Origin of the sequence: Pseudomonas sp. KCJK8993 (assembly GCF_046230915.1) — a bacterium.
GTDB lineage: Bacteria > Pseudomonadota > Gammaproteobacteria > Pseudomonadales > Pseudomonadaceae > Aquipseudomonas > Aquipseudomonas piscis.
The window spans coordinates 1-44,734 of the sequence record NZ_JBJJLO010000047.1 but is presented as its reverse complement, the minus strand read 5'-3'; the positions used below and the strand labels follow the sequence as shown (position 1 = coordinate 44,734).

The following is a 44,734-nucleotide window of genomic DNA, read 5'->3' as shown; positions in this document are numbered from 1 at the left end:
GCCCTGCCCCAGGCCGTTGAGCGCGCCGATGAAGGCCGGGCGCTGCTGGGCATCCAGCGCCAGCAAGCGCGAGCCCTTGCCCAGGGCGATCGCCCCCCAGGCCTTGCCGATGGCGATCTGCGGGCGCAGCAGGCTGGCGCCATCCTCCCTTTGCAAGGCCACCAGGTGACCACCGGCATCGAGTACCGCGATGGCCAGCGGCGCGGCACTGATCTTGCGCCCCGCCTGGATGGCCTGGTTGGCCAGGTTGACCGCGACTTTCAAGGTTAAAGCGCTCATGGGTGCCGTCCTCATCTTGTTATTGGAAAGCCTGGTGGAGCTTCTTTCAGGAGAAGCTAGATGCACTGAATAGAACACAATGAACATTGTTTTTGTATACAATATTTACTGAAATATAGCCCATGCGACAAAATGACACCGCTTTATCAGGGCTGAAAGCGCAGCCGATAGCGTCCAAGAAAAGCCATTGACCTGCGTAGCTTGCCGTGAATACACTCTGCGCAAAGCCACTTGTATACAATTACAAAACGTAAGAGGCACAAAATAATGAGCAAAATGAGAGCAATCGAAGCCGCCGTTCTGGTGATGCGCCGCGAAGGGGTCGACACCGCCTTTGGCATCCCGGGCGCCGCCATCAACCCGCTGTACTCTGCCTTGCAGAAGGTCGGCGGCATCGATCATGTGCTCGCTCGTCATGTCGAAGGCGCCTCGCACATGGCCGAGGGCTACACCCGCACCAAGGCCGGCAACATCGGCGTGTGCATCGGCACCTCGGGCCCGGCCGGCACCGACATGGTCACCGGCCTGTACAGCGCCTCGGCCGACTCCATCCCGATCCTCTGCATCACCGGCCAGGCACCACGGGCCCGCCTGCACAAGGAAGACTTCCAGGCCGTGGACATCACCAGCATCGTCAAGCCGGTGACCAAGTGGGCCACCACCGTGCTGGAGCCGGGCCAGGTGCCCTACGCCTTCCAGAAAGCCTTCCATGAAATGCGCTCCGGCCGCCCGGGCCCGGTACTGATCGACCTGCCGTTCGACGTGCAGATGGCGGAAATCGAATTCGATATCGACGCCTACCAGCCCCTGCCCCTGGCTAAACCCTCGGCCACCCGGGTCCAGGCCGAGAAAGCCCTGGCCATGCTGGCCCAGGCCGAGCGGCCGCTGCTGGTGGCCGGCGGCGGGGTGATCAATGCCGATGCCAGCGAACTGCTGGTGGAGTTCGCCGAACTCACCGGCATCCCGGTGATCCCGACCCTGATGGGCTGGGGCAGCATTCCCGACGATCACCCGCAGATGGTGGGCATGGTCGGCCTGCAAACCTCCCATCGCTACGGCAACGCCACCCTGCTCAAGTCCGATGTGGTGCTGGGCATCGGCAACCGCTGGGCCAACCGCCACACCGGCTCGGTGGACGTCTATACCGAAGGTCGCACGTTCATCCACGTGGACATCGAGCCAACCCAGATCGGCCGGGTCTTCACTCCCGACCTGGGCATCGTTTCCGACGCTGGCAGCGCCCTCACCGTATTCCTGGAAGTGGCCCGCGAATGGCAAGCGGCCGGCAAGCTCAAGGACCGCAGCGCCTGGTTGCATGACTGCCAGCAACGCAAGGCCAGCCTGCAACGCAAGACCCACTTCGACAACGTGCCGGTCAAGCCGCAGCGGGTCTACGAGGAAATGAACCAGGTGTTCGGCAAGGACACCTGCTACGTCAGCACCATCGGCCTGTCGCAGATCGCCGGCGCGCAGTTCCTCCACGTCTACAAGCCGCGCCATTGGATCAACTGCGGCCAGGCCGGCCCGCTGGGCTGGACCATTCCGGCGGCCCTGGGGGTGGTCAAGGCCGATCCGAGCCGCAAGGTGGTGGCACTGTCCGGGGACTACGACTTCCAGTTCATGATCGAAGAGCTGGCGGTGGGTGCGCAGTTCAACCTGCCGTATATCCACGTGGTGGTGAACAACTCCTACCTGGGGCTGATCCGCCAGGCCCAGCGCGGCTTCGACATGGACTATTGCGTACAGCTGTCCTTCGACAACCTCAACGCTCCCGAGCTCAATGGCTACGGCGTGGACCATGTCGCGGTGGCCGAAGGCCTGGGCTGCAAGGCCCTGCGAGTATTCGAGCCCAAGGACATCCAACCGGCCCTGCGCCAGGCCCAGGAACTGGTCGAAACCTTCAAGGTGCCAGTGGTGGTGGAGATCATTCTGGAACGGGTGACCAATATTTCCATGGGGACCGAGATCAACGCCATCAACGAATTCGAGGACCTGGCGCTGGTGGGCAACGACGCCCCCACCGCCATCGCCCTGCTCGACTAACCAGCCAGCACGACTCCCGTAGCCGTCCAGGCCCGCGCTCGAGCGCCAAGCCAACCCCGTCTTCGAGCGCCGCCAGGGTCCACCGGGCCTTGGCGCCTACTGCCCCGGCGACTACAGGACTTGATAGATCCACAGGAGACCACCATGCCGCGTTTTGCCGCCAACCTGTCCATGCTGTTCACCGAGCAGGATTTCCTCGCTCGCTTCAAGGCCGCCGCCGATGCCGGCTTCAGCGGGGTCGAGTACCTGTTTCCCTATGAATTCAGCTCGGCCGAAATCAAGGCCCAGCTCGACGCCCACGGCCTGACCCAGGTGCTGTTCAACCTGCCGGCCGGCGACTGGGCCAAGGGCGAGCGCGGCATCGCCTGCCTGCCCGACCGGGTCGCGGAGTTCCGCGCCGGGGTCGACCTGGCCATCGCCTATGCCCAGGTCCTGGGCAACACCCAGGTCAACTGCCTGGCCGGCATCCGCCCCCAGGGCGTGGATGAGGCCCTGGTGCAAAAGACTTTCGTCGACAACCTCAAGTACGCCGCCGACAAGCTCCAGGCCGTGGGCATCAAGCTGGTGATGGAAGCCATCAACACCCGCGACATTCCCGGCTTCTACCTGAACAACACCGCCCAGGCGCTGTCGATCCGCGAACAGGTCGGCAGTGCCAACCTGTTCCTGCAGTACGACATCTATCACATGCAGGTCATGGAAGGAGACCTGGCCCGGACCCTGGCCAACCACCTGGAGCAGATCAACCACGTGCAGCTGGCGGACAACCCCGGGCGCAACGAACCGGGCACCGGCGAGATCAACTACCGCTTCCTCTTCGAGCACCTGGAGCGCATCGGCTACCAGGGCTGGGTCGGCTGCGAGTACAAGCCGCTGACCACCACCGAAGCGGGCCTGGGCTGGCTCAAGAGCCACAACGCCATCTGATCGGCCATCGCGTCATCGTTCATCGAGGGCCAGGCTGCCCGCGAGATGGATGCCTTGGCACCCCGCAACCTGATAGAGCAATAAAAAGAGGATTTTCCCCATGGCTAAAATCGGATTCATCGGCACCGGCATCATGGGCCACCCCATGGCCGCCAACCTGCAGAAGGCCGGCCACAGCCTGCTGCTCTCGGAACACCACGGCAAGGCCCCGGCCGACCTGATCGCCGCCGGCGCCGTGGCCCTGGCCTCCCCCAAGGACGTGGCCCAGGAAGCCGAGTTCGTGATCATCATGGTGCCCGACACCCCGCAGGTCGAAGACGTGCTGCTGCGCGCCGACGGCGTGGCCGCCGGGATCGGCAAGGGCAAGATCGTCATCGACATGAGTTCGATCTCGCCCACCGCGACCAAGGCCTTCGCCGCCAAGATCAACGAAAAAGGCGCGCAATACCTGGACGCCCCGGTGTCCGGCGGTGAAGTCGGGGCCAAGGCCGCGACCCTGAGCATCATGGTCGGCGGCGACAGCCAGGCCTTCGAACGCGCCCTGCCGCTGTTCCAGAGCATGGGCAAGAACATCACCCTGGTCGGCGGCAATGGCGATGGCCAGACCGCCAAGGTGGCCAACCAGATCATCGTCGCCCTGAACATCCAGGCCGTGGCCGAAGCGCTGCTGTTCGCCGCGAAGAACGGCGCCGACCCGGCCAAGGTGCGCGAAGCGCTGATGGGCGGCTTCGCCTCCTCGCGCATCCTGGAAGTGCATGGCGAACGCATGATCAAGGGCACCTTCGACCCGGGTTTCCGTATCAACCTGCACCAGAAGGACCTCAACCTGGCCCTCAGCGGCGCCCGCGAGCTGGGCATCAACCTGCCCAACACCGCCAACGCCCAGCAGGTGTTCAGCACCTGCAACGCCATCGGTGGTGGCAACTGGGACCACTCGGCCCTGATCAAGGGCCTGGAGCACATGGCCAACTTCTCGATCCGCGACAAGCAGTAAGCCGTATTCGTAGTCGCCGCCCCGGGCTGTGCCGAGGTCCGCGGGAAACGCATCGCTGCGGGCCATGGACGGGCCCCGCCGACCCTGGCGCCGCCCCCGGCGGCGACTACACCTGTTCCACGTCCCCCATAACAAGAATCCGGGAGCCCGCCATGCCGGCCGATCCGCAACAATTGCTGCGTGAGCTGTTCGCCACAGCCATCGACGCCGCCCATCCGCAACATGTCCTCGAAGCCCACCTGCCCAGCGACCGCAGCGGCCGGGTCATCGTCATCGGCGCCGGCAAGGCCGCCGCGGCCATGGCCCAGGTGGTCGAACGCAGTTGGCAGGGCGAAGTCTGCGGGCTGGTGGTGACCCGCTACGGCCACGGCGCCCCTTGTCACAAGATCGAAGTGGTCGAGGCCGCCCATCCGGTGCCCGATGCCGCCGGCCTGGACGTGGCCCGACGCGTGCTGGAGATGGTCAGCGACCTGACGGAACAGGACCGGGTGATTTTCCTGCTGTCCGGCGGTGGCTCGGCGCTGCTGGCCCTGCCCGCCGCCAGCATCACCCTGGCCGACAAGCAGGCGCTGAACAAGGCGCTGCTCAAGTCCGGCGCCACCATCGGCGAGATGAATTGCGTACGCAAGCATCTCTCGGCGATCAAGGGCGGGCGCCTGGCCAAGGCCTGCTGGCCGGCCACGGTGCACACCTACGCGATTTCCGATGTTCCCGGCGATTTGGCGACGGTCATCGCCTCCGGGCCCACGGTGGCCGATCCCAGCACGTCGGCCCAGGCCCTGGCGATTCTCCAGCGCTACGCCATCGAGGTACCGCCGGCGGTACGCGCCTGGCTGCAGAGCCCCGAGTCGGAAACCGTCAAGCCCGGCGACCCGTGCCTGGCCCGCAGTCATTTCCAGCTGATCGCCCGGCCCCAGCAATCCCTGGAGGCGGCGGCGGTCAAGGCGCGCCAGGCCGGTTTCAGCCCGTTGATCCTTGGCGACCTGGAGGGCGAGTCCCGCGAGGTGGCCAAGGTCCACGCCGGGATTGCCCGCCAGGTGGCCCTGCATGGCCAACCCCTGGCCGCGCCCTGCGTGATCCTGTCCGGCGGCGAGACCACGGTCACGGTCCGCGGCAACGGCCGTGGCGGACGCAATGCCGAGTTCCTGCTGAGCCTGACCGACAGCCTCAAGGGCCATCCCGGCATCTACGCCCTGGCTGGGGACACCGACGGCATCGACGGCTCCGAGGACAACGCCGGGGCCATCATGACCCCGGAGAGCTTCGCCCGTGCCACGGCCCTGGGCCTGAACGCCAGCGACGAGCTGGACAACAACAATGGCTACGGCTACTTCGCGGCCCTGGACAGCCTGATCGTCACCGAGCCGACCCGCACCAATGTCAACGACTTCCGCGCCATCCTGATTCTCGAGACCACCCAACATGACGCCTGACAAGAAGGTCAAGATCCTCGCCACCCTGGGCCCGGCCACCGACGGTATCGAGGATATCCGTGAGCTGGTGCAAGCCGGGGTGAACATCTTCCGCCTCAACTTCAGCCACGGCAGCCATGCCGACCACGCCCAGCGCCACGCCTGGATCCGCCAGGTGGAAAGCGAGCTGAACCAACCCCTGGGGATTCTCATGGACCTGCAGGGGCCGAAGCTGCGGGTCGGCACCTTCAGCGCCGGCAAGGTCCAGTTGATACGCGGCCAGGCGCTGCGCCTGGACCTGGACCCGACCCCGGGCGATGCCCGGCGGGTCAACCTGCCCCATCCGGAAATCATCGCCGCGCTGGAGCCCGGCATGGACCTGCTGCTGGATGACGGCAAGCTGCGCCTGCGGGTCGACGCCCGGCATGCCGAGGCCATCGACACCACGGTGCTGGCCGGTGGCGAGCTGTCGGATCGCAAGGGCGTCAACGTGCCCCAGGCGGTGCTGGAGCTGAGCCCGCTGACCGCCAAGGACCGCCGCGACCTGAGCTTCGGCCTGGAACTGGGGGTGGACTGGGTGGCGCTGTCGTTCGTGCAGCGCGCGCAGGATATTCGCGAAGCCCGGGAACTGATCGGCAACCAGGCCTTGTTGATGGCCAAGATCGAGAAACCCTCGGCGGTGGCGCAACTGCGGGACATCGCCGAGCTCAGCGACGCGATCATGGTGGCCCGGGGCGACCTGGGGGTCGAGGTGCCGGCCGAAGCCGTGCCGCAGATCCAGAAGGACATCATCGCCACCTGCCGCCAGCTGGGCCGGCCGGTGGTGGTGGCCACGCAGATGCTGGAGTCCATGCGCTTCTCCCCGGCGCCCACCCGGGCCGAAGTCACCGATGTCGCCAATGCCGTGGCCGAAGGCACGGACGCGGTGATGCTCTCGGCGGAAACCGCCTCCGGCGAATACCCGCTGGAGGCCGTGCAGATGATGAGCAAGATCATCCGCCAGGTGGAAACCGGGCCGGACTACCAAACCCAACTGGACGTCAACCGGCCCCAGGCCGAAGCCACGGTGTCCGATGCCATCAGCTGCGCGATCCGGCGTATCTGCAGCATCCTGCCGGTGGCGGTACTGGTGAACTACAGCGAGTCCGGCAGCTCGACCCTGCGCGCCGCCCGGGAACGGCCGTCGGTGCCGATCCTCAACCTGACCCCCAACCTGCAGGCCGCGCGCCGCCTGTCCCTGGCCTGGGGCGTGCACTCGGTGGTCAACGACCGCCTGCGCCAGGTCGACGAAGTCTGCAGTACGGCCCTGGAGATCGCCCAGGCCCAAGGCCTGGCGCAGCGTGGGGACACGGTGGTGATCACCGCCGGTGTGCCGTTCGGCCAGCCGGGGACGACTAACTCCTTGCGTGTCGAAACCCTTCTCTGACCTGCCCCACTGCCGGTGCTGCGGCCCCGCTCCATCCAGAACTCTCCAGAGAGGGAGCCGTATGGACCGGACGCAGCCAACAGCGGCCGCACTGACCGATATCCATCATGCCGTCACAGTCGTTCAACGCTTTCTGCCCCGATTGGGCCACTGCCCTGCTCAATGGCTTCAGCCAGATCTTTCTCCAGCGCGACCCGCTGTGCGGCCTGCTGTGCCTGCTGGCGATCCTGGCCTGCGCCCCGGCGCTGCTCGGTGGCGCCCTGCTCGGCGCCCTGGCCGGGCTGCTGACGGCCCAGCAACGGGGCTACGCCAAGGCCGACCGGCAAGCCGGGCTGTTCAGCTACAACGGCGTGTTGCTCGGGCTGCTGCTGAGCCTGTACCTGCCCTGGACGATCTTGCTGCCGCCCTTGATCATCGCCGCCGGCGGCCTGAGCGCGATCCTCACCCAGCAGTGGCTCAAGCGCGCCCGGCAACCCGCCCGGCTGCCGGCCTATACCGCGCCCTTCGTCGGCCTCGGCTGGCTCCTGGCCGGCCTGTTCACGCCGCTGGCCGCCAACCCGGCGCCCACCGGACTATCGCCCATGGGGCTGCTGGGCGGCCTGTTCCAGGGCCTGGGCCAGGTGATGTTCCTCGGCGACTGGCTGGCGGGGCTGCTGGTCTTCGCCGGCCTGCTGCTGGCCAACCGCCGGGCGGCGATCTGGGCCCTGGGCGGCTCGGGGTTCGGCCTGGGCGTGGCGGCGATGCTGCAGGAGCCCGGCCAGGCGCTCTCGGGACTGGCCGGCTATAACTGCGCGCTGGTGGCCCTGGCGCTGGGGCAGATCGGCCTGCGCCCCTGGTGGCCGCTGCTGGGCATGGTCCTGGCGCTGCTGATCACCCCCGGCATCGCCGCGATAGGCTTGCCCCCACTCACCGGCCCCTTCGTCCTCGCCTGCTGGCTGGTGCTGGCCTGCAACCGGGTGTTGGGCCGCACCCCGCGCCGCGACGCGCCTTGCGCTAGCGCAACGAATCCACCTAGGCTTCGCTGATCTTCGATTCAGGCGATTTCCATGGGTAACAGCGACAACTGGCGGCAACGCCTCTACGTGATGATCTTCCAGACCGACACCGTGGCTGGAAGACGCTTCGATACCACCCTGCTGCTGATCATCCTCGCCAGCCTGGTGATCGTGATCCTCGACAGCATCGACCAGGTGCACCGCGACTACGCCAACGTCCTGGCGTACATCGAATGGGGCTTCACCCTGATCTTCGCCATCGAGTACGGGCTGCGCCTGTACTGCTCGCCCAAGCCGCTGCGCTATGCCTTCAGCTTCTACGGCCTGGTGGACCTGCTGGCGATCGTCCCCGGGATCCTCGCCCTGTACTACAGCGACGCCCAGTACCTGTTGATCATCCGCATCATCCGCATGCTGCGGATCTTTCGCGTGCTCAAGCTGGCGCCCTACCTCAAGCAGGCCCACTACCTGCTCGATGCCCTGCGCGGCAGCAAGCAGAAGATCCTGGTGTTCCTGCTCAGCGTCTGCACCCTGGTCACGGTGTTCGGCACCCTGATGTACGTGGTCGAAGGTCCGGAGCACGGCTTCACCAGCATTCCCAAGGGCATCTACTGGGCCATCGTCACCCTCACCACCGTGGGCTACGGCGATATCGTGCCCAAGACGGTGATCGGCCAGGTGATCTCGTCCATGGTGATGATCACCGGTTACTCGATCATCGCCGTGCCCACCGGGATCTTCACCGCCGAGCTGGCCAGCGCCATGCGCGGCGAGCAGCAGAAGCACGACTGCCCGGTGTGCCGCAAGAACAGCCACGAGCCGGCCGCCGCCTTCTGCTCACGTTGCGGCAATGCGCTGTTCAAGAAAATGGAATAAGCAAAGTCCCTTTCAATCTTTAAAGAGATATAGCGCCCCGGCTATAGTCGGCGGCAAATTGCCTTCACTCTCGAATAAAAGGAAATGTGCAGTGAAAAAACTCTTCAGCGCTTCGCTCCTGGCCGCCGGCCTGGCCCTGGCCGGCGCCGCCCAGGCCGCACCGACCCTGCTCAACGTTTCCTACGACGTGATGCGCGACTTCTACAAGGACTACAACGCCGCCTTCCAGAAACACTGGAAGGCCGAGCACAACGAGAACATCACCCTGCAGATGTCCTTCGGCGGCTCCAGCAAGCAAGCGCGCTCGGTGATCGACGGCCTGCCGGCGGATGTCATCACCATGAACATGGCCACCGACATCAACGCCCTGGCGGACAACGGCAAGCTGGTCCCGGACAACTGGGTCACCCGCCTGCCGGACAACAGCGCCCCCTTCACCTCCGCCACGGTGTTCATCGTGCGCAAGGGCAACCCCAAGGCATTGAAGGACTGGCCGGACCTGCTCAAGGACGGCGTGCAGGTGATCGTGCCCAACCCCAAGACCTCGGGTAACGGTCGCTACACCTACCTCTCGGCCTGGGGCTACGTGCTCAAGAACGGCGGCGACGAGAACAAGGCCAAGGACTTCGTCGGCAAGCTGTTCAAGCAGGCGCCGGTGCTGGACACCGGTGGCCGCGCCGCCACCACGACCTTCATGACCAACCAGATCGGCGACGTGCTGGTGACCTTCGAGAACGAGGCGGAAATGATCGCCCGCGAATTCGGCCGCGATCAGTTCGAGGTGATCTACCCGAGCGTCTCCGCCGAAGCCGAGCCTCCGGTGTCGGTAGTGGACAAGGTGGTGGAGAAGAAAGGCACCCGCGCCGCCGCCGAGGAATACCTGAAGTACCTGTGGTCGCCGGAAGGCCAGGAGATCGCCGCCAACAACTACCTGCGCCCACGGGATCCGAAGGTGCTGGCCAAGTTCACCGACCGCTTCCCGAAAGTCGACTTCCTCTCGGTGGAGAAGACCTTCGGCGACTGGCGCAGCGTACAGAAGACCCACTTCAACGATGGCGGGATCTTCGACCAGATCTACACCAACGCCAAGTGACCCCTCGCGGGTGAATGAAAAAAGCGACCCTGGTGGTCGCTTTTTTCATGCCTGATGGCGAGTTCAGAGTGCCCGTGCCGGATTGAACAACGCCGCCGTGGCCACCTGGTGCTGCTCCTCCAGCACCGCCTCGGCCTCGACTTCGATCAGCCACTCGGGCAGCGACAGGCCGCTGACGATGATCCACGAAGACGCCGGCGGCTGGCTGGCAAAGCGCTCCAGCAGCACCGCGCTGATGTGTTCCTGCTGGTCGCGGGCGGCTTCGGCGATGTAGATCCGCAGCATCACCACATCCGCCAGCGTTCCACCGGCCTCGGCCAACACCCGCTGGATATTGTCGAAGGCCTGCTCGGTCTGCTCCCGCAGGCCCGTGCCCACGGTGCGTTCATGTTCATCCACCCCCACCTGGCCGGACAGCAGCAGGCGCCGCCCGCCCCGCACCTCCACGGCCTGGCTGAAGCCGTATTGCAGCGAATTGAACACACTGGCTGGATTGAACGTCGACTTTTCCATAAGGCACTCCCGGCGCATTGAACGACCGGAAACCGTAAACCAAGGCTTTGGCGACTTCCACTGCAACCCGCGTGCTGCAACATTTGGCAATGCAAGCCTGGGCACCGCAGAGCCGGAGCGGGATCTTCCACGCCGCAGACAACGGCCTTACATGGGCGGAGCCACCCCGTCCTTGCCGGCGGAAATCGATTGCGCGATCAGTTTGCCGTCGGCGCCCTGGATGACGAACATCACCACCTTGACCCCGGCCTTGAGCAAGCTGCGATCCCCCGGCACCAGGTTGACGATGGGCACGTCGTCCGGCACCAGGATCTTCTGCTGGCCGCCCTTGTAGTTGACGGTCAGGGTCCGGCCATTGCTCACCACCAGGTCGCCGACGCTGCCATTGGTCATGCTGCTGCCCCGGGCCAGGTCGAAAGGCCGGTGGCCGTCACCGGTGCCGGCCATCTGCGGCGCGAACACATGCACTTCCAGGGCCTTGAGGGTGCCATCGGCCATGGGCATGGCCGCCGAGCCGATGTAGCTGCCCGGCTTGATGTCCTCGATGTTGGCCAGGGTCACGGCGCGGACCTGGGTCTGCGGCGTCAACTCGATGCTGACGTTCTCCCCGCTATTGGCATGCACCCGCAGCACATCGCCGCTAACACCGGTGATCTCCCCCCGCACGCCAATGCGCATGCCGGGCGCCTCCTGGGCCAGGGCACTGCCGAGCAGGGCCATCAGGGCGAAGCATTGGATAACGCACAACACAGGCAGAGATGGTTTCATGGCAACAAGGTCCTCGGCAGAGCGAAGCGGTACAGGACCGAGCCAGCAGCCGGCCCGGAAAGACCACCAGCCTGCTACCAGGCGCGAGCCAAGTAAATGCCTGGCCGGCGCCTGGGTGGACTGGCGGCCAGGCACGTCCCGCTTTTGCCGTTGCTCGAGATGCCTTACCCCCGGGCTCAGCTGGCGTCGATGTCTTCACCGGTTCGATCGCGAACCCACACCAGCACCAGGGTGGACAAGGCGACCGTCCCCATCATGTACCAGGCCGGGGCCAGGGGTTGTTCGGTCACCTGCAACAGCCAGGTCACGAAGAACTGGGCGAAACCGCCGAACACCGAGACGCCGATGCCGTAGGCCGCAGCCATGCCGCAGGTGCGTACGGACTTGGGGAACATCTCCGGCAGCATGGTGATCCCCGGCACGGTCTGCAGCGTCAGCAGCACCGATAACAAACCGATGATCAGCAACAGGCTGGCCAGGCTGGGAGCGGCGATCAACCACTGGAAGCACGGGACGATCGCCACCAGGGTCCACAGCCGCGAATGGAAGATCACCCGCTTGCGCCCCCAGCGATCGGCCAGCCAGCCCACCAGCGGCGACAAGAGGAAGCACACGGCTCCCACCACCACGCTGGCCAGCAGGCTGGAGGTGGTGGGCAAGCCCAGCACCCGGGCGGCATAGGCCGGCATGTAGAACGCGATGATCTGGGTCGAGACCATCGCGCCCAGCATCAGCAGCACGCTCTTGCCCAGGGTGGCCTTGTGCTGGCCGAACAATTCGCGCAACGGGCTGCTGCGGGCGGCCCGCTCCATGGCCTGCCGGCTATGGGCGCTGGATACGCCGGCCACGAGCGTGTCTTCCAGGTGCCGGCGAATGTACCAACCCACCGGGGCGGTGAGCATGCCGATGAAGAACGGGATGCGCCAACCCCATCCAGCCATCGCTGCCTGGCCCAGGCCAGCCACCAGGGCGGCGACCATGATCGCGCCGAGGAAAATCCCCAGGGATTGGCTGCCGAACTGCCAGCTGGCATAGAAGCCTCGCTGCGATGCCGGGGCATGCTCGACCAGCAAGGTGGTCGCCGCCCCCACCTCGCCCCCGGCGGCGAACCCCTGGATCAGCCGCGCCAGGACCATCACCAGCGGCGCGACCATGCCGATCTGGGCATAGGTCGGGGTCAGGGCCATCATCGCGCAACCCAGGCCCATGAGGAGCAACGTCAGGGTCAACGCCGAACGCCGGCCGAAACGATCGGAATAGGAACCGATCAGCAGCGCACCCACCGGACGCATCAGGAACCCCACGCCGAAGGTGGCGGTGGTCAAGAGCAATTGGCCGTAGGAGGAAGCCGAGGGAAAGAACAACGGGCCGATGAACAGCATCAGGAAGCTGAACACCGTGAAGTCGAAGAATTCCAGGGCGTTGCCGATAGTGGTACCGACAATCACCCGGCGGCGGGATACGCGAAGAGCAGGCGCCACCAGCGGCGCATAGGACTGCTGAACAATGCTCATGACGTTCTCCTGGGCACAAGGCAATAGACACTCACCACCGGCCAGCCCGGGCAGGCCCGGCCGGATCACGGTCAACGGCTACGGATCAGTCGTCCGGCCCCAGGAAGGTGCTCACCAGCTTCACCCAGTAGGTGGCGCCATAGGGCAGGCTGGCATCGTTGAAGTCATAACCGGGGTTGTGCAGCAGGCAACCGCCTTCGCTGCCCTCACCGTTGCCCATGACCAGGTAGCTGCCGGGGTAGGCCTGCAACATGAAGGAGAAATCCTCGCTGCAAGTCATCGGCTGCATATCGGCCACCAAGCCCTCGTCGCCCAGCCAATCCTGGACCACCCCACGGGCCAGCGCGGTTTCGTGCGGATGGTTGTACAGCACCGGAAAGGCATTGGGGCTGACCAGCACTTCGGCCCTGGCCCCATAGGCCCGGGCCTGGGCGTGGGCCAGTTCGTCGATACGCCTGAGCAGCAGGTCGCGGGTGGCGTTCTTCAAGGCGCGGACCGTCACGGCCAGTTCGACACTGGCGGGTACCACCGACGAACTGCTGCCGCCGTGGATCGCTCCGACCCCGACGACGCCCATGTCCAGCGGTGGTACGTTGCGTGCCACCACCGTCTGCAAGGCCATGACCAGTGAAGCGGCGGTGACTACCGGGTCCACGGTGTCGTGGGGCATGGCGCCATGCCCACCACGACCATGGATGCGGATAGTGACGGTATCGGCCGACGCCATGAACGGCCCGGCCAGGAAGCCGAAGCGCCCCACCGGCAGGCCCGGCCAGTTGTGCATGGCGAACACCGCATCACAGGGGAACAGCTGGAACAGGCCGTCCTCGATCATCTTGCGCGCCCCCACATGCCCCTCTTCGGCGGGCTGGAAAATCAGGCGCACAGTGCCATCGAAGTCGATATCCCGAGCCAGGCACTGGCCGGCGGCGAGCAGCATCGCCGTATGCCCGTCGTGGCCACAGGCGTGCATCTTGCCCTCGTGGCGGCTGGCATAAGGCAGGCCGCTGGTCTCCAGGATCGGCAACGCGTCCATGTCCGCACGCAGGCCGATGACCCGAGCACTGCGGCCCTTGCGCAGCGAGCCGACCACCCCGGTGCCGGCCAGCCCCTGGTGGACTTCGTAGCCCCACTCGCGCAGCTTGGCGGCTACCAGGCGGCTGGTTTCGAATTCTTCGTAGCTCAGTTCGGGATGAGCATGCAGGTGTTGGCGCAGGGCAGTCATGGCGGGGGTCAACGCCTGTACTTCAGGCAGGATCGCTTGGTTCGGCATGGGTTACTCCTCAGCGATGTCGTACGGCCCGATCGTCGGCTGAGACGCTGTCAGGCTCTTGTAGGAAGTCGCCAGCGCGCCAGGGCGGACCCCGTCGCTACGGCACGCCGACTATCGCCCCAGGTCCTGGCAAAAATAAAATAATATGTTCCGATCTGGCTCCTCGGAATTTCTTATGAAGATCAGCCTGCGCCACCTGCGATATGCCCTGGCGGTCACTCGCCACACCAACATCACCCAGGCCGCCGAGCACTTGAGCGTGTCCCAGCCGGCGATTTCGGCGGCGATCGGCGAACTGGAGAGCCACTTGGGGCAGTTGCTGTTCATCCGCCAACGTGGGCAAGGCATGAGCCTCACTCCCTTCGGCCGCTTGGCGATGGACAAGGCCCGGCAGATCCTGGCCGGCGTAGATGAACTGGAACACCTGGCGGACAGCGGTCATTCACTGTCCGGCGAACTGATGCTGGCGTGCTTCGAAGACCTGGCCCCCTACTGCCTGCCGCAGCTGCTGCGCGGCCTGCAACAGCGCCATCCAGGGATCAAGGTGAGCATTCGCGAGTGCGGGTTCGACCAGATCGGCAAGCAGTTGGGCAACGGCAGCCTGGACGCCGCGCTGAGTTACGACCTGGGCCTGCCGGATGGCGTGCAGACCACCGTGCTATGCGAACTGGCGGCCCATGCCTTGTTGCCGGCCGGGCATCCCCTGGCGGCCCAGCAAGCGGTCAGCCTGGGCCAGCTGTGCAAGCACCCCCTGGTCCTGACCGGGCAGGCCTACAGTTGGCAGCACTTCCTGGACCTGTTGCGTTTCCATGGGCTGCAGCCCCGGAGCCTGACCAAGACCCAATCCTTCGAACTGCAACGCGGGCTGGTGGCCAACGGCCTGGGCGTGGGCTTGGCCTATACCCGGCCATTTGGCGATCACAGCTACGACGGCCAACCGTTGGCGGTGCGCCCCATCAGCGAAGCCTTGCCGTTGCAGCGTATCGTCCTGGCGCAGTTGCAGAACCATAGCGACTCGCAGCTGGTCAACGCCTTGCGGGAACAGGCGGTGCAATGGTTCGGCCAAAGCCCGGTGTTCGGCTGGTAACCCGGGCTTTGGCATGGCCCAGGCTCAGATCCGCTCGCGGATCAGCACCTCGATGTTCGCCGCCGCGCCCCAGCGGCGAACCAGCGCGAGCAGTTGCGGATCGGTTTCACCCACCAGGTAGAGGGTGTCGATGACCTGGGTGGCCGCCCACTCGACGAACTCGCTGCCATCGAAGTCGGCCGGGCTGGCGAGGTGGAATTCGTTCTCGTAGAAGCCGGCGCTCACCGCCACCGGGGTGTCCTGGGGGCCGGCCGCCATGATGAAATCGCAGGCCAGGTGCACCACGCCCCAACCCGCCACCCGCCAATTGCCCAGCGCCTCGTCGAGCCGGGCCCGGGCGCCCCGGGCAAAGCCCAGGCCGTCGAGCACCACCCGGCGGTTGACGATCAGCCACAGCTTGCGCCGCTTCGGCACCTTGAGCCGTACTTCGCCGGTGACCTTCGAGGCCCGCAGGGCCAGGGCGAACACCAGCAGCAAGGGGGCGAAGTAGCTATAGATTTTTTCGGCCCGGCTGGTTTCGGTCAGCGCGCGCAGGCGATCGACCTCCTTGCCCTGGCGCTGCTGTTCGGCGAAGTCTTCGGCCAGGCGCTCCAGCCACTGGCCAACCACGGCCGAGGAGTACTCGCCGCGCAGATCCCCCAGGGCCTGCTGCACCTGGGTCACCGCCAGTATCGACAAACGACCATCGTCCATGCGCGGCAAGCTGGCAAAACGCTCGCACAGGTTGAGCACCTGGGCGGCGTCCTGGGGTTCAAGGCGCTGGGGCGCCGACTTGCACAGTTCGGGGGCCAGCAGGTCGTCGATGTCCGCCATTACCCGCCGCTGCAATCCGGCCTGGGCGCCCTGCGCCAGGCGATAGTCGCTCTGGAACCAATCCACCCGCACCACCTGGGTGGCACTGATCAGGGCCAGGGACGCCAGCGTCAGCCAGCCGTAGTCCACCTTCTTCCAACCCACCTCGGTCAGCGGGAATACCGAGATGAAGGTCCAGCAACAGAAGTAATAGAAAAACGCGAAGACCACCAGCAAGGACAATGGCTGCACCGACAGATAGATCAGTTCCGGCACTTCGGCCGGGCCCGATCCGTAGAGCAGCAACAGCACGCTGCTTAGCGCCAGCCAGAACAGCATCGGCAGGAAATAGGGTTTGTTCAGGGATTTTTTCATCGGTCGCTCAACGGCAGCGGCTCAGGAACACCTCGCTGTATCGGCCAAGGTCCACGAGGCTTAAGCATGTGCGACAAAGGCCCTGGGATGGGCCTTGGCGAGGGTACGGCTTTACTGGAACTGGCGGCCGAGCCCGGCGGGCACGCCATGGATATCGGTGTCTTCCCAGGGGCCGTCGGGGCTGATGGAGCGGCTCCAGCCGTTGTTCCAGCGATAGTAGGTGCGCTGGCGATAAAAGGTGTTGTCCTGGTTATCCAGCACGTAGACCCCCAGTCGAGGGTCCCAGTGGCTGTGCCCGCCCGGAGGCGGAGCGAAGCTGGCCGAGGTGCGTGGCAAGGCCTTGGTTGCAGGCGCTGGCGCATGGGGCGTGGCAGGCTTGCCGGAGGGCGCCGTGGACGGAGCCGGGCGGGTGCTCGGCCCCGCAGGCGGGATGGGCTCGGAACTGCTGGGTAGCGGCCGCTGGACCGTACAAGCGCTCAACCCCAGGACCAGGGATAACAGGGTGATGCGAGCGATGGCGGTCATGGTGGTTTCTCTTTATTTATCCGGGCTGTCGATGGTCAGCTGCTGGGCCGTGGTGGTGCTGCTGGCCAGGGGCTGGCTGTGTCCGACCCATTCACCGGCCGTTGGCTGGCCAGCGCGGGAAACACGCGCAACCAGTTGGACTTCAGGGAAGTTCGACAGTTTCAGCTGCGGCATCATCGCGTCGGCATCCCCCAGCTCGACGGTGGCCGGCAAGTCGGCCACGGTCAGGCGCTTGGCCGCCAAGGGCGCCGGTGGCCCCTGGGTGGCGCGGGCGAAGATGAACACGCTGTCGCCCGGCTGGACCTTGGCCTTGAGTTCGGCGGCCAGGTCGACCCGGACCTTGAGCAGCGCCCCCTTGGCCTTGGTCGCGGGCTCGACGGCCACCTTGCCACCGCTTGCCGCCAGCTTCTCGCTGGCCCGGTCGATCCCGCCTTGCAGGGCTGCACGGGATTTGTCGTCCGGCGGCAGTTGCGCCTGCAGGCGCTTCCAATAGTCGATGGCGTCCTGGAACCGCTCGCTTTCGAAGGCGGCGATACCCAGCAGGCCCAGGCTGGTGACCTCATTGGGATCGGCCTTGAGCGCTTCGTCGGTGAGGGCCTGTACTTTGTCCGACCACTTCTTGTCATCGGCGAAATACTGGGCCTGGGCCCACTGCCCCAGCAGCTCGGGCTGGCGCCCGGCCAGGGCCACGGTGCGCTCGAAGATCTTCGCCGCATCCGCCGGCCGATCCTGGGCCATGTAGGTGCGCCCGAGGAAGTACAGGCCTTCGGCGGAGTCCGGCTGGGCCGCCACCGCACGCTCCAGGCGCTGGGTCATTTCCTCCATGGTCCGCGGCGCCTGGGCGAACTCGCGGGTCAGCTCGACCTTGTCGCTGGCGCCGAAGTGCAGGTACAGGCCCAGGCCCAGGAGCGGCACCAGCACCGCCGCCAGCAAGGGCAGCGGCTTGCCCAGCCGCGTACTGCGCACCTGGCCGTTGCCTTCGGTGTCCGCCAACAGCTCGCGGGCGGCCTCGGCCCGGCCGCTGTCCAGTTGTTCGGCGCTGAGCACACCTTCTTGCTGCTGGCCCTGCAACTCGGCCAGGCGTTCTTCATACAGCGCAACGTTGAGCGCGGTCCGGTCCTCTTCGCGCTGGACGCGACGCTCACGCAGTATAGGGATCAGCAGGAAACTCAAGGCGATCAGGAGCAACAGGCCTGCCGCGAGCCAGAAATCAGTCATGGGTGGTTTTTATCCAGCAGTTGGTCGAGGCGCTGCCGCTCTTCGGCGGAAAGCGTGTTCGGGCTGTCGCTACGCTGGGCGCGGCGGCGCCGGACAATCACGGCGATGATCACCACGCCGCCCAGCAGCAGCCCGGCGGGGCCGAACCAGAGCAAGGCGGTCTTGCCGGTCAGGGCCGGGTTGTAGCGCACGAAATCACCGTAGCGATCGACCATGAAGTCGATGATCTGCTGATTGTCCTTGCCTTCGCCGAGCATGCGGAAGATTTCCTTGCGCAAGTCCGCGGCGATGGGCGCGTTGGAGTCGGCGATGTCCTGGTTCTGGCACTTGGGACAGCGCAACTCCTTGGTCAGCTCGTGGAACCGCTCACGCTCGCCGTCATTGGCGAACTGGTAGGTGTCGATGGCCGCCCGGGCCACCCCGACGATACCCAGGCCCAGCAGGGCCGCGATCAACCAGCGCTTCATGGCTTGGCCTCGTCGACCAGGGCCTGGTACTTGGCGGCCAGTTGCTCGCGCCAGACCACTTCGTCGATCACCCCGACGTACTTGTCGCGGATGATGCCCTTGGCGTCGATGAAGAAGGTTTCCGGGGCGCCATACACGCCGAGGTTCAGGCCCAGGGAGCCCTCCTCGTCGCGCACGTCCAGCAGGTAGGGATTGTGGAACTCGGCCAGCCACTTCAGGGCATCGGCGTTGACGTCCTTGTAGTTGATCCCGTAGATCACCACGCCACGCTCGGCCAGCTTGTTCAGCACCGGGTGCTCGACCCGGCAGGAAATGCACCAGGTGCCCCAGACGTTGACCAGCGCCGGCTTGCCCAGCAGGTCGGCGCGGGTCAGGGTCTTGTCGCCCTGAACCGAAGGCAGGGAAAACTCCGGGAACGGCTTGCCGATCATCGCCGATGGCAGCTCGGCGGGGTCCAGGTACAACCCGCGATAGAGGAACACCGCCACCACCAGGAACAGCGCCAGGGGCAACATCATCATCCAGCGTTTCATGCAGTGGCTCCTGTCATGCCCAGCGCTTCACGCACCCGGCTCTTGACCTTGACTCGATAACGCCGGTCCAGCGCCGCCAGAACCCCGCCCAGGCCGGTCAGCAGGCCGCCGAGCCAGATCCAGCGCACGAACGGCTTGACGTGCACCCGCACCGCCCAGGCGCCATTGCCCAGGGGCTCGCCGAGGGCGACATACAGGTCACGGGTGAAACCGGCGTCGATCCCGGCCTCGGTCATCATCGAGCTCTGCACGGTGTACAGGCGCTTTTCCGGATGCAGCACCGCCACTTCCTGGCCGTTGCGCACGACGCGGACAGTGCCCTTGTCGGAGGTGAAGTTCGGTCCTTCGAAGTGCTTGGCGCCTTCGAAGATGAAGTGGTAGCCGGCCAGTTCCATGGACTCGCCCGGCTCCAGGCGCAGGTCGCGCTCGGCGCTGCTCTGGCTCGACAGCACCACGCCCAGGGCGCAGACCGCGATCCCCAGGTGCGCCAGGTGCATGCCCCAGTAGCTGCGGGTCAGGCTCGGCAGGCCCTTGAGCAAGCCCTTGTGGCGAGTCTTGTCGAAGATATCCCGCACTCCGGACAACACCACCCAGGCCGCCAGCAGGAAAGTCGCCAGCACCGCCCAGTTGAAGTCGCCATAGGCGATGCCCGCCACCACGGCCAGGGCCACGCTGCCCAGCAACACCGGAGCCAGCATGCCCAGCAGCCATTTGACCGGGGTGTCTTTCCAGCGCACCAGCACGCCCACCGCCAGCACCACCATCAACAGGGCCATCAGCGGGATGAACAGCGCATTGAAGTACGGCGGCCCCACCGACAGCTTGGCGCCGCTCAGGGCGTCCAGCACCAGCGGGTACAAGGTCCCCAGAAGGATCATCGAGGCGGCCACCACCAGCACCAGGTTGTTGCCCAGCAACAGGGTTTCCCGGGACCACAGGTTGAAGCCCACCTGGCTCTTGACCACCGGTGCGCGCAGGGCGAACAGGGTCAGCGAGCCACCCACCACGAACAACAGGAAGAACAGGATGAACACGCCGCGCTCAGGGTCGGCGGCGAAGGCATGGACCGAGGTCAGCACCCCGGAGCGGACCAGGAAGGTGCCCAGCAGGCTCAGGGAGAAGGCGGCGATGGCCAGCAGCACGGTCCAGCTCTTGAACACCCCGCGCTTTTCGGTGACGGCCAGGGAGTGGATCAGCGCGGTGCCTACCAGCCAAGGCATGAAGGAAGCGTTTTCCACCGGGTCCCAGAACCACCAGCCACCCCAGCCCAGCTCGTAGTAGGCCCACCAGGAGCCCAGGGTGATGCCGATGCCGAGGAAGGCCCAGGCGACTATGGTCCAGGGCCGCGACCAGCGGGCCCAGGCGGCATCGAGGCGACCGCCGAGCAGCGCGGCGATGGCGAAGGCGAAGGCCACCGAGAATCCCACGTAGCCCATGTAGAGCATCGGTGGGTGGACGATCAGGCCGATGTCCTGCAACAGCGGGTTGAGATCGCGGCCATCGGCCGGGACCTGGGGCAGGATCCGCGCGAAGGGGTTGGAGGTGACGATCAGGAACGACAGGAAGCCGGTACTGACCATGCCCATGATCGCCAGCACCCGGGCCAGCATCACTTGCGGCAACTGCCGCGAGAACACCGACACGGCGAAGGTCCAGCCACCCAGGATCAGCGCCCAGAGCAGCAGCGAGCCTTCATGGGCGCCCCATACGGCGCTGAACTTGTAGTACCAGGGCAAGGCGCTGTTGGAGTTGTGGGCGACGTAGGCCACCGAGAAATCGTCATTCATGAAGGCGTAGGTCAGGCAGCCGAAGGCAAATACCAAGAAGGCGAACTGCCCCCAGGCCGCCGGCTGCGCCAGGCTCATCCACAACCGGTCGCCACGCCAGGCGCCCAGCAACGGCACCACCGCCTGGACCAGGGCCAGGCACAACGCCAGGATCATCGCCAGGTGGCCGAGCTCGGGAACGAACAAAACGGAACTCATGGCTCAACCCTCCTTGGCCGGCGTCGGTGCCGACTGGCCGCTGTCTTTCAGGGCCTTGGTGACTTCCGGCGGCATGTACTTCTCGTCGTGCTTGGCCAGTACTTCATCGGCGACCACCACGCCATCGGCGTTGATCTTGCCCAGGGCGACGATGCCCTGCCCTTCGCGGAACAGGTCCGGAAGGATGCCACGGTAGGTGATGGTCACCGACTTGTTGAAGTCGGTGACCACGAACTTGACGTCCAGCGAGTCGGCGGAGCGCTCCAGCGAGCCGGCCTGGACCATGCCACCGGCGCGGATGCGGGTGTCATGGGGGGCTTCGCCATTGGCGATCTGGGTCGGGGTGTAGAACAGGTTGATGTTTTCCTTCAGCGCGCTGAGGGCCAGGCCGACGGCGATGCCGACACCCACCAGGATCGCCAGGATGATCAAAAGACGCTTTTTACGCAGCGGATTCACTTACCGTTCTCCCGGCGCAGACGACGCGCCTCTTGTTGCAGATAGCTCCTGCGGTCGAGGATCGGCGCCACCAGCTCACGCACCAGGACCACCAGGCAGATACCGTAGGCCGACCAGACGTACAGGCCGTGATGGCCCATGGCGAGAAAGTCGCTGAAGGATGCAAAACTCATTGTGCGGCCTCCAGGCTGCGTTGGACTTCGGCCTTGACCCAGCTGGTCCGGGCTTCGCGCTTGAGTACCTCAAGGCGCATGCGCAGCAACAGCACCACGGCGAAGAAACAATAGAAACCCAGTACCGTCAGCAACAGCGGCAGCCACATTTCCACCGGCATGGCGGGCCTTTCGGTCAGGGTGAAGGTCGCCCCCTGGTGCAGGGTGTTCCACCACTCCACCGAGTACTTGATGATCGGGATGTTCACCACCCCGACGATCGCCAGCACCGCACAGGCCTTGGCGGCGCTGTCACGGTTGCTGATGGCGGCGTTCAGGGCCATGAGGCCGGCGTACAGGAACAGCAGGATCAGCATCGAGGTCAGCCGGGCATCCCAGACCCACCAGGAACCCCAGGTCGGCTTGCCCCAGATGGCCCCGGTCACCAGCGCCAGGAACGTGATGGAATGACCGATGGGCGCGGCGCATTGCAGGGCAACGTCGGCCAGTTTCATTTTCCATACCAGCCCGACCACCCCGCACACCGCCAGCATCACATAGCAAGACTGGGCCAGCATCGCCATCGGCACATGAATATAGATGATGCGAAAGCTGTTGCCTTGCTGGTAGTCCGGTGGCGCGAAGGCCAGGCCCCAGACCACGCCGATACCAATCAGCAACACGGCGGCGACGCTCAGCCAGGGCAACAGCTTGCCGCTGATGCCGTAAAACCATTTAGGCGAGCCGAGCTTGTGAAACCAGGTCCAGTTCATTCGTTGTTTCCATCACGGTTGCTCTTCGTCTACACGAACAGCCAGGGTCTTTACTGGTTAAAAAACAACCAGACCTCATTATTCGCCGACGCTGATCTTCAGGCCAGCCGCTATTGCAAAGGGTGTCAGGGTCACTGCCAGCGCAGCCAGGCTACCAAGCCACAGCAAGAACCCTGTAGTCGGCAAGCCCTGCAATGCCGCCTGCAAGGCGCCACTGCCGAGAATCAATACTGGGATGTACAAGGGCAGGATCAACAGCGCCAACAACAGGCCGCCGCGCTTGAGCCCTACCGTCAGCGCCGCGCCCACCGCCCCCAGCAAACTGAGGACCGGCGTCCCCAGCAACAACGAGAGCAGCAGCACGGGCAGGCAGGCGGCCGGCAGCCCGAGCATCACCGCCAGCAAGGGCGCGAGCAATACCAGGGCCAACCCGGAGAAAATCCAGTGTGCCAGCACCTTGGCCAGCACCAGAAGGGCCAGGGGGTGCGACGAAAGGACCCACTGCTCCAGGGATCCATCCTCGAAATCACTGCGGAAAAGCCCGTCCAGCGAGAGCAGGACGGACAACAGCGCCGCCACCCAGACCAGGCCAGGAGACAAGGTTTGCAACAATTGTGTCTCAGGTCCCACCGCCAGCGGAAACAAGGCGACGACTATCGCGAAAAATACCAGGGGGTTGGCCAACTCCGCCGGACGCCGGCACAGCAGCCGTGCCTCACGGGCCACCAACAAGGCAAAGACACTCATGCGGCCCACCGTCCCAGGTCGATATCGCGGTATCCCGAGGGCATGCGGCCAAGCGTGTGGTGGGTGGTCAGCACCACCGTGCCGCCACGCTCGCAATGGGCAGCCAGGTGTTCCTCGAGTTGCGCCACGCCCTGCTTGTCCAGGGCGGTGAAGGGTTCATCGAGGATCCACAGCGGCGGACTGTCCAGGTACAAGCGGGCCAGGGCCACACGGCGCTGCTGGCCGGCGGACAGGGTATGGCAGGGAACGTCTTCGAACCCCTTGAGGCCGACGGCGGCCAGGGCCTGCCAGATCGCCTCGCTCCGGGCCGGCTGGTGCAGTGCACAGAGCCAGCTGAGGTTCTCTTCGGCGGTGAGCAAGTCCTTGATGCCGGCGGCATGGCCGATCCACAACAAATTGCGGGCCAGTTCGGCGCGCTGGGCCTGCAACGGCTGGCCGTTGAGCAGCACCTGGCCACTGGTGGGCTGCATCAACCCGGCGAGCAGGCGCAGCAGGCTGGTCTTGCCGCTGCCATTGGGACCGCTGATCTGCACCATGTCTCCAGCCGTCAAGCGCAACTCGAGGTGTTCAAAGAGCATCCGCCAATCGCGCTCACAAGCGAGTGCAACGGCTTCGAGAAGAGGGCTGGTCAAGGGATAGCGGGCCTTTACGGGTTCAAGTCGGCAGTGGAGCGGCCGTTAAAGGAATGCAGGATAAATGCATTGGCGGCCTGTTCTAGAGAGCTGCGTCAAACAATTGTATTGTTTTTACCACTCCTTAAAAGACGGGCGGCATTATACATGTGAGTCCCTACCTTACAGGGGGTTAATTTCCACAGGTTGTGTCCGAATGACAGGCGAAATGAACATCCTCCCGCTGCCGTCGACGCCCGCTCCCGGAGCCTCGCGCGCGCAGCTGCCCAGCGGTGAACTGCTCAAGCTGACGCCACCGCTGGAGGGGTTGATCGCGCCCGGCCAGAGCGCCCGGGCCGAAGTGCTGTCGCTCAAGCAGACGGACCAGACCTTCGAGCTGCTGCTCAAGCTGACCCTGGACAATGGCCGGCAAACCACCCTGCAAGCCACCAGCAACCAACCCCTGCCCCAGGGCACCAGCCTGGCGGTGACCCAGCCATCGGCAGCCAACCTGGCCATTACCGTGCAACAGGCCATCGCCTCCAGCGTCGCCGCCCTGACCCGCCTGGATACCAGCCAACTGCCTCCGGGCACCCTGTTGCAGGGCAAGGTCCTGACCTCGCAACTGCTGCCCCAGGGCGACAACCAGCCAGCGCTGTACCGCTCCCTGGTGAGCCTGCTCAATACCGCCCAGAGCGGCAGCACCCTGGACATCGAAAGCCCGCAGCCGTTGCGTATCGGCAGCCTGCTAAGCGCCCTGGTGACGGATGCCCAGACCCTGAGTTTCGTCCCCTTGAGCAACCGCCAGGAGCAATTGGCGATCGCCGCCCAGCTGGCCAGCCAGCAAAGTCGCCAGGGCTCCCTGGGCGGCCTGCTCAACGCCCTGCAGAACCTGCCCGTCGACAACGGCCAGCCCGGCCCGACCAGCGATCTGCGCGCCGCGGTCGAACGCCTGCTGGGCAACCTGCCCAACGCACAGCAAATGAGCAGCGCCCGTGGAGTGGCCCAGGCGCTGCTGGGCAGCGGCGTGTTCCTCGAGGCCCGGTTGGCTGCCGGCAACCCGGGCCAGGCCGCGGATCTGAAGGCCGACCTGCTGCGCCTGATCGCCCAGTTGACCCCGGCCCTGCCCTCCTCCACCAGTTTCAACGCGATCCTCGCCGCCAATACCCTGGCCCAGTCCCTGCCCAGCTTTGTACGCAGCGCCCTGGGCACCCTGGGCCAGGTGAGCGCCAAAACCACGCCCGGGGGATTCCCGCTGCCGGAGCGCCTGCTGCAAAGCCTGGAAGGCGCGGGCAGCCTGGAACAACTGCTGCGCCTGGCCGCCGCGGCGGTGTCGCGCCTGCAGAGCCACCAACTGGCGGGGCTGGAACAAAGCGGGCGTACCGACGATGGCCGCCAGCTGACCACCTGGCAGCTGGAAATCCCGATGCGCAACCTGCAGGACATCGTGCCCCTGCAGGTCAAGTTGCAGCGTGAGGAACCGGCGCAAGCAGAACAGCAAGCCCAGGACAAACGCGAAGAACGCGAGCCCCGGCAAGCCTTGTGGCGGGTCGACCTGGCCTTCGACCTCGAGCCGCTGGGGCCGCTGCAGGTCCAGGCGCAACTGCTCCAGGGCCGCTTGTCCAGCCAACTATGGGCCGAGCGCCCCTACACCGCGAGCCTGATCGAAAGCCACCTGGGCAGCCTGCGCGAGCGCCTGCTGGCCTCGGGCCTGGATGTCGGCGACCTGGATTGCCATCTCGGCATCCCGCCCCAAGGCCCGCGCACCCGATTGGAACAACGCTGGGTCGACGAAACCGCATGAAGCACTCTGCCCCACCTCGCCAGGCCATCGCCCTCAAATACGATGGCCAGCAGGCTCCGACACTCACCGCCAAGGGCGATGACGAACTGGCCGAAGCGATCCTGAAGATCGCCCGCGACTATGAAGTGCCGATCTATGAGAACGCCGAACTGGTCAGATTGCTGGCGCGCCTGGAATTGGGCGACAGCATCCCGCCGGAGCTGTACCGGACCATCGCCGAGATCATCGCCTTCGCCTGGAACCTCAAGGGCAAGTTCCCGGCAGGCCACGATCCACGGCAGATAGAGACGGAAAAGGACGTCACCGAGCGCGGCGACGATGACTAGAAGAGCATGAGCCGCAAGCTGCATGCTTGAAGCTGATGCTCAGCCTCTATGCAGCTTGCTCACCAACTCGGCCTCGGCCTGGGTCAGGCCGCAGGATTGGGTCAGCTCGTCGACGCTGGCGCCCATGCCCACCAACCGTGCGGCCTGGGCAAAGGACAAGGTGGAGGGATCGCGCTGTTCCAGCTGGGCCAGCTTGTCCGGCAACGGCGCCACCACCGCCCGCAGCTCGTGCAAGTCCTCGCCCATGCGCACCGTGCCGTTCTGGTAATGATCGACCCGCTTGGCCAGTTCCTTGATTCGCAGGTCGCGCAGGGCATCGCCTTCAGCCTGCTGCGCAGCGATCTGCCGCTGGTTGCGGGCAAAGGACAGGAACAACGCGAGGGTGGCGACCCAGAGGATCGCCAGGACGATTACCGCTACCTCGAGGATCAATCAGATACTCTCCAGTTCCGACCATTCCTCTTCGCTCATCATCTTGTCCAGCTCTACCAGGATCAGCAGCTCGCCGTTCTTGTTGCAGACGCCCTGGATGAACTTGGCGGATTCTTCGTTGCCGACATTCGGCGCGGTCTCGACTTCGGATTGGCGCAGGTAGACCACCTCGGCCACGCTGTCGACCATGATCCCGACCACCTGCTTGTCAGCCTCGATGATGACGATCCGGGTGTTGTCGTTGACTTCGGTGGGCACCAGGCCAAAACGCTGGCGAGTGTCGATCACGGTCACCACGTTGCCGCGCAGGTTGATGATGCCCAGCACATAGCTCGGAGCCCCCGGCACCGGGGCGATCTCGGTGTAGCGCAGGACCTCCTGGACGCGCATCACGTTGATGCCGTAGGACTCGTTATCCAGCTTGAAGGTGACCCATTGCAGGATCGGATCTTCGGAACCCTGTGCAGACGACGACTTATTCATACCCTGACCCCTCAAAATACCGTTGGCAACGGCGTGTGTTCTGTATGGCCCCGCCCCACTGGCGCGACCTGTTGTTGGTTCACTTCGGCTTGTGGGCCGCTTGACTGATCGCCAGCTGCTTGGCACCACCGGTGGCGATCAATTGCGCCAACTCGGCGACGTCGAGCAACGCGCACATGTGTTCGATTACCGTACCGGCCAGCCACGGGCGCTGGCCCCGGTGGCTGCGCCACTTGATTTCATTGGGGTCCAGGCGCAGCGAACGACTGACCTGGTGCACGGCCAGCCCCCACTCATAGCCCTGGACCGAAATAACGTATTGCAAGCCCTGGCGGAAATCGTCGCGATAACGATCCGGCATGACCCAGCGCGCCGTGTCCAGCACCTTCAGGTTGCCGGCCTGGCTCGGCAGGATGCCGAGGAACCATTCCGGCTGGCCGAACAACGGCGTCAGGTCCTGGCCCGCCAGGGAGTAGATCGACCCCAGGCACACCAGGGGCACCGCCAGGGTCAGGCCGGCGACATCGAACAACAGGCATTCGAAAGGTTCGGCCGCCCAAGCCGGCCGATCGCTACCGGCGACCGGTGGCGGCGTGTTGCCAGGTGGCAGGTGGACCTCCACCACGGGCGGCACCAAGGCCTGGAGCATCGGCACCACGGGTGAGATCGAGGCCGGCAGGGGTGCCGGTGCATCCTGCACGGGAGCCACGGGCACCGCAGCAGGTGCCTCGGCCTGAACGGCAGGCGGTGCCTGGTAGTGGATCCGTGCATCCCGGGCCTGCTCCTCCAGTACCGCGGCCTGGAATTCGTCCAGCACCTCGCTGGAGGCATCGGTACGGGCCTCAATGACAGGCAGAGCCGGCTCTGCAACGACCTCGGGAAGCGGCTCGTCCTCGGTGGCTTCTTGCAGCAAGGCGTCCAGGTACGACTGCAGCGCCAGCTGCGGCCGGTTCTTGACATCCAGTGGACGATTCATGAGGACACCCACGCACAAAACCCCACACAGTGAACTGTAGGGGTTATCGGCCGGGCTGCCGGACGACTTGAATGGCACTTCACGTCAGGCCACCTGCGCCACGGCTTGTTGCGCCAGCAGATGCTTGAGCAAGGCCTTGTAGGCCAGCACACCACGGCTCTTGCCATCGAATTGCGAAGGCGTGACCCCCGCCCGGCTGGCATCACGCAAGCGCGTATCGACCGGAATATAGCCTTGCCAGATCTGCTCCGGGAACTTGTCCCGCAGGATCCGCAGGGTACCCAACGAGGCCTGGGTCCGTCGGTCGAACAGGGTCGGCACGATGGTGAACGGCAATGGCTGCTTGCGCGAGCGGTTGACCATCGCCAGGGTATTGACCATGCGCTCCAGCCCCTTGACCGCCAGGTGCTCGGTCTGCACCGGAATCACCAGTTGCTGGCTGGCCGCCAGGGCGTTGACCATCAACACCCCAAGCAACGGCGGGCTGTCGATCACCGCGTAGTCGAAATCCTGCCACAGCTGCGCCAGACTCTTGGCGATTACCAGGCCCAGGCCGCTCTGCCCGGGGGATTGGCGCTCCAGGGTGGCCAGGGCCGTGCTCGACGGCAACAGCGAAATCCGCTCGTGGCTGGTGCCCAGCAACAGTTGCCCAGGCAGATCCTCGGGTACGTTGCCCTTGTGCAGGAACAGGTCGTAGCTGCTGTGCTCCAGGCTGTCGGGGTCATAACCGAAATAGCTGGTCATGGAACCATGGGGATCTAGGTCGACCACGACCACGCGCTTGCCCGCCTCCGCCAGCAAGCCGGCTAAAGCGATGGAACTGGTGGTTTTACCGACACCACCCTTTTGATTGGCAACAGCCCAGACTCTCATTCAGTTTGTTCCTCCCGCCCAGCCACAGCAGGGCGAGACATAGCGCAAAGTTATAAAGCAGGTGACGGAGAATTGACGGCACTGCCCTGTACCGGCGATCTCACCGCGGTTGGTGCAGTTTGTGTGCCAGCCCGCTTGAGTGCCGCATCCGGCGTTGCATTGGCGCTGCCAGTACCGGTCAGGCTACGGCGCACATCCAGGTTGCGCGATACCACCAACACCACCCGGCGGTTGCGTGCCCGGCCCTCGGCAGTGGCATTGTTGGCCACCGGCTGGAACTCGCCATAACCCACCGAAGCCATGCGTGCCGGGTTCACCCCCTGCATCGCCAGCATGCGCACGATACTTGCCGAACGGGCCGAAGACAGCTCCCAGTTAGTGGGGTACTGCATGGTCTGGATCGGTTGGTTGTCGGTAAAACCCTCGACATGGATAGGGTTGTCGAAGGGTTTGAGGATCTTCGCCACCTTGTCGATGATGTTGAACGCCTTGTCGCTGGGCATGGCATCGCCGCTGCCGAAGAGCAGGCTGGAATTGAGCTCGATCTCCAACCACAGCTCGTTGCCACGCACAGTCATCTGGTCGGAGCTGATCAGGTCGCCGAAAGCGGCGTTGACATCGTCGGCGATGCTCTTGAGCGGGTCGCTGCCACCCGAGATGCCGGCATCGATCTGCTCGCTGTCCTTGACCAACGGCTTGGCCGGAGTCACGGTCTTGGGCCGTTCGTCCCCAATGGGAATCGGCTTGAGGGCGCGATCGGAGTCGGTGAAGACCCCGACCAGCGCTTCGGAAATGACCTTGTACTTGCCCTCGTTGATCGAGGAAATCGAGTACATGACCACGAAAAACGCGAACAACAGGGTGATGAAGTCGGCGTAGGAAACCAACCAACGCTCGTGGTTGACGTGTTCTTCATGTTGACGACGACGAGCCATGATCAGTCCATGAAGCCTTGCAGCTTCAACTCGATGGAACGCGGGTTCTCGCCTTCGGCGATCGACAGGAGCCCCTCGAGGAGCATTTCCCGGTACCGCGACTGGCGCAGGGCGATGGACTTGAGCTTGGCGGCGATCGGCAACAGCACCAGGTTGGCGCTGGCCACGCCATAGATGGTGGCGACGAAGGCCACGGCGATACCGCTACCCAGCTGCGATGGATCGGCCAGGTTGCCCATGACATGGATCAAGCCCATCACGGCACCGATGATCCCGATGGTCGGCGCGTAGCCGCCCATGCTCTCGAACACCTTGGCGGCCTCGATATCCCGGCTTTCCTGGGTATAGAAGTCCACTTCGAGGATGCTGCGGATGGCTTCCGGCTCGGCGCCATCGACCAGCAACTGCAGGCCCTTGCGCGAATAGGTATCGGGCTCGGCATCCGCCACGCCTTCCAGGCCCAGCAAGCCCTCCTTGCGCGCGGTCAGGCTCCAGTTGACCACCCGATCGATGCCCGCCGGCAGGTCGACCCGCGGCGGGAACAGGATCCAGGCGAGGATCTGCATGGCGCGCTTGAAGGCGCTCAACGGCGACTGCAGCAAGGCCGCGCCGATGGTGCCGCCGAGCACGATCAGCGCAGCCGGGCCGTTGGCCAGGGCCGAAAGATGGCCACCTTCAAGGTAGTTGCCGCCGATGATGGCGACGAACGCCATGATGATCCCGATAAGGCTCAGTACATCCATTACAGGCAAGCCTCGACCAGGTGCCGGCCGATATCGTCCAGGCTATACACCGCGTCCGCCAGGTTGGCCTTGACGATAGCCATGGGCATGCCATAGATCACGCAACTGGCTTCATCCTGGGCCCAGACCGCGCTGCCGCCCTGCTTGAGCAGGCGCGCCCCCTCACGACCGTCGGCGCCCATGCCGGTGAGCACCACCGCCAGGACTTTGTCGTTGTAGGACTTGGCTGCGGAACCGAAAGTGATGTCCACGCACGGCTTGTAGTTCAGGCGCTCGTCGCCAGGCAGGATCTTCACCGCGCCACGACCGTCGACCATCATCTGCTTGCCACCGGGGGCCAGCAGCGCCAGGCCGGGACGCAGGATATCGCCGTCCTCGGCTTCCTTGACGCTGATCTTGCAGAGCTTGTCCAGGCGCTCGGCGAAAGCCTTGGTGAAGGCCGCCGGCATGTGCTGGATCAGCACGATCGGCGCCGGGAAGTTGGCCGGCAGTTGGGTCAGCACCCGCTGCAGCGCCACCGGGCCGCCGGTGGAAGTACCGATGGCCACCAGCTTGTAGGCCTTGCGCTTGGGCGCAGGCGCAGCCGGGCTCGCGGCGGGCGCCGGGGCACGGCTCGGAACCGGGGCCGGTGCGGCCGGACGGCTGCTGGCGAAGCTCGAGGTGGCCGGAGCTGGCGCACTGCTCTGCGGTGCCGGGGCACTGTAGCTGCTGAAGCGCCGGTTGCTGCGCGAGATGCTATGGACCTTCTCGCACAACAGTTGCTTGACCTTCTCGGGGTTGCGCGAGATGTCCTCGAAATTCTTCGGCAGGAAATCCACCGCCCCGGCGTCCAGCGCATCGAGGGTCACCCGCGCGCCTTCATGGGTCAGGGAAGAGAACATCAGGACCGGGGTCGGGCAGCGCTGCATGATGTGCCGCACTGCGGTGATGCCATCCATCATCGGCATCTCGTAGTCCATGGTGATCACGTCCGGCTTGAGGGCCAGGGCCTGATCGATCGCCTCTTTACCATTGGTCGCGGTACCGACCACCTGGATGCTCGAATCCGCTGAAAGAATTTCCGAGACGCGGCGGCGGAAAAAACCCGAATCGTCCACCACCAGGACTTTGACTGCCATAAACACTCCGTTAGGTGGGGCGAGGCCAAGCGCCCCTCCCCGCCGAATCAAATACGCCGTGCGGCGTAACGCTTGAGCATGCTCGGGACATCGAGGATCAGCGCGATGCGACCGTCACCGGTAATGGTGGCGCCGGACATGCCCGGGGTCCCCTGGAGCATTTTGCCCAAGGGCTTGATGACCACTTCTTCCTGGCCCACCAGCTGGTCGACGACGAAGCCGATCCGCTGGGTGCCCACCGAAAGGATCACTACGTGGCCCTCGCGCTGCTCTTCATGAGCGGCGGAACTGACCAGCCAGCGCTTGAGGTAGAACAAGGGCAAGGCCTTGTCCCGCACGATCACTACTTCCTGGCCGTCCACCACGTTGGTGCGCGACAGGTCGAGGTGGAAGATTTCGTTGACGTTGACCAACGGGAAGGCGAACGCCTGGTTGCCGAGCATCACCATCAGCGTCGGCATGATCGCCAGGGTCAGCGGCACCTTGATCACGATCTTCGAACCCTGGCCCTTGGTCGAATAGATGTTGATCGAACCGTTGAGCTGGGAAATCTTGGTCTTGACCACGTCCATGCCCACGCCGCGGCCGGAGACATCGGAGATCTCGGTCTTGGTCGAGAAGCCGGGAGCGAAGATCAGGTTGTAGCACTCGGTATCGCTCAGGCGATCGGCGGCGTCCTTGTCCATCACGCCGCGCTTGACCGCGATGGCGCGCAGGACATTGGGGTCCATGCCCTTGCCGTCGTCGGAAATCGACAACAGGATGTGGTCGCCTTCCTGCTCGGCGGCCAGTACCACCTTGCCCTGGCGGGACTTGCCCGATTCCTCGCGCTCTTCTGGCGACTCGATACCGTGGTCCACCGCGTTGCGCACCAAGTGCACCAACGGGTCGGCCAGGGCCTCCACCAGGTTCTTGTCGAGGTCGGTTTCTTCCCCCACCAGTTCCAGGTTGATCTCTTTCTTGAGCTGCCGGGCCAGGTCGCGAACCAGGCGCGGGAAGCGCCCGAAGACCTTCTTGATCGGCTGCATGCGGGTCTTCATCACCGCGGTCTGCAAGTCGGCGGTGACCACGTCGAGGTTCGACACCGCCTTGGACATGGCTTCGTCGCCGCTGTTGAGACCCAGGCGCACCAGGCGGTTACGCACCAGCACCAGTTCGCCCACCATGTTCATGATTTCGTCCAGCCGCGCAGTGTCCACGCGCACCGTGGTTTCCGCTTCGCTGGCCGGTTTCTCGGCGGCCGGGGCAGCTGGAGCACGGGCCGGAGCAGGAGCAGGAGCCGCGGCGGGTTTTGGCGCCTCGGCCTTGGCCTCAGGCTTGGCGGCAGCGGCGGCGGCCGGCTTGGCCACGGCAGCACTGGCCGGTGCCGCTGCTGCAGGAGCCGCAGCGACCGCAGCCGCTGGCTTGGCAGTGCCCGGGGTGTCGGAGAACTTGCCCTTGCCGTGCAGCTCATCGAGCAGGGACTCGAATTCGTGATCGGTGATCAGGTCGCTGCCGGCCGCGGCTGCATCTGGCGCAGCGGCGGCAGGTGCGGCGGCCACTGCCGACTCCAGTGCGTCGACGGCGAAATTGCCCTTGCCATGCAACTGGTCCAGCAGGGCTTCGAATTCGTCATCGGTGATTTCATCGCTGCCGGCAGCGGCGCCACCCTCGGCATCGGCCGCGGCGGGAGCGAGCGCATCGGGAGCGAACTGGCCCTTGCCGTGCAGTTGGTCCAGCAGGGACTCGAACTCGGCGTCGGTAATCTCGTCGCCATCCGGCTCACCCTCGGTGGCCGCCACGGCGGCGGGCGCGGCATCGGCGTCGGCCTTGGCAGCGCTCAGCGAGTCGAGCAACAGTTCGAATTCGTTGTCGGTGATATCGCCCGCCGGGGCTTGCGGCTCGGGCTCGGGTTCCGCCACGGCCTCGACGACCTCCTCCACAGGGGCAGGAGCGGGCTGCGCACCGGCCGGTTCGGCCAAGCGCGCCAGGGCGGATAGCAATTGAGGTGTCGCAGGAGTGATCTCGGTACGCTCGCGGACCTGGCCGAACATGCTGTTCACCGTATCCAGAGCCTCGAGCACCACGTCCATCAGTTCCGAGTCGACTCGTCTCTCACCTTTGCGCAGGATGTCGAAAACGTTCTCGGCGATGTGGCAGCACTCCACCAGCTCATTGAGCTGGAGGAAGCCGGCGCCCCCTTTAACAGTGTGAAAACCGCGAAAAATTGCATTGAGCAGATCCGCATCATCTGGCCGGCTTTCCAGCTCGACCAATTGTTCGGACAGTTGCTCTAGAATCTCGCCGGCCTCAACCAGGAAATCCTGAAGGATCTCTTCATCGGCGCCGAAGCTCATTAATGGGTGCTCCTAGAATCCAAGGCTGGAAAGCAAATCGTCAACATCGTCCTGACCGGACATAACGTCTTCCCGTTTATCGGCATGAATCTGCGGACCTTCACCCTTGGCGAGATGTTTTTGCGGATCTTTTTCCGCCAGGATCGACGCGCGGTCATGTTCGATACCAGCGAAACGATCGACCTGACTGGCCATCAAGACGAGTTTGAGCAAATTGCTTTCGACTTCGGTGACCAACTGGGTCACACGCTTGATCACCTGGCCGGTGAGGTCCTGGTAATCCTGCGCCAGCAGAATGTCGTTGAGGTGGCCGGAAATGGTACGGGTCTCCTGCTCGCTACGAGTCAGAAAACCGTCGACCCGACGCGCCAGTTCGCGAAACTCCTCGGCACCGACCTCGCGCCGCATGAAACGGCCCCAGTCCACGCTCAAGGCCTGGGCTTCAGCGCTCAGGCCATTGACCAGCGGGGTGCTGCTCTCCACCAAGTCCATGGTGCGGTTGGCCGCGGCTTCCGTCAGCCGGACCACATAGGACAGGCGCTCAGTGGCATCCGTGATCTGTGAAACTTCCTCGGCTTGCGGCATGTGCGGGTCAATCTGGAAATTGACGATCGCGCTATGCAGCTCGCGGGTGAGCTTGCCCACTTCCTGGTACAGGCCGCGGTCACGGGTCTGATTGAGCTCATGGATCAGTTGCACGGCTTCGCCGAACCTGCCCTTCTCCAGACTCTCGACCAGTTCCAGCGCATGTTTTTTCAGGGTCGACTCAAAGTCGCCCAGTGAAGATTCGTTATGCTCCATAGCTCCCCCGTGGCGCAATGGCTACGCATCTCAACCGATGCGTTCGAAGATCTTCTCGATCTTCTCTTTCAGCGCCTGGGCCGTGAATGGTTTGACGACATAGCCGTTAACACCGGCCTGGGCGGCTTCGATGATCTGCTCGCGCTTGGCTTCGGCAGTCACCATCAGTACCGGCAGGTGCTTGAGCTTTTCATCGGCGCGCACGTGGCGCAGCAGATCGATACCGGTCATGCCCGGCATGTTCCAGTCCGTTACCAGAAAGTCGATGCTCCCGCTGTTGAGTACCGGAATGGCGGTAGTGCCATCGTCGGCCTCGACCGTGTTGGTGAAACCCAGATCACGCAACAGGTTTTTTATGATCCGCCGCATCGTTGAGAAATCATCAACGATGAGGATTTTCATGTTCTTGTCCAATTCGACCTCCAAGCAGTCTTAAACACATCCAGTTCCTGGACGCGCCATTCAATCAATCCGGCATAACACGCAACGACTGCATGGAGCACATACTGCAAGACCGGCAAGGCACAAGGCCTGACCGGTCTTGGGCGCAGTGTCCCCACACTGCCTGTCAGCGCGCTCGCCACTCCCCCAAACGCCCCCGCAAGCGGGCCGCGCACTGGCTGTGTAACTGGCTGACCCGCGACTCGCTGACTCCCAGGACCTCACCGATTTCCTTGAGGTTCAGCTCTTCGTCGTAGTACAGCGCCAACACCAGTCGCTCGCGCTCCGGCAAATTGGCAATCGCATCCGCCAACGCGGCCTGGAAGCGTTCGTCCTCCAGGTCCCGTGACGGCTCGAGATGAGCACTGGCGCCATCCTCGTGCAGCCCTTCATGTTCGCCGTCCTGCAACAGGTCGTCGAAACTGAACAGCCGGCTGCCCAGGGTGTCGTTCAAAATCCCGTAATAATCGTCGAGACTCAATTGAAGTTCGGCCGCAACCTCGTGATCTTTAGCGTCACGACCGGTTTTCGCTTCAATTGCGCGAATGGCATCACTGACCATGCGTGTATTACGGTGCACCGACCGCGGCGCCCAGTCGCCTTTACGAACCTCGTCGAGCATCGCCCCACGGATACGGATACCCGCGTAGGTCTCGAAACTCGCGCCCTTGCTCGCGTCGTACTTGGTCGACACCTCGAGCAAACCGATCATCCCGGCCTGGATCAGGTCCTCCACCTGGACACTGGCCGGCAACCGCGCCAGCAGGTGATAGGCGATACGCTTGACCAGGGGCGCATAGCGCTCGATCAGTTCGTATTGGCTGTCACGCGCCGACTTCTTGTAGAGGTTGTAGCCACTGGCAGTCATAGCACCGGTCCCGCTGTTTGATGCACTAGCCGCTCGACAAAGAATTCCAGGTGCCCGCGTGGGTTCGCCGGCAACGGCCAGGTATCGACTTTCTGTGCGATGGCCTTGAACGCCAATGCACACTTCGAACGAGGAAAGGCTTCATAGACCGCACGCTGCTTTTGCACGGCCTTGCGCACGCTTTCGTCGTAGGGAACTGCGCCGACATATTGTAAGGCCACGTCCAGGAAGCGATCCGTGACCTTGGTCAACTTTGCAAACAGGTTGCGCCCTTCCTGGGGGCTCTGGGCCATGTTGGCCAGGACCCGGAAGCGGTTCATGCCGTAGTCGCGGTTGAGCAGCTTGATCAGGGCGTAGGCGTCGGTGATCGAAGTGGGTTCGTCGCAGACCACCAGCAGCACTTCCTGGGCCGCGCGAACGAAACTGACGACCGAGTCACCAATACCCGCGGCAGTGTCGATCACCAGGACATCGAGGTTGTCGCCGATGTCGCTGAAGGCCTGGATCAGGCCGGCATGCTGGGCGGGGCTCAGGTGCACCATGCTCTGGGTGCCCGAGGCGGCCGGAACGATGCGGATGCCGCCAGGCCCCTGGAGCAGCACATCGCGCAGTTCGCAACGCCCCTCGATGACATCGGCCAGGGTGCGCTTGGGAGTCAGGCCCAACAAGACATCGACGTTGGCCAATCCCAAGTCGGCATCCAGCAGCAAGACCCGTCGACCGAGCTCAGCCAGAGCCAGGGACAAGTTCACTGACACATTAGTCTTGCCGACGCCACCTTTGCCGCCGGTCACCGCAATCACCTGTACGGGATGCATGCTGCCCATGTTCTTTCTTTACCTTGTCTTACTTAGACGGGGCCACATAACTGGCTGCGTGTTCACCGTGAGAACAATGCCTGGCAGACCATCGATGTAGATACACTGCAATCTATTCATGAGTACCTCAGCCGACCCGCTTGGCCGGGTTGTGGTACAGGTCAGCGAACATATCGGCCATGGCTTCTTCGCTGGGTTCTTCCTGCATCTGCACGCTCACGGCGCGACTCACCAGTTGATGCCGGCGAGGCAGGTGCAGGTCATCAGGAATCCGCGGGCCATCGGTCAGATAGGCAACCGGCAATTCGTGACTGATGGCCAGGCTCAACACCTCGCCAAGACTGGCCGTTTCATCCAGTTTAGTCAGGATGCACCCAGCCAGGCCACAGCGCTTGTAGCTGTGGTAGGCAGCGGTCAGCACCTGTTTCTGGCTGGTGGTGGCCAGCACCAGGTAATTCTTCGCCCGGATCCCGCGACCGGCCAGGCTTTCCAGTTGCATGCGCAGCGCCGGGTCGCTGGCCTGCAGGCCGGCGGTATCGATCAACACCACGCGCTTGCGCAACAGTGGGTCCAGGGCCTGCGCCAGGGACTGGCCAGGATCGACATGGGTCACCGAGACATTGAGGATGCGCCCCAAGGTCTTGAGCTGCTCCTGGGCACCGATACGGTAGCTGTCCATGCTCACCAGCGCGATGTTCTGCGCGCCGTACTTGAGCACGTAGCGGGCCGCCAGCTTGGCCAGGGTGGTGGTCTTGCCCATGCCGGCAGGACCGACCATGGCAATCACCCCGCCCTCTTCCAGGGGCTCGATTTCAGGCGTCAGGATCATTCGTGCCAGGTGCGCCAGGAGCATGCGCCAGGCCTGGCGCGGCTCGTCGATATCGGTGATCAGCGCGAGCAGGTCGCGAGCCAGCGGACCGGACAGGCCGATGCGCTGCAGGCGGCGCCAGAGGTTGGCTTGTTCGGGACGACTGCCCTGCAACTGGCTCCAAGCCAGGGAGCCGAGCTGCACTTCCAGCAACTCGCGCAAGCCGTTGAGCTCGGAGCGCATGGAGTCCAGGGCCCGGTTGTCCACCGCCGGCGCGACCGGGGCCGGAGCCGGGCGCGGGCGCTCGGCCAGGGTAGGCTCGATCAAGGGCTCGGCCGCCGTGAGCGGCAGGCCGGCGAACAACTGGCGATTGCTGATCGAGGCCGTGTCGCCTTCGCCTCGCAGACTCAGCTCGGCCTGGGCGGTGACGATCCGCGACTGGGTCTTGCGTAGCTCGTCTTCGAGCTCCATGTTCGGAATCCGTGGCGACAAGGCCGACAACTTGTAATCCAGGGCCGCCGTCAGCTCGACGCCACCGGCGATCCGGCGGTTACCGATGATGGCAGCCTCGGCCCCCAACTCATCACGAACCAGTTTCATGGCCTGGCGCATATCGGCGGCGAAAAAACGCTTAACTTGCATAACCCACTACCTCAGCCGTTGGGCCCTACTGTCGCGACGATGGTCACTTGCTTGTTGTCGGGAATTTCCTGGTACGCCAGCACATGCAAACCCGGGACGGCCAGGCGACCGAACCGCGAGAGCATGGCGCGGACCGGACCCGCAACCAACAGAATCACCGGTTGACCTTGCATCTCTTGACGCTGCGCCGCTTCGATCAGCGAACGCTGCAGCTTCTCTGCCATGCTTGGCTCGAGCAGAACGCCTTCTTCCTGGCCTTGTCCTGCCTTCTGCAGACTGCTGAGCAAAATCTGTTCCAACCTTGGCTCCAGAGTGATCACAGGCAGCTCGGACTCAGTACCTACAATGCTTTGGACGATAGCGCGAGACAATCCGACGCGCACCGCGGCCACCAAAGCGGCAGTATCTTGACTCTTAGCGGCATTGTTGGCGATAGCTTCGGCAATGCTGCGGATATCACGCACCGGCACCTGTTCGGCCAACAAGGCTTGCAGCACCTTGAGCAGTTGCGAGAGCGAAAGCACGCCCGGCACCAACTCTTCAGCCAGCTTCGGCGAACTCTTGGCCAGCACCTGCATCAGTTGCTGGACCTCCTCGTGGCCGATCAGCTCGCTGGAGTGCTTGTACAGAATCTGGTTCAGGTGCGTGGCGACCACGGTACTGGCGTCCACCACGGTATAGCCCAGGGACTGGGCCTGGGGTCGCTGGCTGATCTCGATCCACACCGCTTCCAGGCCGAAGGCCGGATCCCGGGCGGCGATACCGTTGAGCGTGCCGTAGACCTGTCCCGGGTTGATCGCCAATTCGCGATCCGGATAGATCTCGGCCTCGGCCAGGATCACCCCCATCAGCGTCAGTCGGTAAGCGCTGGGGGCCAGGTCGAGGTTGTCACGGATATGCACGGTGGGCATGAGGAAACCCAGGTCCTGGGATAGCTTCTTGCGCACGCCCTTGATCCGCGCGAGCAACTGCCCGCCCTGGTTGCGATCCACCAGGGGAATCAAGCGATAACCCACTTCCAGGCCGATCATGTCGATCGGAGTCACGTCGTCCCAGCCCAGCTCCTTGGTTTCCATGGCCCGTGCCGGCGAAGGCAGCAGGTCTTGCTGGCGCTGGAGCTCTTCCTGGGCGCGGACCTTGGCCTGGTTCTGCTGGCGCCAGAGCAGGTACGCCGCACCGCCGGCCACCAGGGCCAGGCTGAGGAAGGACACATGGGGCATGCCCGGCACCACGCCCATGACCGCCATCAGCCCGGCGGCCACGGCCAGGGCCTTGGGCGAGGCGAACATCTGCCGGTTGATCTGCTTGCCCATGTCCTCGGAACCCGAGGCACGGGTGACCATGATCGCCGCCGCGGTGGACAGCAACAGCGAAGGCAGCTGCGCCACCAAACCGTCACCGATGGTCAACAAGGCATAGACCCGGCCAGCGTCGGCAAAGGTCATGTCGTGCTGGAAGATACCGACCGCCATACCGCCGATCAGGTTGATGAACAGGATCAGCAAGCCGGCGATGGCATCACCGCGGACGAACTTGCTGGCACCGTCCATTGAACCGTAGAACTCGGCCTCCTGGGCCACCTCGGCCCGGCGCGCCTTGGCCTGGTTCTGGTCGATCAGGCCGGCGTTGAGGTCGGCGTCGATGGCCATCTGCTTGCCGGGCATGGCATCCAGGGTGAAGCGTGCGCTCACCTCGGAGATCCGCCCGGCCCCCTTGGTCACTACCACGAAGTTGATGATCATGAGGATCGCGAAGACCACGATACCCACGACGTAGTTGCCGCCGATCACCACCTCGCCGAAGGCCTGGATCACCTTGCCCGCGGCGGCATGCCCTTCCTGGCCATGGAGCATCACCACCCGCGTCGAGGCCACGTTGAGCGCCAGGCGCAGCAAGGTGGCCACCAGCAGGATGGTGGGGAATACCGCGAAATCCAGCGGTCGCAGGGCGTAGACGCAGACCAGCAGGACCACGATCGACAAGGCGATGTTGAACGTGAAGAACACATCCAGCAGGAACGCCGGTACCGGCAGCATCATCATGGCCAGCATGACCAACAACAGCACCGGCACACCCAGGTTGCCCCGACCAAGGTCGGCCAGGTTACTGCGAGCCGTGTTGATTAACTGAGTGCGATCCACCGATTTACCCCGTTCCGTAAAGCAAACTTTTGACGCCTGAAGCGATACAGGACGGCTACTGCAAGAAGCCTTCCAACTTTCACCCGGGCAGCTCAATCAAGCATTTACGCGCATTTCATCACGGAGGGAGAAGCGCCCCACAGGCCACGGAGAGGGATTGTGACAATAGCCATTTTTCCGGCGAGCCCGTCCGATTTGGACAAGCCCTGCATTAGGCAGGGCTGGCCGGACCCGAGGCCGGTCGATTGCCGGCGCTATCACGCTGCAAGTCGCCGGGAATCTGCGGCTCCTTGAGCGGCTCCGGACGCTTGCCCTTGCCCGCGCGGTATTGGCGGATCTGGTAGACGTAGGCCAGCACCTGGGCTACCGCCAGGTACAAGCCGGCCGGAATCTCCTCCTCAAGCTCGGTGGAGTAGTAGATCGAACGCGCCAGGGCCGGCGACTGCAGCAGCATGATCTCGTGGGCAGTGGCGATCTCGCGGATCTGCTGCGCCAGGAAGTCCGTACCCTTGGCCAGCAGCACCGGCGCCCCACCCTTGTCGGCGTCGTACTTGAGCGCCACGGCGTAGTGGGTCGGGTTGGTGATGACCACGTCGGCCTCCGGGATCGCCGCCATCATCCGCCGCTGGGACATCTCGCGCTGCACTTGGCGAATCCGTTGCTTGACCTCCGGGCGCCCTTCCTGGTCCTTGTGCTCGTCGCGCACTTCCTGCTTGGTCATCAGCAGCTTCTTGTGGGCCTGGTACAGCTGCACCGGCACGTCCACCGCGGCGATCAGGATCAGCCCGCAAGCCATCCACAAGGTGCTCCAGCCCACCACCTGGACGCTGTGGATGATCGCCAGCTCCATGGGCTCATGGGCGATGCGCAGCAGATCGTCGATATCCGCCGAGAGCACCGACAGCGCCACGAACAGCACCAGGCTGAACTTGGCCAGGGCCTTGAGCAATTCGATCACGGCCGTCGAGGAAAACATCCGCTTCAGGCCATTGGCCGGGTTCATGCGACTGAACTTCGGCGCCAGGCTCTTGCCGGCGAACAGCCAGCCCCCAAGGGAGATCGGCCCGACGATGGCCGCCAGCAACAGGGTCAGCAGCACCGGCTGCACCGCCAGAATGGCGATCTTGCCCGAATGCAACAGATACAGGCCCATGGCTCCCGGGCTGAGCAGTACTTCGCGCGGCAGGGAGAAGTTCAGGCGCATGATTTCCAGGAGGGTCTGCGCCAGGCTCGCGCCGAACACCAGCAGCCCGCCGGCCCCGGCCAGCATGATGGCCAGGGTGTTGAGCTCCTTGGAGCGAGCGATCTCGCCCTTTTCCCGGGAGTCCTTCTTGCGTTTCTCCGTGGGGTCTTCCGTCTTGTCCTGACCGCTCTCGCTCTCAGCCATGGCTCAACGGGCCCTCGCCAATTCGCGCAAGAACTGCAGGGCCTCGGAGGCCAGCGGTTGATACTGGTTGAGGATGTCGGCCAGGCTGATCCAGACGATGCCCATGCCCAGCACCAGGGTCAGCGGGAAGCCGATGGAGAAGATGTTCAGTTGCGGCGCCGCCCGGGTCATGACGCCGAAGGCGATGTTGACCACCAGCAGCGCGGTGATCGCCGGCAGCACCAGCAAGAGCGCCGCCCCCAGGACCCAGCCCAGCTTGCCCGCCAGGTCCCAGTAGTGATTGACCATCAGGCCGCCACCGACCGGCAAGGTGGTGAAGCTCTCGGTCAGCACCTCGAACACCACCAGGTGGCCGTTCATGGCCAGGAACAACAGGGTGACCAGCAGGGTGAAGAACTGCCCGATCACCGCCACCGAGACCCCGTTGGTGGGGTCGACCATGGAAGCGAAGCCCATGCCCATCTGGATCGCCACGATCTGCCCGGCGACCACGAAGGCCTGGAAAAACAACTGCAAAGAGAACCCCAGCACCGCGCCGACCAGGATCTGTTCGGCCACCAGCAGCAAGGCGCTGAGGTCCAGGGCGTGCACTTCGGGCATGGGTGGCAGTGCCGGGGCGATCACCACGGTGATCGCCAGGGCGAAATACAGGCGCACCCGCCGCGGCACCAGGGTGGTACCGAAGATCGGCATCACCATCAGCAGCGAGGTGACGCGAAACAACGGCAGCATGAAACTCGCCACCCAACTGCCGATCTGGGTATCGGTCAGCGCCAGCAATGACACGGGGTCAGCCAATCAACTGCGGAATACTGCCGTACAACTGACGGATGTATTCCATGAAGGTTTGCACCAGCCAGGGGCCAGCGACGATCAGCGTCACCAGCATCACCAGCAAGCGCGGCAGGAAGCTCAGGGTCTGCTCGTTGATCTGCGTGGCCGCCTGGAACATGGCCACGATCAAGCCCACCAGCAGGCTGGGCACCACCAGTACGGCAACCATCATGGTGGTCAACCACAGGGCTTCGCGAAACAGGTCTACCGCGACTTCAGGAGTCATGATCGATCACCCGCAAACAAGGTTCTAGACACCGCCGAAACTGCCGGCCAGGGTACCGATGATCAAGGCCCAGCCATCCACCAGGACAAACAGCATGATCTTGAACGGCAGGGAAATGATCAGCGGCGACAGCATCATCATGCCCATGGCCATCAGCACGCTGGCCACTACCAGGTCGATGATCAGGAACGGGATGAAGATCATGAAGCCGATCTGGAACGCCGTCTTGAGCTCCGAGGTGACGAAGGCCGGGACCAGGATAGTCAGCGGCGCCTGGTCGGGACTGGCGATGTCGGTCCGCTTGGACAGGCGCACAAACAACTCCAGGTCGCTGCTGCGCGTCTGCGCCAGCATGAAGTCCTTGATCGGCACCTCGGCCTTGGCCACCGCATCCTGGGCGGTGATCTTCTCCGCGAGGTAAGGCTGCAGTGCGTCCTGGTTCACCCGGTCGAACACCGGGGCCATGATGAACAGGGTGAGGAACAGCGCCATGCCGGTGAGGATCTGGTTCGACGGCGTCTGCTGCAGGCCCAGGGCCTGGCGCAGGATCGAGAAGACGATGATGATCCGGGTGAAGCTGGTCATCAGCATGACGAACGCCGGGATGAAGCTCAGCGCGGTCATGATCAGCAGGATCTGCAGGCTGACCGAGTATTCCTGCTGGCCATCGGCATTGGTGCCGAGGGTGATCGCCGGGATAGACAACGGATCGGCCGCCAGCGCCAGCGGCGCAGCCAGCATCAGGGCCAACATCAAGATGATGCGCAACGGCATTACTTCCTATCCTTCTGGTCCTTGCCCAACAGCTCCATCAGGCGCTGGGCGAACTCGGGCGTCGCCTGCTCGGCAGCGGGCACCTGCACCGGCTCCTTGAGCACATGCAACGGGGTGATGGTGCCCGGGGTCAGGCCCAGGAGGATCTGCTCCTTGCCCACCTGCACCAGCACCAGGCGATCGCGCGGCCCGAGGACCCGGGAACCGATCAGCTCGATCACCTGGCCCTTGCCGGCAGGACCGGCCTGCTGCACACGGCGCAACAACCAGGCGAGGAAAAAGATCAGCCCGATCACCAGCAGCAGGCCCAGCAACAGCTGGACCAACTGCCCGCCAAGGCTACCCACCGCCGGGGCCGTGGCCGTCGCGGCGGCCCCGGCGCTGGCCAGCGGCTCCGCGGCCAGGGCGCTCAGCGGCAAGCCAAGCAGTACGCCAAGCAGCTTGTTCACTTAGCGCAGCTTCTTGATGCGTTCGCTGGGGCTGATCACGTCAGTCAGGCGAATGCCGAACTTCTCGTTGACCACCACCACCTCGCCGTGGGCGATCAGGGTGCCGTTGACCAGCACGTCCAGCGGCTCGCCGGCCAGGCGATCAAGCTCGATCACCGAACCCTGGTTGAGCTGCAGCAGGTTGCGGATGTTGATATCAGTACTGCCCACTTCCATGGAGATCGACACCGGGATGTCGAGGATCACGTCCAGGTTCGGCCCATCGAGGCTCACCGGCTCATGACTCTTGGGCATGCTGCCGAACTCTTCCATCGGCAAGCGGCCATGGGTGGGCGCGGTAGCGGCATCGGCAGCCAGCAAGGCGTCGATATCGGCCTGGCCGGCATCACCGGTTTCTTCCAGGGCAGCAGCCCATTCGTCGGCCAGCGCCTGGTCGTCCTGTGGGTTAATTTCGTCAGCCATCTTGGGTCCTCGACGGGCAAAAATTCATTGAACAGCAAACAGGTTGGAGCGCCCTCAGCGGCGCTCGATCGCTTCGATCACTTGCAGCGCCAGGTTGCCCTTGTGGGAGCCCAGCTTGACCTTGAACGAGGGTACGCCGTTGGCACGCATGATCATGTCTTCCGGCAGTTCCACGGGAATCACATCGCCGGGCTGCATGTGCAGGATGTCCCGCAGGCGC

Annotated in this window: 48 protein-coding genes; 11 read left to right on the top strand and 37 right to left on the bottom strand. The window is 64.4% G+C overall.

The features are described 5' to 3' along the window. Nucleotides 1-279, bottom strand: a 279-nt coding sequence (locus tag ACK6AU_RS16750) for a GlcG/HbpS family heme-binding protein (protein WP_409300136.1), incomplete at its 3' end; no start/stop codon positions are given. Between the two features lie 267 nt (nt 280-546). Here ACK6AU_RS16750 and gcl point away from each other — a divergent pair. From gcl to ACK6AU_RS16710, 8 genes are all read left to right on the top strand, one after another. After that, a complete protein-coding gene (gene gcl, locus ACK6AU_RS16745; RefSeq protein WP_185700681.1) occupies nt 547-2,322 on the top strand; it encodes a glyoxylate carboligase in 1,776 nt (591 codons plus the stop codon). A 144-nt stretch (nt 2,323-2,466) separates the two neighbouring features. Continuing rightward, nucleotides 2,467-3,249, top strand: coding sequence for a hydroxypyruvate isomerase (gene hyi, locus ACK6AU_RS16740; RefSeq protein WP_185700682.1), 783 nt, complete (start codon nt 2,467-2,469; stop codon nt 3,247-3,249). 100 nt (nt 3,250-3,349) lie between these two features. Further along, on the top strand, nt 3,350-4,243 hold the full coding sequence (locus ACK6AU_RS16735) for a 2-hydroxy-3-oxopropionate reductase (RefSeq protein WP_022643085.1): 894 nt from the start codon (nt 3,350-3,352) through the stop codon (nt 4,241-4,243). Nucleotides 4,244-4,395: 152 nt separating this feature from the next. Beyond that, entirely contained in the window at nt 4,396-5,676 is a 1,281-nt protein-coding gene (locus tag ACK6AU_RS16730; protein WP_409300133.1) for a glycerate kinase, read from the top strand. Then, the gene (gene pyk, locus ACK6AU_RS16725) at nt 5,666-7,081 is read left to right on the top strand and encodes a pyruvate kinase (protein ID WP_022643083.1); all 1,416 of its coding nucleotides are present in this window, start codon (nt 5,666-5,668) and stop codon (nt 7,079-7,081) included. Before ACK6AU_RS16730 ends, pyk begins: the two co-directional genes overlap by 11 nt. A gap of 107 nt (nt 7,082-7,188) precedes the next feature. Further along, nucleotides 7,189-8,106: an urea transporter gene (locus ACK6AU_RS16720; RefSeq protein WP_185700685.1), complete on the top strand. Its 918-nt coding sequence runs from the start codon at nt 7,189-7,191 to the stop codon at nt 8,104-8,106. Between the two features lie 21 nt (nt 8,107-8,127). Next, nucleotides 8,128-8,952, top strand: a complete 825-nt coding sequence (locus ACK6AU_RS16715) for an ion transporter (protein WP_022643080.1) — start codon at nt 8,128-8,130, stop codon at nt 8,950-8,952. A gap of 91 nt (nt 8,953-9,043) precedes the next feature. Continuing rightward, nucleotides 9,044-10,045 carry a sulfate ABC transporter substrate-binding protein gene (locus tag ACK6AU_RS16710; RefSeq protein ID WP_068578499.1) on the top strand — a complete coding sequence of 334 codons (1,002 nt, stop codon included), beginning with the start codon at nt 9,044-9,046 and terminating at the stop codon, nt 10,043-10,045. A 63-nt stretch (nt 10,046-10,108) separates the two neighbouring features. Here ACK6AU_RS16710 and ACK6AU_RS16705 read toward each other — a convergent pair whose 3' ends face one another. From ACK6AU_RS16705 to ACK6AU_RS16690, 4 genes are all read right to left on the bottom strand, one after another. Next, nucleotides 10,109-10,558: a RidA family protein gene (locus ACK6AU_RS16705; RefSeq protein WP_185700686.1), complete on the bottom strand. Its 450-nt coding sequence runs from the start codon at nt 10,556-10,558 to the stop codon at nt 10,109-10,111. Nucleotides 10,559-10,705: 147 nt separating this feature from the next. Beyond that, nucleotides 10,706-11,326, bottom strand: a complete 621-nt coding sequence (locus ACK6AU_RS16700) for a hypothetical protein (protein ID WP_185700687.1) — start codon at nt 11,324-11,326, stop codon at nt 10,706-10,708. Nucleotides 11,327-11,502: 176 nt separating this feature from the next. Further along, entirely contained in the window at nt 11,503-12,840 is a 1,338-nt protein-coding gene (locus tag ACK6AU_RS16695; RefSeq protein WP_409300129.1) for an MFS transporter, read from the bottom strand. An 85-nt stretch (nt 12,841-12,925) separates the two neighbouring features. Continuing rightward, nucleotides 12,926-14,113, bottom strand: a complete 1,188-nt coding sequence (locus ACK6AU_RS16690) for a M20 aminoacylase family protein (RefSeq protein WP_409300127.1) — start codon at nt 14,111-14,113, stop codon at nt 12,926-12,928. 175 nt (nt 14,114-14,288) lie between these two features. Between ACK6AU_RS16690 and ACK6AU_RS16685 the strand changes: the two genes are divergently transcribed. Beyond that, nucleotides 14,289-15,200 (top strand): LysR family transcriptional regulator, encoded by a 912-nt coding sequence (locus tag ACK6AU_RS16685; RefSeq protein ID WP_409300125.1) that lies wholly within the window; start codon nt 14,289-14,291, stop codon nt 15,198-15,200. Between the two features lie 24 nt (nt 15,201-15,224). Here ACK6AU_RS16685 and ACK6AU_RS16680 read toward each other — a convergent pair whose 3' ends face one another. From ACK6AU_RS16680 to ccmA, 11 genes are all read right to left on the bottom strand, one after another. Then, complete coding sequence (locus tag ACK6AU_RS16680) at nt 15,225-16,367, bottom strand: hypothetical protein (protein ID WP_409300123.1); 1,143 nt, start codon at nt 16,365-16,367, stop codon at nt 15,225-15,227. Between the two features lie 111 nt (nt 16,368-16,478). After that, complete coding sequence (locus ACK6AU_RS16675; protein ID WP_185700690.1) at nt 16,479-16,892, bottom strand: hypothetical protein; 414 nt, start codon at nt 16,890-16,892, stop codon at nt 16,479-16,481. A 12-nt stretch (nt 16,893-16,904) separates the two neighbouring features. Beyond that, nucleotides 16,905-18,110, bottom strand: coding sequence for a c-type cytochrome biogenesis protein CcmI (gene ccmI, locus ACK6AU_RS16670; RefSeq protein WP_409300121.1), 1,206 nt, complete (start codon nt 18,108-18,110; stop codon nt 16,905-16,907). Then, the gene (locus ACK6AU_RS16665) at nt 18,107-18,577 is read right to left on the bottom strand and encodes a cytochrome c-type biogenesis protein (RefSeq protein WP_185700692.1); all 471 of its coding nucleotides are present in this window, start codon (nt 18,575-18,577) and stop codon (nt 18,107-18,109) included. The genes ccmI and ACK6AU_RS16665 overlap by 4 nt, the downstream gene beginning before the upstream one ends. After that, nucleotides 18,574-19,110 carry a DsbE family thiol:disulfide interchange protein gene (locus tag ACK6AU_RS16660; RefSeq protein WP_022643072.1) on the bottom strand — a complete coding sequence of 179 codons (537 nt, stop codon included), beginning with the start codon at nt 19,108-19,110 and terminating at the stop codon, nt 18,574-18,576. Before ACK6AU_RS16660 ends, ACK6AU_RS16665 begins: the two co-directional genes overlap by 4 nt. After that, on the bottom strand, nt 19,107-21,095 hold the full coding sequence (locus ACK6AU_RS16655; protein WP_409300119.1) for a heme lyase CcmF/NrfE family subunit: 1,989 nt from the start codon (nt 21,093-21,095) through the stop codon (nt 19,107-19,109). The genes ACK6AU_RS16660 and ACK6AU_RS16655 overlap by 4 nt, the downstream gene beginning before the upstream one ends. A gap of 3 nt (nt 21,096-21,098) precedes the next feature. After that, a complete protein-coding gene (ccmE, locus tag ACK6AU_RS16650; RefSeq protein WP_022643070.1) occupies nt 21,099-21,554 on the bottom strand; it encodes a cytochrome c maturation protein CcmE in 456 nt (151 codons plus the stop codon). Then, a complete protein-coding gene (gene ccmD, locus ACK6AU_RS16645; protein ID WP_022643069.1) occupies nt 21,551-21,727 on the bottom strand; it encodes a heme exporter protein CcmD in 177 nt (58 codons plus the stop codon). Before ccmD ends, ccmE begins: the two co-directional genes overlap by 4 nt. After that, nucleotides 21,724-22,479, bottom strand: a complete 756-nt coding sequence (locus tag ACK6AU_RS16640; protein ID WP_068578478.1) for a heme ABC transporter permease — start codon at nt 22,477-22,479, stop codon at nt 21,724-21,726. The genes ccmD and ACK6AU_RS16640 overlap by 4 nt, the downstream gene beginning before the upstream one ends. Nucleotides 22,480-22,557: 78 nt before the next feature. Then, a complete protein-coding gene (gene ccmB, locus ACK6AU_RS16635; protein WP_185700694.1) occupies nt 22,558-23,226 on the bottom strand; it encodes a heme exporter protein CcmB in 669 nt (222 codons plus the stop codon). Then, nucleotides 23,223-23,858, bottom strand: a complete 636-nt coding sequence (gene ccmA, locus ACK6AU_RS16630) for a cytochrome c biogenesis heme-transporting ATPase CcmA (protein ID WP_085595838.1) — start codon at nt 23,856-23,858, stop codon at nt 23,223-23,225. The genes ccmB and ccmA overlap by 4 nt, the downstream gene beginning before the upstream one ends. Before the next feature lie 196 nt (nt 23,859-24,054). Here ccmA and ACK6AU_RS16625 point away from each other — a divergent pair, with 196 nt between their 5' ends. Both ACK6AU_RS16625 and ACK6AU_RS16620 read left to right on the top strand, forming a co-directional pair. Next, on the top strand, nt 24,055-25,641 hold the full coding sequence (locus ACK6AU_RS16625; RefSeq protein WP_409300115.1) for a flagellar hook-length control protein FliK: 1,587 nt from the start codon (nt 24,055-24,057) through the stop codon (nt 25,639-25,641). Then, nucleotides 25,638-25,967: an EscU/YscU/HrcU family type III secretion system export apparatus switch protein gene (locus tag ACK6AU_RS16620; RefSeq protein ID WP_185700696.1), complete on the top strand. Its 330-nt coding sequence runs from the start codon at nt 25,638-25,640 to the stop codon at nt 25,965-25,967. Before ACK6AU_RS16625 ends, ACK6AU_RS16620 begins: the two co-directional genes overlap by 4 nt. A gap of 39 nt (nt 25,968-26,006) precedes the next feature. Here the strand turns inward: ACK6AU_RS16620 and ACK6AU_RS16615 are convergent, their stop codons facing one another. The 21 genes from ACK6AU_RS16615 to ACK6AU_RS16515 all read right to left on the bottom strand — a co-directional run. Continuing rightward, nucleotides 26,007-26,399, bottom strand: coding sequence for a DUF2802 domain-containing protein (locus ACK6AU_RS16615; protein WP_409300113.1), 393 nt, complete (start codon nt 26,397-26,399; stop codon nt 26,007-26,009). Beyond that, the gene (locus ACK6AU_RS16610; protein ID WP_011060011.1) at nt 26,400-26,882 is read right to left on the bottom strand and encodes a chemotaxis protein CheW; all 483 of its coding nucleotides are present in this window, start codon (nt 26,880-26,882) and stop codon (nt 26,400-26,402) included. It lies immediately after the preceding gene. A 79-nt stretch (nt 26,883-26,961) separates the two neighbouring features. Further along, entirely contained in the window at nt 26,962-27,858 is an 897-nt protein-coding gene (locus tag ACK6AU_RS16605; RefSeq protein WP_185700698.1) for a CheW domain-containing protein, read from the bottom strand. An 84-nt stretch (nt 27,859-27,942) separates the two neighbouring features. Next, nucleotides 27,943-28,731, bottom strand: a complete 789-nt coding sequence (locus ACK6AU_RS16600) for a ParA family protein (RefSeq protein ID WP_185700699.1) — start codon at nt 28,729-28,731, stop codon at nt 27,943-27,945. 50 nt (nt 28,732-28,781) lie between these two features. Next, nucleotides 28,782-29,666 carry a flagellar motor protein MotD gene (motD, locus tag ACK6AU_RS16595; RefSeq protein WP_185700700.1) on the bottom strand — a complete coding sequence of 295 codons (885 nt, stop codon included), beginning with the start codon at nt 29,664-29,666 and terminating at the stop codon, nt 28,782-28,784. A 2-nt stretch (nt 29,667-29,668) separates the two neighbouring features. Further along, a complete protein-coding gene (locus tag ACK6AU_RS16590; protein ID WP_022643060.1) occupies nt 29,669-30,409 on the bottom strand; it encodes a flagellar motor protein in 741 nt (246 codons plus the stop codon). Further along, nucleotides 30,409-31,527, bottom strand: a complete 1,119-nt coding sequence (locus ACK6AU_RS16585; RefSeq protein ID WP_185700701.1) for a chemotaxis response regulator protein-glutamate methylesterase — start codon at nt 31,525-31,527, stop codon at nt 30,409-30,411. The genes ACK6AU_RS16590 and ACK6AU_RS16585 overlap by 1 nt, the downstream gene beginning before the upstream one ends. A gap of 47 nt (nt 31,528-31,574) precedes the next feature. After that, nucleotides 31,575-33,863: a chemotaxis protein CheA gene (locus ACK6AU_RS16580; RefSeq protein WP_185700702.1), complete on the bottom strand. Its 2,289-nt coding sequence runs from the start codon at nt 33,861-33,863 to the stop codon at nt 31,575-31,577. Nucleotides 33,864-33,875: 12 nt separating this feature from the next. Continuing rightward, complete coding sequence (locus tag ACK6AU_RS16575) at nt 33,876-34,664, bottom strand: protein phosphatase CheZ (RefSeq protein WP_085595848.1); 789 nt, start codon at nt 34,662-34,664, stop codon at nt 33,876-33,878. A 30-nt stretch (nt 34,665-34,694) separates the two neighbouring features. Beyond that, a complete protein-coding gene (locus tag ACK6AU_RS16570; RefSeq protein ID WP_003183998.1) occupies nt 34,695-35,066 on the bottom strand; it encodes a chemotaxis response regulator CheY in 372 nt (123 codons plus the stop codon). 166 nt (nt 35,067-35,232) lie between these two features. Then, the gene (fliA, locus tag ACK6AU_RS16565; protein ID WP_011060003.1) at nt 35,233-35,973 is read right to left on the bottom strand and encodes an RNA polymerase sigma factor FliA; all 741 of its coding nucleotides are present in this window, start codon (nt 35,971-35,973) and stop codon (nt 35,233-35,235) included. Beyond that, nucleotides 35,970-36,800: a flagellar synthesis regulator FleN gene (gene fleN, locus ACK6AU_RS16560; protein WP_016963180.1), complete on the bottom strand. Its 831-nt coding sequence runs from the start codon at nt 36,798-36,800 to the stop codon at nt 35,970-35,972. Before fleN ends, fliA begins: the two co-directional genes overlap by 4 nt. Before the next feature lie 118 nt (nt 36,801-36,918). Then, a complete protein-coding gene (gene flhF / locus ACK6AU_RS16555; RefSeq protein WP_185700703.1) occupies nt 36,919-38,241 on the bottom strand; it encodes a flagellar biosynthesis protein FlhF in 1,323 nt (440 codons plus the stop codon). Nucleotides 38,242-38,252: 11 nt separating this feature from the next. Next, nucleotides 38,253-40,382, bottom strand: a complete 2,130-nt coding sequence (gene flhA / locus ACK6AU_RS16550) for a flagellar biosynthesis protein FlhA (protein WP_409300108.1) — start codon at nt 40,380-40,382, stop codon at nt 38,253-38,255. Between the two features lie 211 nt (nt 40,383-40,593). Further along, nucleotides 40,594-41,769 carry a flagellar biosynthesis protein FlhB gene (gene flhB / locus ACK6AU_RS16545; RefSeq protein ID WP_185700705.1) on the bottom strand — a complete coding sequence of 392 codons (1,176 nt, stop codon included), beginning with the start codon at nt 41,767-41,769 and terminating at the stop codon, nt 40,594-40,596. A gap of 3 nt (nt 41,770-41,772) precedes the next feature. Then, nucleotides 41,773-42,555 carry a flagellar biosynthetic protein FliR gene (fliR, locus tag ACK6AU_RS16540; protein ID WP_185700706.1) on the bottom strand — a complete coding sequence of 261 codons (783 nt, stop codon included), beginning with the start codon at nt 42,553-42,555 and terminating at the stop codon, nt 41,773-41,775. A gap of 4 nt (nt 42,556-42,559) precedes the next feature. Then, nucleotides 42,560-42,829, bottom strand: coding sequence for a flagellar biosynthesis protein FliQ (gene fliQ / locus ACK6AU_RS16535; protein ID WP_022643038.1), 270 nt, complete (start codon nt 42,827-42,829; stop codon nt 42,560-42,562). A 24-nt stretch (nt 42,830-42,853) separates the two neighbouring features. After that, entirely contained in the window at nt 42,854-43,603 is a 750-nt protein-coding gene (gene fliP / locus ACK6AU_RS16530; RefSeq protein ID WP_185700707.1) for a flagellar type III secretion system pore protein FliP, read from the bottom strand. Next, entirely contained in the window at nt 43,603-44,052 is a 450-nt protein-coding gene (gene fliO / locus ACK6AU_RS16525; protein WP_409300104.1) for a flagellar biosynthetic protein FliO, read from the bottom strand. The genes fliP and fliO overlap by 1 nt, the downstream gene beginning before the upstream one ends. After that, nucleotides 44,053-44,514: a flagellar motor switch protein FliN gene (gene fliN / locus ACK6AU_RS16520; protein WP_185700709.1), complete on the bottom strand. Its 462-nt coding sequence runs from the start codon at nt 44,512-44,514 to the stop codon at nt 44,053-44,055. A 54-nt stretch (nt 44,515-44,568) separates the two neighbouring features. Then, nucleotides 44,569-44,734 (bottom strand): FliM/FliN family flagellar motor switch protein (locus ACK6AU_RS16515; protein WP_409300138.1); only part of this gene is annotated, 166 nt, incomplete at its 5' end.

What these genes read in the sequence shown, in the direction of transcription:
- gcl (WP_185700681.1), top strand. Translation starts at nt 547, where the DNA reads ATGAGCAAAATGAGAGCAATCGAAGCCGCCGTTCTGGTGATGCGCCGC.
- hyi (WP_185700682.1), top strand. Translation starts at nt 2,467, where the DNA reads ATGCCGCGTTTTGCCGCCAACCTGTCCATGCTGTTCACCGAGCAGGAT.
- ACK6AU_RS16735 (WP_022643085.1), top strand. Translation starts at nt 3,350, where the DNA reads ATGGCTAAAATCGGATTCATCGGCACCGGCATCATGGGCCACCCCATG.
- ACK6AU_RS16730 (WP_409300133.1), top strand. Translation starts at nt 4,396, where the DNA reads ATGCCGGCCGATCCGCAACAATTGCTGCGTGAGCTGTTCGCCACAGCC.
- pyk (WP_022643083.1), top strand. Translation starts at nt 5,666, where the DNA reads ATGACGCCTGACAAGAAGGTCAAGATCCTCGCCACCCTGGGCCCGGCC.
- ACK6AU_RS16720 (WP_185700685.1), top strand. Translation starts at nt 7,189, where the DNA reads ATGCCGTCACAGTCGTTCAACGCTTTCTGCCCCGATTGGGCCACTGCC.
- ACK6AU_RS16715 (WP_022643080.1), top strand. Translation starts at nt 8,128, where the DNA reads ATGGGTAACAGCGACAACTGGCGGCAACGCCTCTACGTGATGATCTTC.
- ACK6AU_RS16705 (WP_185700686.1), bottom strand. Translation starts at nt 10,558, where the DNA reads ATGGAAAAGTCGACGTTCAATCCAGCCAGTGTGTTCAATTCGCTGCAA.
- ACK6AU_RS16700 (WP_185700687.1), bottom strand. Translation starts at nt 11,326, where the DNA reads ATGAAACCATCTCTGCCTGTGTTGTGCGTTATCCAATGCTTCGCCCTG.
- ACK6AU_RS16695 (WP_409300129.1), bottom strand. Translation starts at nt 12,840, where the DNA reads ATGAGCATTGTTCAGCAGTCCTATGCGCCGCTGGTGGCGCCTGCTCTT.
- ACK6AU_RS16690 (WP_409300127.1), bottom strand. Translation starts at nt 14,113, where the DNA reads ATGCCGAACCAAGCGATCCTGCCTGAAGTACAGGCGTTGACCCCCGCC.
- ACK6AU_RS16685 (WP_409300125.1), top strand. Translation starts at nt 14,289, where the DNA reads ATGAAGATCAGCCTGCGCCACCTGCGATATGCCCTGGCGGTCACTCGC.
- ACK6AU_RS16680 (WP_409300123.1), bottom strand. Translation starts at nt 16,367, where the DNA reads ATGAAAAAATCCCTGAACAAACCCTATTTCCTGCCGATGCTGTTCTGG.
- ACK6AU_RS16675 (WP_185700690.1), bottom strand. Translation starts at nt 16,892, where the DNA reads ATGACCGCCATCGCTCGCATCACCCTGTTATCCCTGGTCCTGGGGTTG.
- ccmI (WP_409300121.1), bottom strand. Translation starts at nt 18,110, where the DNA reads ATGACTGATTTCTGGCTCGCGGCAGGCCTGTTGCTCCTGATCGCCTTG.
- ACK6AU_RS16665 (WP_185700692.1), bottom strand. Translation starts at nt 18,577, where the DNA reads ATGAAGCGCTGGTTGATCGCGGCCCTGCTGGGCCTGGGTATCGTCGGG.
- ACK6AU_RS16660 (WP_022643072.1), bottom strand. Translation starts at nt 19,110, where the DNA reads ATGAAACGCTGGATGATGATGTTGCCCCTGGCGCTGTTCCTGGTGGTG.
- ACK6AU_RS16655 (WP_409300119.1), bottom strand. Translation starts at nt 21,095, where the DNA reads ATGAGTTCCGTTTTGTTCGTTCCCGAGCTCGGCCACCTGGCGATGATC.
- ccmD (WP_022643069.1), bottom strand. Translation starts at nt 21,727, where the DNA reads ATGAGTTTTGCATCCTTCAGCGACTTTCTCGCCATGGGCCATCACGGC.
- ACK6AU_RS16640 (WP_068578478.1), bottom strand. Translation starts at nt 22,479, where the DNA reads ATGAACTGGACCTGGTTTCACAAGCTCGGCTCGCCTAAATGGTTTTAC.
- ccmB (WP_185700694.1), bottom strand. Translation starts at nt 23,226, where the DNA reads ATGAGTGTCTTTGCCTTGTTGGTGGCCCGTGAGGCACGGCTGCTGTGC.
- ACK6AU_RS16625 (WP_409300115.1), top strand. Translation starts at nt 24,055, where the DNA reads ATGACAGGCGAAATGAACATCCTCCCGCTGCCGTCGACGCCCGCTCCC.
- ACK6AU_RS16620 (WP_185700696.1), top strand. Translation starts at nt 25,638, where the DNA reads ATGAAGCACTCTGCCCCACCTCGCCAGGCCATCGCCCTCAAATACGAT.
- ACK6AU_RS16610 (WP_011060011.1), bottom strand. Translation starts at nt 26,882, where the DNA reads ATGAATAAGTCGTCGTCTGCACAGGGTTCCGAAGATCCGATCCTGCAA.
- ACK6AU_RS16605 (WP_185700698.1), bottom strand. Translation starts at nt 27,858, where the DNA reads ATGAATCGTCCACTGGATGTCAAGAACCGGCCGCAGCTGGCGCTGCAG.
- ACK6AU_RS16600 (WP_185700699.1), bottom strand. Translation starts at nt 28,731, where the DNA reads ATGAGAGTCTGGGCTGTTGCCAATCAAAAGGGTGGTGTCGGTAAAACC.
- motD (WP_185700700.1), bottom strand. Translation starts at nt 29,666, where the DNA reads ATGGCTCGTCGTCGTCAACATGAAGAACACGTCAACCACGAGCGTTGG.
- ACK6AU_RS16590 (WP_022643060.1), bottom strand. Translation starts at nt 30,409, where the DNA reads ATGGATGTACTGAGCCTTATCGGGATCATCATGGCGTTCGTCGCCATC.
- ACK6AU_RS16585 (WP_185700701.1), bottom strand. Translation starts at nt 31,527, where the DNA reads ATGGCAGTCAAAGTCCTGGTGGTGGACGATTCGGGTTTTTTCCGCCGC.
- ACK6AU_RS16580 (WP_185700702.1), bottom strand. Translation starts at nt 33,863, where the DNA reads ATGAGCTTCGGCGCCGATGAAGAGATCCTTCAGGATTTCCTGGTTGAG.
- ACK6AU_RS16575 (WP_085595848.1), bottom strand. Translation starts at nt 34,664, where the DNA reads ATGGAGCATAACGAATCTTCACTGGGCGACTTTGAGTCGACCCTGAAA.
- ACK6AU_RS16570 (WP_003183998.1), bottom strand. Translation starts at nt 35,066, where the DNA reads ATGAAAATCCTCATCGTTGATGATTTCTCAACGATGCGGCGGATCATA.
- fliA (WP_011060003.1), bottom strand. Translation starts at nt 35,973, where the DNA reads ATGACTGCCAGTGGCTACAACCTCTACAAGAAGTCGGCGCGTGACAGC.
- fleN (WP_016963180.1), bottom strand. Translation starts at nt 36,800, where the DNA reads ATGGGCAGCATGCATCCCGTACAGGTGATTGCGGTGACCGGCGGCAAA.
- flhF (WP_185700703.1), bottom strand. Translation starts at nt 38,241, where the DNA reads ATGCAAGTTAAGCGTTTTTTCGCCGCCGATATGCGCCAGGCCATGAAA.
- flhB (WP_185700705.1), bottom strand. Translation starts at nt 41,769, where the DNA reads ATGGCTGAGAGCGAGAGCGGTCAGGACAAGACGGAAGACCCCACGGAG.
- fliQ (WP_022643038.1), bottom strand. Translation starts at nt 42,829, where the DNA reads ATGACTCCTGAAGTCGCGGTAGACCTGTTTCGCGAAGCCCTGTGGTTG.
- fliP (WP_185700707.1), bottom strand. Translation starts at nt 43,603, where the DNA reads ATGCCGTTGCGCATCATCTTGATGTTGGCCCTGATGCTGGCTGCGCCG.
- fliN (WP_185700709.1), bottom strand. Translation starts at nt 44,514, where the DNA reads ATGGCTGACGAAATTAACCCACAGGACGACCAGGCGCTGGCCGACGAA.